General features: G+C 39.5%; 57 protein-coding genes, 1 tRNA gene and 1 pseudogene (1 of these 59 only partly in view). 24 read left to right on the forward strand and 35 right to left on the reverse strand.

Translation table 11 applies throughout. The features are described from left to right. From L641_RS0121170 to L641_RS0121210, 10 genes are all read right to left on the reverse strand, one after another. Window positions 1-1,916: the 5' portion of a DUF1302 domain-containing protein gene (locus L641_RS0121170; protein WP_024603055.1), read on the reverse strand. 181 nt of this gene lie to the left of the window's left edge; 1,916 of the gene's 2,097 nt are visible here — the first part of the coding sequence; it begins with the start codon at window positions 1,914-1,916; the stop codon falls past the left edge of the window. A gap of 253 nt (window positions 1,917-2,169) precedes the next feature. Continuing rightward, window positions 2,170-2,391, reverse strand: coding sequence for a DUF2835 family protein (locus tag L641_RS23090; RefSeq protein ID WP_016900377.1), 222 nt, complete (start codon window positions 2,389-2,391; stop codon window positions 2,170-2,172). A gap of 3 nt (window positions 2,392-2,394) precedes the next feature. After that, window positions 2,395-4,989, reverse strand: coding sequence for an aminopeptidase N (pepN, locus tag L641_RS0121175; RefSeq protein WP_008112046.1), 2,595 nt, complete (start codon window positions 4,987-4,989; stop codon window positions 2,395-2,397). Window positions 4,990-5,039: 50 nt separating this feature from the next. After that, window positions 5,040-6,503 (reverse strand): Na+/H+ antiporter NhaC, encoded by a 1,464-nt coding sequence (gene nhaC / locus L641_RS0121180; RefSeq protein ID WP_024603056.1) that lies wholly within the window; start codon window positions 6,501-6,503, stop codon window positions 5,040-5,042. A 180-nt stretch (window positions 6,504-6,683) separates the two neighbouring features. Continuing rightward, on the reverse strand, window positions 6,684-8,708 hold the full coding sequence (gene prc / locus L641_RS0121185) for a carboxy terminal-processing peptidase (RefSeq protein WP_024603057.1): 2,025 nt from the start codon (window positions 8,706-8,708) through the stop codon (window positions 6,684-6,686). A 27-nt stretch (window positions 8,709-8,735) separates the two neighbouring features. Next, window positions 8,736-9,374: an RNA chaperone ProQ gene (proQ, locus tag L641_RS0121190; RefSeq protein WP_008112041.1), complete on the reverse strand. Its 639-nt coding sequence runs from the start codon at window positions 9,372-9,374 to the stop codon at window positions 8,736-8,738. A gap of 16 nt (window positions 9,375-9,390) precedes the next feature. Then, window positions 9,391-9,669: a hypothetical protein gene (locus L641_RS0121195; protein WP_024603058.1), complete on the reverse strand. Its 279-nt coding sequence runs from the start codon at window positions 9,667-9,669 to the stop codon at window positions 9,391-9,393. After that, a complete protein-coding gene (locus tag L641_RS0121200) occupies window positions 9,669-10,127 on the reverse strand; it encodes a GAF domain-containing protein (RefSeq protein WP_008112037.1) in 459 nt (152 codons plus the stop codon). Before L641_RS0121200 ends, L641_RS0121195 begins: the two co-directional genes overlap by 1 nt. Window positions 10,128-10,255: 128 nt before the next feature. Continuing rightward, entirely contained in the window at window positions 10,256-10,636 is a 381-nt protein-coding gene (locus tag L641_RS0121205; protein WP_008112036.1) for a hypothetical protein, read from the reverse strand. 174 nt (window positions 10,637-10,810) lie between these two features. Then, window positions 10,811-10,901 (reverse strand) — tRNA-Ser (locus tag L641_RS0121210). 252 nt (window positions 10,902-11,153) lie between these two features. Here L641_RS0121210 and L641_RS0121215 point away from each other — a divergent pair. From L641_RS0121215 to L641_RS0121240, 6 genes are read left to right on the forward strand one after another with little or no spacing between them, the layout of a single operon-like run. Beyond that, window positions 11,154-11,819, forward strand: coding sequence for a Bax inhibitor-1/YccA family protein (locus L641_RS0121215; RefSeq protein WP_008112034.1), 666 nt, complete (start codon window positions 11,154-11,156; stop codon window positions 11,817-11,819). Window positions 11,820-11,874: 55 nt separating this feature from the next. Then, window positions 11,875-12,228 carry a sulfurtransferase complex subunit TusD gene (gene tusD / locus L641_RS0121220; RefSeq protein WP_024603059.1) on the forward strand — a complete coding sequence of 118 codons (354 nt, stop codon included), beginning with the start codon at window positions 11,875-11,877 and terminating at the stop codon, window positions 12,226-12,228. Further along, window positions 12,225-12,581 (forward strand): sulfurtransferase complex subunit TusC, encoded by a 357-nt coding sequence (gene tusC, locus L641_RS0121225; RefSeq protein ID WP_024603060.1) that lies wholly within the window; start codon window positions 12,225-12,227, stop codon window positions 12,579-12,581. Before tusD ends, tusC begins: the two co-directional genes overlap by 4 nt. Next, entirely contained in the window at window positions 12,578-12,844 is a 267-nt protein-coding gene (locus tag L641_RS0121230; RefSeq protein WP_010390171.1) for a DsrH/TusB family sulfur metabolism protein, read from the forward strand. Before tusC ends, L641_RS0121230 begins: the two co-directional genes overlap by 4 nt. Window positions 12,845-12,847: 3 nt before the next feature. Further along, window positions 12,848-13,177: a TusE/DsrC/DsvC family sulfur relay protein gene (locus L641_RS0121235; RefSeq protein WP_010390172.1), complete on the forward strand. Its 330-nt coding sequence runs from the start codon at window positions 12,848-12,850 to the stop codon at window positions 13,175-13,177. Continuing rightward, window positions 13,177-13,854 carry an rRNA large subunit pseudouridine synthase E gene (locus L641_RS0121240; RefSeq protein WP_024603061.1) on the forward strand — a complete coding sequence of 226 codons (678 nt, stop codon included), beginning with the start codon at window positions 13,177-13,179 and terminating at the stop codon, window positions 13,852-13,854. The genes L641_RS0121235 and L641_RS0121240 overlap by 1 nt, the downstream gene beginning before the upstream one ends. Before the next feature lie 57 nt (window positions 13,855-13,911). Here L641_RS0121240 and L641_RS0121245 read toward each other — a convergent pair whose 3' ends face one another. Then, window positions 13,912-15,186 (reverse strand): diguanylate cyclase, encoded by a 1,275-nt coding sequence (locus L641_RS0121245; protein WP_024603062.1) that lies wholly within the window; start codon window positions 15,184-15,186, stop codon window positions 13,912-13,914. A gap of 466 nt (window positions 15,187-15,652) precedes the next feature. Here L641_RS0121245 and mnmA point away from each other — a divergent pair, with 466 nt between their 5' ends. The 5 genes from mnmA (at window position 15,653) to L641_RS0121270 (ending at window position 20,448) form a co-directional block, all read left to right on the forward strand. Next, a complete protein-coding gene (mnmA, locus tag L641_RS0121250) occupies window positions 15,653-16,753 on the forward strand; it encodes a tRNA 2-thiouridine(34) synthase MnmA (protein WP_024603063.1) in 1,101 nt (366 codons plus the stop codon). Continuing rightward, entirely contained in the window at window positions 16,753-17,355 is a 603-nt protein-coding gene (hflD, locus tag L641_RS0121255; RefSeq protein ID WP_024603064.1) for a high frequency lysogenization protein HflD, read from the forward strand. The genes mnmA and hflD overlap by 1 nt, the downstream gene beginning before the upstream one ends. A gap of 31 nt (window positions 17,356-17,386) precedes the next feature. Beyond that, entirely contained in the window at window positions 17,387-18,757 is a 1,371-nt protein-coding gene (gene purB / locus L641_RS0121260) for an adenylosuccinate lyase (protein WP_024603065.1), read from the forward strand. An 80-nt stretch (window positions 18,758-18,837) separates the two neighbouring features. Then, on the forward strand, window positions 18,838-19,980 hold the full coding sequence (locus tag L641_RS0121265; protein WP_024603066.1) for a cupin domain-containing protein: 1,143 nt from the start codon (window positions 18,838-18,840) through the stop codon (window positions 19,978-19,980). A gap of 9 nt (window positions 19,981-19,989) precedes the next feature. Further along, window positions 19,990-20,448 carry a GNAT family N-acetyltransferase gene (locus L641_RS0121270; RefSeq protein WP_013465047.1) on the forward strand — a complete coding sequence of 153 codons (459 nt, stop codon included), beginning with the start codon at window positions 19,990-19,992 and terminating at the stop codon, window positions 20,446-20,448. Window positions 20,449-20,482: 34 nt separating this feature from the next. Here L641_RS0121270 and L641_RS0121275 read toward each other — a convergent pair whose 3' ends face one another. Then, window positions 20,483-21,700, reverse strand: coding sequence for a pyridoxal phosphate-dependent aminotransferase (locus tag L641_RS0121275; RefSeq protein WP_016900382.1), 1,218 nt, complete (start codon window positions 21,698-21,700; stop codon window positions 20,483-20,485). A 128-nt stretch (window positions 21,701-21,828) separates the two neighbouring features. After that, window positions 21,829-22,173: an Hpt domain-containing protein gene (locus tag L641_RS0121280; protein WP_013465049.1), complete on the reverse strand. Its 345-nt coding sequence runs from the start codon at window positions 22,171-22,173 to the stop codon at window positions 21,829-21,831. A 132-nt stretch (window positions 22,174-22,305) separates the two neighbouring features. Between L641_RS0121280 and L641_RS0121285 the strand changes: the two genes are divergently transcribed. Both L641_RS0121285 and L641_RS0121290 read left to right on the forward strand, forming a co-directional pair. Then, window positions 22,306-22,899 carry a tRNA-uridine aminocarboxypropyltransferase gene (locus L641_RS0121285; RefSeq protein ID WP_024603067.1) on the forward strand — a complete coding sequence of 198 codons (594 nt, stop codon included), beginning with the start codon at window positions 22,306-22,308 and terminating at the stop codon, window positions 22,897-22,899. 25 nt (window positions 22,900-22,924) lie between these two features. Beyond that, a complete protein-coding gene (locus L641_RS0121290) occupies window positions 22,925-23,710 on the forward strand; it encodes a CLCA_X family protein (RefSeq protein ID WP_024603068.1) in 786 nt (261 codons plus the stop codon). 17 nt (window positions 23,711-23,727) lie between these two features. Here L641_RS0121290 and dcd read toward each other — a convergent pair whose 3' ends face one another. Further along, complete coding sequence (gene dcd / locus L641_RS0121295) at window positions 23,728-24,312, reverse strand: dCTP deaminase (protein ID WP_013465052.1); 585 nt, start codon at window positions 24,310-24,312, stop codon at window positions 23,728-23,730. A 2-nt stretch (window positions 24,313-24,314) separates the two neighbouring features. Beyond that, entirely contained in the window at window positions 24,315-25,391 is a 1,077-nt protein-coding gene (apbC, locus tag L641_RS0121300) for an iron-sulfur cluster carrier protein ApbC (RefSeq protein ID WP_024603069.1), read from the reverse strand. A 177-nt stretch (window positions 25,392-25,568) separates the two neighbouring features. Between apbC and metG the strand changes: the two genes are divergently transcribed. Next, window positions 25,569-27,593, forward strand: a complete 2,025-nt coding sequence (gene metG / locus L641_RS0121305) for a methionine--tRNA ligase (protein WP_013465054.1) — start codon at window positions 25,569-25,571, stop codon at window positions 27,591-27,593. Window positions 27,594-27,705: 112 nt separating this feature from the next. Here the strand turns inward: metG and L641_RS0121310 are convergent, their stop codons facing one another. Together L641_RS0121310 and L641_RS23435 are read right to left on the reverse strand one after the other, a co-directional pair. Further along, window positions 27,706-28,347: a hypothetical protein gene (locus tag L641_RS0121310; RefSeq protein WP_249365197.1), complete on the reverse strand. Its 642-nt coding sequence runs from the start codon at window positions 28,345-28,347 to the stop codon at window positions 27,706-27,708. Between the two features lie 225 nt (window positions 28,348-28,572). Further along, a complete protein-coding gene (locus tag L641_RS23435; RefSeq protein ID WP_171048717.1) occupies window positions 28,573-28,746 on the reverse strand; it encodes a hypothetical protein in 174 nt (57 codons plus the stop codon). Between the two features lie 135 nt (window positions 28,747-28,881). Between L641_RS23435 and L641_RS0121320 the strand changes: the two genes are divergently transcribed. Further along, the gene (locus L641_RS0121320; RefSeq protein WP_024603071.1) at window positions 28,882-29,424 is read left to right on the forward strand and encodes a DUF3365 domain-containing protein; all 543 of its coding nucleotides are present in this window, start codon (window positions 28,882-28,884) and stop codon (window positions 29,422-29,424) included. A gap of 14 nt (window positions 29,425-29,438) precedes the next feature. Here the strand turns inward: L641_RS0121320 and L641_RS0121325 are convergent, their stop codons facing one another. From L641_RS0121325 to L641_RS0121335, 3 genes are all read right to left on the reverse strand, one after another. Continuing rightward, window positions 29,439-29,960 carry a DUF2937 family protein gene (locus L641_RS0121325; RefSeq protein WP_024603072.1) on the reverse strand — a complete coding sequence of 174 codons (522 nt, stop codon included), beginning with the start codon at window positions 29,958-29,960 and terminating at the stop codon, window positions 29,439-29,441. A gap of 93 nt (window positions 29,961-30,053) precedes the next feature. Beyond that, the gene (locus L641_RS0121330) at window positions 30,054-30,530 is read right to left on the reverse strand and encodes a nucleoside deaminase (protein ID WP_024603073.1); all 477 of its coding nucleotides are present in this window, start codon (window positions 30,528-30,530) and stop codon (window positions 30,054-30,056) included. A gap of 58 nt (window positions 30,531-30,588) precedes the next feature. After that, window positions 30,589-31,119, reverse strand: a complete 531-nt coding sequence (locus L641_RS0121335; RefSeq protein ID WP_024603074.1) for a heme-binding protein — start codon at window positions 31,117-31,119, stop codon at window positions 30,589-30,591. 240 nt (window positions 31,120-31,359) lie between these two features. Between L641_RS0121335 and L641_RS0121340 the strand changes: the two genes are divergently transcribed. After that, window positions 31,360-31,752, forward strand: coding sequence for a fasciclin domain-containing protein (locus L641_RS0121340; protein WP_024603075.1), 393 nt, complete (start codon window positions 31,360-31,362; stop codon window positions 31,750-31,752). Between the two features lie 155 nt (window positions 31,753-31,907). Further along, window positions 31,908-32,621 (forward strand): flagellar brake protein, encoded by a 714-nt coding sequence (locus L641_RS0121345; RefSeq protein ID WP_013465062.1) that lies wholly within the window; start codon window positions 31,908-31,910, stop codon window positions 32,619-32,621. Window positions 32,622-32,695: 74 nt separating this feature from the next. On the opposite strand, the gene lepB is transcribed toward L641_RS0121345, so the two are convergent. The 4 genes from lepB to aceK all read right to left on the reverse strand — a co-directional run bounded on the left by lepB (window position 32,696) and on the right by aceK (window position 37,214). Further along, complete coding sequence (lepB, locus tag L641_RS0121350; RefSeq protein WP_076916083.1) at window positions 32,696-33,304, reverse strand: signal peptidase I; 609 nt, start codon at window positions 33,302-33,304, stop codon at window positions 32,696-32,698. A gap of 430 nt (window positions 33,305-33,734) precedes the next feature. Then, window positions 33,735-33,989 (reverse strand): DUF2999 family protein, encoded by a 255-nt coding sequence (locus tag L641_RS0121355; RefSeq protein WP_008113615.1) that lies wholly within the window; start codon window positions 33,987-33,989, stop codon window positions 33,735-33,737. Window positions 33,990-34,075: 86 nt separating this feature from the next. Next, on the reverse strand, window positions 34,076-35,038 hold the full coding sequence (locus L641_RS0121360) for a zinc-binding dehydrogenase (protein ID WP_024603077.1): 963 nt from the start codon (window positions 35,036-35,038) through the stop codon (window positions 34,076-34,078). Window positions 35,039-35,432: 394 nt separating this feature from the next. Beyond that, on the reverse strand, window positions 35,433-37,214 hold the full coding sequence (gene aceK / locus L641_RS0121365; RefSeq protein ID WP_024603078.1) for a bifunctional isocitrate dehydrogenase kinase/phosphatase: 1,782 nt from the start codon (window positions 37,212-37,214) through the stop codon (window positions 35,433-35,435). A 117-nt stretch (window positions 37,215-37,331) separates the two neighbouring features. Here aceK and L641_RS0121370 point away from each other — a divergent pair, with 117 nt between their 5' ends. Both L641_RS0121370 and L641_RS0121375 read left to right on the forward strand, forming a co-directional pair. Then, window positions 37,332-38,279 carry a LysR family transcriptional regulator gene (locus L641_RS0121370; RefSeq protein WP_024603079.1) on the forward strand — a complete coding sequence of 316 codons (948 nt, stop codon included), beginning with the start codon at window positions 37,332-37,334 and terminating at the stop codon, window positions 38,277-38,279. Between the two features lie 109 nt (window positions 38,280-38,388). After that, window positions 38,389-38,835: a hypothetical protein gene (locus L641_RS0121375; protein ID WP_024603080.1), complete on the forward strand. Its 447-nt coding sequence runs from the start codon at window positions 38,389-38,391 to the stop codon at window positions 38,833-38,835. A gap of 11 nt (window positions 38,836-38,846) precedes the next feature. Here the strand turns inward: L641_RS0121375 and icd are convergent, their stop codons facing one another. The 6 genes from icd to L641_RS22550 form a co-directional block, all read right to left on the reverse strand. Then, window positions 38,847-40,097, reverse strand: coding sequence for an NADP-dependent isocitrate dehydrogenase (icd, locus tag L641_RS0121380; RefSeq protein WP_024603081.1), 1,251 nt, complete (start codon window positions 40,095-40,097; stop codon window positions 38,847-38,849). Window positions 40,098-40,360: 263 nt separating this feature from the next. Beyond that, on the reverse strand, window positions 40,361-41,101 hold the full coding sequence (locus tag L641_RS0121385; RefSeq protein WP_024603082.1) for a glycosyltransferase family 2 protein: 741 nt from the start codon (window positions 41,099-41,101) through the stop codon (window positions 40,361-40,363). Window positions 41,102-41,198: 97 nt separating this feature from the next. After that, complete coding sequence (locus tag L641_RS0121390; protein ID WP_024603083.1) at window positions 41,199-43,883, reverse strand: 7TM diverse intracellular signaling domain-containing protein; 2,685 nt, start codon at window positions 43,881-43,883, stop codon at window positions 41,199-41,201. A 15-nt stretch (window positions 43,884-43,898) separates the two neighbouring features. Then, the gene (locus tag L641_RS0121395) at window positions 43,899-46,169 is read right to left on the reverse strand and encodes a TonB-dependent receptor (RefSeq protein WP_024603084.1); all 2,271 of its coding nucleotides are present in this window, start codon (window positions 46,167-46,169) and stop codon (window positions 43,899-43,901) included. 87 nt (window positions 46,170-46,256) lie between these two features. Continuing rightward, window positions 46,257-48,506 carry an NAD(P)-binding protein gene (locus L641_RS0121400; protein WP_024603085.1) on the reverse strand — a complete coding sequence of 750 codons (2,250 nt, stop codon included), beginning with the start codon at window positions 48,504-48,506 and terminating at the stop codon, window positions 46,257-46,259. 20 nt (window positions 48,507-48,526) lie between these two features. Beyond that, window positions 48,527-49,381: an acetoacetate decarboxylase family protein gene (locus tag L641_RS22550; RefSeq protein ID WP_253944080.1), complete on the reverse strand. Its 855-nt coding sequence runs from the start codon at window positions 49,379-49,381 to the stop codon at window positions 48,527-48,529. 492 nt (window positions 49,382-49,873) lie between these two features. Here L641_RS22550 and L641_RS23440 point away from each other — a divergent pair, with 492 nt between their 5' ends. Both L641_RS23440 and L641_RS0121415 read left to right on the forward strand, forming a co-directional pair. Next, window positions 49,874-50,041: a hypothetical protein gene (locus tag L641_RS23440; RefSeq protein ID WP_007375427.1), complete on the forward strand. Its 168-nt coding sequence runs from the start codon at window positions 49,874-49,876 to the stop codon at window positions 50,039-50,041. Between the two features lie 122 nt (window positions 50,042-50,163). Continuing rightward, window positions 50,164-50,997, forward strand: a complete 834-nt coding sequence (locus tag L641_RS0121415) for a transporter substrate-binding domain-containing protein (protein WP_024603086.1) — start codon at window positions 50,164-50,166, stop codon at window positions 50,995-50,997. A 50-nt stretch (window positions 50,998-51,047) separates the two neighbouring features. On the opposite strand, the gene L641_RS0121420 is transcribed toward L641_RS0121415, so the two are convergent. From L641_RS0121420 to L641_RS0121440, 5 genes are all read right to left on the reverse strand, one after another. Further along, window positions 51,048-51,629: a YceI family protein gene (locus L641_RS0121420; RefSeq protein ID WP_013465075.1), complete on the reverse strand. Its 582-nt coding sequence runs from the start codon at window positions 51,627-51,629 to the stop codon at window positions 51,048-51,050. A gap of 1 nt (window position 51,630) precedes the next feature. Beyond that, window positions 51,631-52,182 carry a cytochrome b gene (locus tag L641_RS0121425; RefSeq protein ID WP_024603087.1) on the reverse strand — a complete coding sequence of 184 codons (552 nt, stop codon included), beginning with the start codon at window positions 52,180-52,182 and terminating at the stop codon, window positions 51,631-51,633. A gap of 147 nt (window positions 52,183-52,329) precedes the next feature. Next, the gene (locus L641_RS0121430; protein WP_024603088.1) at window positions 52,330-53,172 is read right to left on the reverse strand and encodes a ScpA family protein; all 843 of its coding nucleotides are present in this window, start codon (window positions 53,170-53,172) and stop codon (window positions 52,330-52,332) included. 2 nt (window positions 53,173-53,174) lie between these two features. Further along, window positions 53,175-53,795 (reverse strand): L-threonylcarbamoyladenylate synthase, encoded by a 621-nt coding sequence (locus tag L641_RS0121435; RefSeq protein WP_024603089.1) that lies wholly within the window; start codon window positions 53,793-53,795, stop codon window positions 53,175-53,177. Next, window positions 53,792-54,646, reverse strand: coding sequence for a PHP domain-containing protein (locus L641_RS0121440; RefSeq protein WP_024603090.1), 855 nt, complete (start codon window positions 54,644-54,646; stop codon window positions 53,792-53,794). The genes L641_RS0121435 and L641_RS0121440 overlap by 4 nt, the downstream gene beginning before the upstream one ends. Before the next feature lie 445 nt (window positions 54,647-55,091). Between L641_RS0121440 and L641_RS0121445 the strand changes: the two genes are divergently transcribed. The 3 genes and pseudogenes from L641_RS0121445 to L641_RS0121455 form a co-directional block, all read left to right on the forward strand. Continuing rightward, window positions 55,092-56,660: an anthranilate synthase component 1 gene (locus L641_RS0121445; RefSeq protein WP_024603091.1), complete on the forward strand. Its 1,569-nt coding sequence runs from the start codon at window positions 55,092-55,094 to the stop codon at window positions 56,658-56,660. Between the two features lies 1 nt (window position 56,661). After that, on the forward strand, window positions 56,662-57,264 hold the full coding sequence (locus tag L641_RS0121450) for an aminodeoxychorismate/anthranilate synthase component II (RefSeq protein ID WP_013465081.1): 603 nt from the start codon (window positions 56,662-56,664) through the stop codon (window positions 57,262-57,264). A gap of 10 nt (window positions 57,265-57,274) precedes the next feature. Further along, window positions 57,275-57,599 (forward strand): annotated as a pseudogene (locus L641_RS0121455) (anthranilate phosphoribosyltransferase); the annotation flags it as partial.

The following is a 57,599-nucleotide window of genomic DNA, read 5'->3' on the forward strand; positions in this document are numbered from 1 at the left end:
TTACCATTAACATCATGCGAGAACACAAAACGAGGTGAAAAGTTAATACCATTGTAAATATTAAAGTAATCACCTTTGGCAATTAAGCGATAACCCCAAGACGACGCCGTAGCAAACGATTTTTGCTCAGGACCATTTGATAAAGCCATATGCAATGCAGAATAGTCTGAACTACCTGGGCCTTGCATAATACCGCTTCGACCAGTACCAGACACATTCAACCGCATTTCATCGTATTCAGGCATATTGTTGATGCGAACACCACCAATTTCACCGACAACTGCCCAGCTATCAGCACCTAATGAAGGGCCGAATAAATGCGTTGCCGTAAACTGTAGCTGTGAAGTATTACGTTCAATGTAACCTTTAGCCAGCTCGCCTGGACCTACAACACTTGCAGCATCACCTTTACTCATTTGCGAAATACCCGCAAATTCAGTGCGTAAATCGGCAATCGCTAATTGCTCAGGCATAGCTGCATAAAGTAATTCTACGTCATCGATTTGTAATGGTTCGTCTTCACGAAAAGTAAACTCACCAGCAAACGCTGTTTCACCAAGTGAAGTGTTAAAGCTTAAACCGTAAAGTTTAATATCTTCAGGGTATTCGTTTGTCGCTTTAGCAAATGCTTTTAAATCAGATACGTTATCAGAGGTAATTTCTGTGGTGGCAATCATCGCTAAATCTTGTTGTATTGATGCTTGCGTGAAATTAGATACGCGACCTGAAATAAGTGGACGACGGCTATGGTAATTTACATGGTAAAGTGCCACTTCTGTATCGTTCCACTCGGGTAAGAACATGCCTAAGCGTAAACCATATTGGCCGCCATCATCTGGCTCTGTTTTGCCATCGTAGCCTTTGCCTTTTAGCGCGACCTTGGTCGGGTACGCTAAGTACATATTGGCCAATAGCTCTTGGCCAGCTGAGCTTGATGGGTCAATACCTTGGCTCGCAGCCACTTGGCCATAAGTTGCCATCAGGTTATTCAAGTTATCTGTTAAAAACGCTAAGTCAATATCAGGATTTGAGGTAAAACCAAGCTGTACATTTTGTTGATAACCGTTTTCAGCCGCAAAATCATTGGTAGAAAAATAAGTCCCTGCTGCTGGTAAACGTGTTTCATGCCATTGGTATTGATAAAAGCCCTCTAAGGTCATGTTTTCTGTAAGCCCTAATGAGGCCCACAACATACCAACCGGAATAAACGCTTCTTTTAGTTCAGCACCTGGTGCTTTTAATCGGTCAATATCAACCGGGTTTACGTTAATACCATGAGAGATTAATGTACTTTCCCCCCAGTTAACCACTTGTTGACCAACTCGAATAGAAAGCGGGTTTTTGCCTTCATTTAAATCAAAGTTTGCCCACACATACGCATCAAGTAAACGAATGTCAGCACAGCTTTGCTCTTTAGTATCATCATCATCACACGGATCTACACCCTGACCTGATGTTGGATTAACGTAGGCACGATCGCCGTCCATTAATTCAAAATCATAAAAGTACATAAAACGAGTAAATAAGCCGTAGTTATCTTTACTTATTGATAGATCATGCGTGCCTTTTAATAGCTTTGAAAAAGTTTCGCCGCTATCAAAGTTTAAATCGCCTGCATCACCATTATTTGAGTAAGAGCCCGGTTGAGCCCAAACATCTTGAGATGAATAAATTGTATTGATTGCTGGGTTATAACCTGTCCAATCAAATGATGGGTTATTACTTTTACCAATGAGGTTAAAGTCACGGTCTTCTACGCGAATACTTTGCCCATAAGAAAAAGTAGAGTCGAAAGCGATATCAAAACCGCCTACCTCAAATGTTGCAGCCTGTGTCTGTGCTGCTGATAAACCGATAGCCGCAGCTGTTAAGCCGAGTACTATTTTATTTTTAACAAAAAGCGATCTTCTTATCATTTTGGTTCCCCCCTGTCGCGGGTATTTTTTGTGTGATCAAGTTATTGTTTTTAGTGTAATCGTAACGATAGAAGCGAATTAAACAAATTACAAATGGTCGCCTTCAATCAGTTATAAGTTTTTTATTTGTTTAACGTTTACGTATTGGTAAGACGTCATACCAGATAATTTATACACGTAAATTAACAATAGAACAAATCGAAATTAACAAAAAGGCAATATTTGTGTATATCTATATCACAAAAAACAACAGCTAGGCTACTCGTTCGAGACGGATGAACTTGTTTTCATTACTTAAAATAAGTCTAAACCGACCACGAATACCTAAACTAGACATGAAGGGCCGAAGATAATGTGCAGCAAAACGAATTGTTTTGCCGCTATCAGCTGTTACTTGAATTGAGCTATACCGGCCATGGTAATAATCCATGCACTCGTTATAGCTCAAATTTATATAAAAATAATGTTCTATCATGATTTATTGTAAAGCTTTTTCAACCTTTTCAAATAAATCATCGCTTAAACCTTCTAAATTCGAAAGGCGCTCTAATTGCGCTTTCATTGCACTGGCACGGGTTTCATCATAGCGGCGCCATGACATAAACGGCGTTAACATACGTGATGCATTTTGCGGGTTAATCGCATTAAGCTTAATTAATAAATCGCCAAGTAATGTATAACCTTGACCATCTAAGCGATGAAATTGTGCGGTATTAAAGTGCGAAAAACTCCCCACTAATGCACGAACTCGATTCGGATTTGAAAAATCAAAACATGGATGTGTATACAAGGCCTTAATTTTCTCAATGGCATCATCAGCGCTGTTCATTGCTTGTAAAGCAAACCATTTATCCATTACTAGCACATCATGGCGCCATTGGCTGTCAAAATGCGCAAGTAATTGATTTGATAATGGGTGCGCAGCTTTAACTACACTGCTCAAAGCGCCAAGCACATTAGTCATATTTGTTGATGCTGCTGCCTGCTCAATTAAGCTTGCCGCCTTAGCACTGTCTGTTTTTGCTAAATAGTGCAAGCAAAGTTGTTTTAAAGCGCGAATAGCCACCGCTTTGGCACTCACACTACCATCATCGGTGATTGCCTGATAACAACTTAAAAACTCAGTATGTAGTTGTTTGGCAATTTGTTGTTCGAATAGCTCAATATTGGCAATAATGTCATCAACCGGAATAACGTCAAACTCCGCAGCTAAAGTATCAAAACTAGGCAGTTTTAAGAGTTCAGCAATCAGCGCTAAATCACCCTCTCGTTGCGATATTAGCACCCTAAGTGCATCAATAACGGCATCGCTTAGTGGTGCATTACTAGCTGAAATAACGTTTGCCTTGAGTGCATCAATAAACAATTGTTGTTGTGCATCCCAGCGTGAAAAGTCACTGCGTGCAAAACGCATAATATGTAATAAATCAGCTTCAGTGATCTGTTGATTCAAAATACACGGTGCTGAAAAATCTTCTAGCAATACGGCGGTTGGACTGTGTTCAATATTATCAAAATGAAATGTTTGTTTAGCTTGAGTAACATTTAATACGCTATCAACCTTTTTACCTTGGTATTGCAATGCAATACTTTGGCCTTGCTGATCTAAAAGTTCAATCGCAAAAGGAATATGTAACATCGCATTATTAGGCTGATTCAGGGGCGCAAGTTGCTCTATAGTGAGCGTGAAGATTTGTGCACTTTCATCATACGCTTTGGTAACGTTTAAACGTGGTGTCCCACACTGATTATACCAACGCTTAAATTGTGATAAATCAATTGATGATGCATCACTCATTGCCGCAACAAAATCATCGCAGGTAACCGCTTGGCCATCATGACGCTGAAAATACAGTATCATGCCTTTTTGGAAGTTTTCCTCACCCAACAATGTATGCATCATACGAATAACTTCAGCCCCTTTGTCATACACAGTAACGGTGTAAAAGTTATTCATTTCGATGACTTTTTCTGGGCGTATTGGGTGTGCCATTGGGCCGGCATCTTCGCTAAATTGATGAGTGCGCATCACTTTTACCGCGTCAATTCTATTTAGCGCACGAGAGCCTAAATCACTACTAAACTCTTGATCTCTAAATACCGTTAAACCTTCTTTTAAAGACAGCTGAAACCAATCACGACAAGTTACACGATTTCCGGTCCAGTTATGAAAGTACTCGTGGCCAACAATAGACTCAATGGTGTGGTAATCTTTATCGGTTGCCGTTTCTTGATTTGCCAGCACACATTTACTGTTGAAAATGTTTAACCCTTTATTTTCCATTGCTCCCATATTGAAGAAATCAACGGCAACAATCATATAAATATCAAGGTCATACTCTAAATTAAAACGTGACTCATCCCAAGCCATCGCTTTTTTAAGCGACGTCATAGCATGCTCTGTTTTAGGTAAGTTTCCTTTATCGACAAATAACGCTAGGGTGACATCCTTACCACTGCGGGTAGTGTATTTATCGTGTAAAACATCAAAGTCCCCTGCCACTAGAGCAAACAAATAACTCGGCTTTTTGAACGGATCTTGCCATTTTACAAAATGGCGTCCATCTTGCGTTTCACCACTGTCCACTTGGTTACCATTAGAGAGCAAATGCGGAAATGCCGTATCGGCAATAATAGTGACATCAAAAGTTGAAAGTACATCAGGACGGTCCATATAGTAGGTTATTTTTCTAAACCCTTGCGCTTCACATTGAGTACAATAAGCCCCGCCCGATAAGTACAACCCCTCAAGTGATGTGTTTGTTTGCGGTGAAGTTTGCGTCACTATGCTTAACTGACATTCATCAGGCAGATTATTAATGATTAATTGCTGATTTATAATTTTATAATCTGTGAGCTCTGCACCGTCAATCGATAAAGAAATCAAAGTTAAGTCAATGCCATCTAATACCAGTGGTGCATTTGAATCACCCACGCGTTTAAGCGTTAATAAAGCATTTACTTGAGTCGTTAATGGCTGTAAGTCGAAAGTCAGCTCAGTATGCTCGATTGAAAAATCGGGGGCTTTATAGTCTTTTAAATATTCTGCTTGAGGTTTTTGTAGTTCAGTCATGATCACTCCAAAAAAATAGCCCCTTTTAGTGATAAAAGGAGCTACTTAAATTAAGCCGTTTTCTTAGGCTTGATACGCAGTATCTTAATACCTAAGTAAGCATAAATAACGGCTAAGAAAGGATTTATAAGGTTAAAGAAAGCATAAAGCGCATAGTCAAACGGATTGATTAATAGGACACTTTGCATATACGCACCGCAGGTATTCCATGGTATGAGCGGGCTGGTAATTGTACCGCCATCTTCTAGTGTGCGTGACAAATTAACCGGCTTTAACCCGCGTTTTTTATATTCTTCTTTAAACATACGCCCGGGTACAACAATAGCAATATACTGATCTGCTGCGATAATATTGGTACCAATACAGGTAGCAATAGTTGAAGCAATTAATGAACCGGTACTTTTTGCGATTTTAAGAATACTTTTAACAAATATATCAAGTAGACCCGTTTTTTCCATAATCGCACCAAACATAAGTGCCGTCATGATCAACCATGTCGTGGTTAGCATGCCTGACATGCCACCGCCACTGAGTAACGAGTCCATTTTTGCATCACCGGTACTAATAGTAAAACCGTCAAAAAAAGTGGTCCAAACCAGTTTAAAGTAACCAACAAATTCACCTTGGGTCATATCTATTTGGCTAGCAATTAAATCAGATTGAAATAACAATGCCCATACAGCGCCAATGACAGCGCCTATAGAAATAGCCGGAAACGCTGGCATTTTTCTTATTGCTAAGACTAGTAACACAATTAAAGGCACCAACATTTCTAAGCCAATGTTAAAGTTTTGCTGAAGAATTGCAGTTATTTGGTCTATTTGACCAGCCTCTCCCGCTGCTGTCGCGTTAAAGCCCATGAAAACAAAGATGATTAATGCAATTACAAAGCTAGGTACTGTAGTCCAAAGCATATGGTGAATGTGTTCAAATAAATCAGCACCAGCAACCGCTGGAGCTAAATTGGTTGTTTCAGATAATGGACTAAGCTTATCGCCAAAATATGCGCCTGATATTACAGCACCCGCGGTAACTGTCGGCTCTAAACCCAGTCCTGAAGCGACACCGAGTAACGCAACACCTATAGTCGCTGCTGTAGTCCATGAACTACCAATACTCATTGCTACAATGCCACAAATTAAACAACTCGCGGCGTAAAACCAGCTAGGGTTGATTATTTGCAAGCCGTAATAAATTAATGTCGGAACGGTTCCTGATAATAGCCAAGTTCCGATTAATGCCCCTACCATGAGTAAGATTAAAATCGCACTAAGAGATAAGGTGATCCCCTCAATCATTGCATCTTCTAATTTCTTCCATGTGTAGCCATTTTTTAAACCAATTAGTGCTGCAGCGAAAGTTGCAAACAACAAGGCAATTTGATTGGGACCTGACGATGAGTCATCACCAAATAAGTACACAGCGGCACCTAATAAACAAATTAATACAGCAATTGGAATGAGTGCATCAAAAAACGAGGCACTTTTTAGTGGTTTTTCTTCAATTGGCTTCAAAATATAGACTCCTACACACATTCGATGCATGTTGATTATTTTTATTAGCACGTACGCGCATTTATTGAGCAGTGTTGATCTAGCTCAACTTTTGGTAATCCGCGATTATAACAATTTAGCAAATTATCGATAGTAAAAAAGGCGCCTAGGCGCCTTTTTTTTTACAAAGTGAAGCTGAATTTAGCGCTTAGCTACGCGACCATATTTGATATAATCTTGCGTAATAAGAGCAGCTTCTTCAAGAAATGGGTCAAGCTCTTCAATTACCTCAGGCACATCATCCAAGTTTTCTACAGGTTGTTTGCCTAAACGCTTTAAACGCTCGTTAGTGCGTGCTAGTGCTCGCGCTTCATTTTCTTCTTTTTCTTTAATGCGCTTTTTCTCGACTAAAGAAATTGTTTTACGATCTTTTTCTTCGTTGTAACGGGTAATATCTTCAAACACATAATTAAATTCAGGTTCAGTTTTAATTCGCTCATTGTGCTGTTTTTCAAGCACATTTATAACAGGATTTAAACGCCCTATTTGCTTATACTTCGCTTGTACTATGCTATCCCATGGCAATGCATTGTCTTGTTTGCTTTCGCCCCACTCAGCTGGGTCAATGGCAGATGGGAACGTAATATCTGGGATCACCCCTTTATGCTGCGTACTGCCGCCGTTGATACGGTAAAACTTAGCAATGGTGTATTGCACACTGCCTAACGGGTTATCGTATAAATCATAAGCGCGCGCGAGGCCTTTATGCTGCTGCACAGTGCCTTTACCAAAGGTTTGTTCACCAATAATAACTGCGCGGCCATAGTCTTGCATTGCCGCTGCAAATATTTCAGATGCAGACGCGCTGTATCTATCAACAAGTACCGTCAGTGGACCATCGTAGTAGGTAATGCCATCACGGTCTTTTTGCTCTTCAATGCGATTATTTAATGTATGAATTTGTACCACTGGGCCTTGATCAAAAAACAAGCCTGACAGCTGCGTCGCTTCATATAGCGAACCACCGCCATTTTGACGTAGGTCTATAATAATACCGTCAACTTTTTGCTCTTTTAATTTAGCAAGTTCTACTTTTACATCTTTAGAAAGGTTGTTGTAAAAACCAGGGATTTCAATTACTCCAATCTTACTGGTTAGATCCGAATAGCTGGCTTCAAATACTTCTGATTTTGCTGCTCGGTCTTCCAGACGAATTTTATCACGGGTAATCTCAACTACCTTTGGCGTACCGTGAGCATCAGCGCCCTTTAAATATTGTAAACGTACTTTAGTGCCTTTAGGACCTTTTATAAGATCAACCACGTCATCTAAACGCCAACCAATAACATCAACAAACTCTTCGCCCTCTTGAGCCACACCAATAATGCGATCATCGGCTTTAATCTGCTCAGATTTGTCTGCAGGGCCTCCTGGAACTAGACTACGAATAACTGTGTAGTCTTCATCAGGCGTTAATACTGCGCCAATCCCCTCAAGCTCTAAGTCCATGTCCATTTTAAATTGTTCAGCACGACGAGGTGACAAGTATGAAGTATGCGCTTCAATACTGCGTGCTAGCGAGTTCATTACAATTTGAAATGCGTCTTCAGATTTTGACTGAACAAGGCGTTTTTCTGCGTTTTTATAGCGCTTAGTCAACACCTCTTTAATGCCTGGCCAATCTTTGCCAGTCATTTTTAAACGCAGTGCATCATATTTTACCCGTTCGCGCCAAATTTCATCAAGCTCAGCTTGGGTAGTTGCCCACGGTGCATCTTCGCGGTCATAAAAATATTCATCTTCTTCATCAAACGTCATTTCGTTTTCAAGTAGCGACAGTGAAAATTCATAACGTTCAAAACGGCGTTTAAGGCTTAAGTTGAAAATATCAAACGTAAACCCTAACTGACCGCTAAGAAGCGCGTTATCAAAACGGTTACGATATTGCTCAAATGAGTCTACATCGCTTTTTAAAAACACGTTTTTATTAAAATCAAGGGATTCGATGTAACGATCAAATACTTTACTCGAAAGCTCATCGTTAAATCGAACGGGTGTGTAATGTGAACGAGTAAATAGATTAGCCACTCGTTTGCTGGCTGTACCGTGCTGACTTTCTTGTTTTAACAAGGGTAAGTCTTCTAATGTTACCGGTTCTACTGCAGCAAATAACGAACCTGAAAACAGCGCAGCAACTAACGGAATGAGCGTAAACTTTTTACTCATACACAACTCCTTAATTTTTTTCGCAACTTAAATAATGTATAAGCTGTCGGCTTTGGTTTTTACTTGCATACCTGTCACTAGTTCAACGTGAACATCGTCTTTGTTTACTTCAGTGATTACTGCATTAACAAGTGCTTGGCCAAGTTTAACTTTAACCTTGTTATTAACCTTGACCTCGCCTGCAGGTAAAGGTTCAACTTTTCCTGAACGCTTAGGCGCAGCGGCTTTGGCAGGTTTTGCTGCAGCTGATGGATTTTTAGCTGAATGCGCTGGCTTCTTCTTAAAAGATTTTGCATCTGAGTCTTGACGTGGGCGTTGCTGCTTTTTGCGCTTTGCCATTTTAGCACGGCTTTCTTCCAACGCTTTTTGTGCGTGGTCGATATGCTCTTGCTCAACTTTCTCGCCTTGATTTCCGTCGAGATCAATACGGAACTCAGATTTAGTAACCGCTTCAAGATAGCGCCAGTTAGATGTGTATTTTCTAAGTGCTTGGCGTACTTGTGTTTTACTAACTTTTTCAGACCCTTCAATACGCTCAGCGATATCTTTAAAGATACCTACTTTAAGCGGCTGAATGCCTTCTTTTTGTTTAAAACATTGTGGAAATTCTTGGTATAAGAACTCCAATACTTCATTAATATCTTTTAGCTTGTTTGTGGTTTCCATTTTAGAACCTATTTAATCACATCTTTTCATCAAGGGCAGAATCAACATAGTGGATGCTCCAATCGACTAACTCTTCAAAGTCAGTTTCAATCACAGCCATATCACCACGTAAATGTTCCCAAATACCATTTATAATTTCATTAATTGAATCACAGTCTAAATCATCAGGTAGACGACCCCAGGCCATGTGAATCAAATCATTGAGCGTTTCCGCTACATGTTCTTCTTCACCTTCCCAATCACCTACATCTTGAACGGCGAATAGGTAATCTTGAACATTTAGCAAATCTTTCATTACAGGCTAGCCTCTAAGCATTTTACAAGTGCTTCAAGCCCTGCTTGGTCATCAGTATCAAATCGGCCAATACTTGGGCTATCTATATCAAGTACCGCAAATACACGGCCGTTTTTCATGATAGGTACAACTATCTCAGAATTTGACGCCGCATCACAGGCTATATGACCGTCAAACGCATGCACATCTGAAATTAACTGGGTTTGCTCGGTTGCCGCAGCAGTGCCACATACCCCTTTCCCTACCGGAATACGAATACAAGCTGGATTGCCTTGAAATGGACCAAGTACCAATTCTGTCGGTGAATCCATAAAATAAAAGCCCGCCCAATTCACATCTTCTAAAGAAGTAAATAACAGCGCGCTAATATTTGCCATATTGGCAATTATGTTTGATTCACCGCCTATCAGCGATTCAGTTTGCTTAACTAATGACTGGTAAAAATCGTGCTTTTGCATACCAAACTACTTCTTATTAAACATACAGTAGCTAAAGGTACTCTTTGTCACTAAAAATTGAAACCTTTTGCGGGTAAAAAAAAGGAAATTACATGGTTTTACGACACACTTGATTAAATATTCTGCAATTAGCTTTGTACCGATTTACGCAAGCCAAATAAAAACAGTCCTGCAGCAAATCCCGACATCACACTATTGATTAAAAATATCTCGCCAGTAGTCGCACTAAGCAGATAGCTAAAAATAGCGCCACCCAGTAAGCCAAGAGTTAATACCCCAGAATAATTCACCTTAGAATACTTAAACATAAGTAAGTAGCCTGGCACCACAAACGCAGCCATCGTTAACCCTACTATGTGGGCATTAGCAATGGCCGTCATCAATAGCCCTAAAAAGATAGACACCGCGTCACCACGCATAGTCAATGCGTAATATATTCCTAGCATACTGCCGATAATAACAGGAGATAATAATGAAAGTGCGACGCTTTTAGCAAGTTGATGTTTCATAGTAAGAACCTTAAATACACAAGCATAAATCTTATTTCTTAGCATGCCCTAAGAGCTGTAGCTTATAAATAGAGACTATGGTCGTATTTTTTAACTAAATATACTTGGTTTTGAGGTTAGGTATAGCGAAAATTAGACGCAAAAAAGCCCGCTAATAAGCGGGCTTTAATATAATGGTGGAGAGATAGGGATTTGAACCCTAGAGGGGCTATAAACCCCTGCCGGTTTTCAAGACCGGTGCATTCGACCACTCTGCCATCTCTCCGCACGGCCTGAATAATAGGGAAACCCTTGGGCTTTGTGAAGCTTTTTTTTCAATTATTTGTTCAAGTGATTAAAAAACAACTAATTTGTTTAAACATAAAGCAATGAGAGCAAATCCTAACCGGCAAATGAACTTTTATTTAAATTTAGTTGTCTATTGATCTACAAAGGTTTGCCCAAACATATAAGAGTTGGTAATCTAATTTTAGTTAAATTACAGGAACTACTTAGTTTCACTTACAGGAGCTCTACAATGGCGTTTAATCAATCGTACAATACTGCAAAGCCGGTAATGTCGACCATTGAAACAAACAAAGTGCTTAAAAACACTTATTTCTTACTTGCAATGACACTTGCATTTAGTGCAGTCACTGCCGGTATTTCAATGGCTCTGCAATTACCTTACTTTATGGGACTTGTATTCACACTAGTTTCATTTGGTCTACTTTTTGTTGTTAATAAAAAAGCAGATACAGCATCTGGTGTATTTTGGGTGTTTGCGTTTACAGGATTAATGGGAGCCGGCTTAGGCCCTCTACTAAATCACTACGCACAATTACCTAATGGCCCTATGCTAATTATGCAAGCGCTAGGTTCTACGGCGTTAATCTTCTTTGGTTTATCTGCTTATGCGCTTAACACTAAAAAAGACTTCTCATTCATGGGTGGCTTTTTAACTGTAGGCTTAATTGTGGTTATCGTGGCAAGTATTGTAAATATTTTCCTAGGTAGCTCTTTAATGTTTATGGTACTAAACGCAGCCGTGGTACTAATCATGTCTGGCCTAATTTTGTTCGATACGAGCAGAATCATCAATGGCGGCGAAACGAATTATATCCGCGCAACGGTTTCTTTATACCTGAGTGTGTACAACTTATTTACGTCTTTACTTGCGTTACTTGGCGCAAATAATGACTAATTAAATAGTTCTGTTAAAATAGCCCCTTTATTGGGGCTTTTTTATTGGAATAGTTTTGGCACGCTTTGTACTTTCTTTACATACTCCACCATCGGATCACGATACCACACAGCGTATTGTTAAATTTGCTCACGCCTGTTTAGCACAAGGGCATGGTGTTGATGCAATATTTTTATACCAAGATGGTATCTATCATGCTTCAACGCATTTTGAACTTGCCTCAGATGAGCTCAATTTATCCTCACTTTGGCAGCAGCTTGCCGACAAAAATATTAATTTAATGCTGTGCGTTACCGCAGCTGAAAAGCGTGGCTTAGATATGCAAAATACTGGTGTATTCGCTGTAGCAGGCCTCGCTGAATTTGCTATGTTAGCCAGTGAAGCAGATAAATGGATACAATTTAAATGATTAATGTACTCGTTATCAGTCAATCAAGTCCATTTGATGACATGCATATTCGCGATGCACTCGATATGACGCTTATTTTTGCCGCAGTTGATCAAAATATAAGTTGGTTGTTTAGCGGTCCTGCGGTGTTAGCGCTTAAAAAAAACCAAAAGCCAAATAGTTTAGGTATCAAAGATTTTTTTAAAAACATTAAAATGTTGGAAATCTATGATGTTGAAAATATTTACGTTTGTGAAAAGTCACTGATTGATTATGGTTTAAGTAAAAGTGAACTACTCATTGAGGCAAACATAGTAAACTTTAATGCCCAAAAACAGTTAATTCACAATCAGCAGCATGTGGTGACCCTATGAGTACTTTACATATTTTTTCAAAACCACTGAATTACTACAGTACCCACAGCTTAGATAATCTAATTATGCTCACAGACAGTGTTTTACTCGTGGGTGACGCTTGCTTTGCAAAAGGGCAATATAGACAATTTGCTGACTCACTTTATATTTTAAAAGATGATGCAGAAGCTCGAGATATATCATTAAATATGAACGACAAAGCAATTAGCTATGATGAGTTTGTTACCCTCAGTTTAACTGCAAAACAATCAATTACTTGGTGAACCATGTTGGAATTTAATAATCAAACAATAGACACTGATAAACAAGGTTATTTGCTAGATCATACTGTTTGGTCAAAAGAGTTAGCCAATGTTATTGCAGAGCAAGAAAACATCACATTAACTGAGCAGCATTGGGAAGTTGTTAACTTTGTGCGAGAGTTTTATCTTGAATATAACACTAGTCCAGCCATTAGAATGTTAGTCAAAGCCATGGCTAAAGCGCTCGGTGAGGATAAAGGTAATAGCATGTACCTGTATAAGCTTTTTCCGAAGGGACCGGCCAAACAAGCGACTAAAATTGCGGGCTTACCTAAACCTGCACGGTGTATTTAATGAAACACAAAGCTAAAAACACGTCATCTTCAACAAGTAAACGCAATACAGGTCGTACATATTCGCGCAGTGCTGTAAAAAAGAGCCCGATAAAAAGAGCAATTAAGCCACAGATAGCCCAAAGCGATAAAAAAGTTATTTTATTTAACAAACCTTATGATGTCCTTTGCCAATTCACAGACGAGCAAAATAGACAAACTCTGGCTAATTTTATTCCTATTAAAGATGTTTATGCTGCGGGTCGCTTAGACAGAGACAGCGAAGGCTTGTTATTATTGACCAATTGCGGGAAATTACAAAATACCTTAACCGCTCCTGGTAAAAAAACCAACAAAACGTACTGGGTACAAGTTGAGGGGGTGCCTACAGAAGCATCTATTGATGCGCTCAGTCAAGGGGTCGAACTCAAAGATGGATTAACCTTACCTGCACAGGTAAAGTTAATCGATGAACCAGCGCTTTGGCCACGCACTCCCCCAGTGAGAGAACGTAAATCAATTCCAACATCTTGGTTGAGTATCACTATAAACGAGGGGAAAAACCGTCAAGTTCGACGAATGACCGCACACATTGGCCACCCAACGTTACGGTTAATTCGCTATAGTATTGGTAAATACACACTCGATGGAATTGAAACAGGTCAATATAAAATCAGTGGACCACCAACCAACAGTTAATACTTTACGTTAGCCTTTGCTTATCTGGTATTAAAAGCAAAGGTTAAATATGCTGTGTTATTCATGCCTTCCTAAGGCAATACAATTTCTGCCCTGCCTTTTTGCATAATACAGCGCACTATCCGTTGCTTTAAAGAAATCGACATGGTTAGTTTTTTCGCCATGTTTTACCGTATGAACTCCCATACTCACAGAGAGAAAGCCAGTAAAACTATCTTCATGAGCTATCGCTAAATCTTCAATAGATTTTTGTATTTGTTCTGCAATAAAGAGTGCACCTTGATTATCTGTTTGTGGGAGTAAAACAACAAACTCTTCTCCGCCATAGCGCGCTACAAAGTCCTCAGGACGACTGACTGTTTCTGCTAGCTTTTGCGCTACGCTATGTAAACACTTATCCCCTGCAATATGACCATACCTATCATTAAATTTTTTGAAATTATCTATATCAATAATGATCATAGAAAGTTGAGTATTTACTTTTATCAGTTTTTTAAATTCAGCATGTAATTTTTCGTCAAAACGGCGTCTGTTGGCAATTTTAGTCAATGAGTCTAAAAAGGCCATATCGCTGAGTATCTCTTGGGTTTTCAAACGCTCCGTCGCATCGTTAAATACAGCAATAAATTCACTTTCTACACTAATACCTGACACTTGCATTATCACTTTCGAACCATCTTTACATACAATTTGATAGTCATTAGCAGGAATATCGTCATTATTTTTATTTGCCTGCGCTAAAGACTCACCCCACATCGTTTGAGCAGACTCTCTATAACTAGGCTCAGGATACGCGACCTTCCACCACTGTTTTAAATTAGGGATATCATCAATTGTATAGCCAAATACATCTACAAACCGTTGATTAAGCTTTAAAATATCGCCAGTTACCATACAAACATTACACACGGGCAAAGGCAAAATAGTAAATAATTTTGCATAATGGCTCAGCTCATGTTTTCGCATTGGATGTTCAGTTGCACTACTAACAAAACGCTGCTGTTCAACGTGTTTCATTTCAAGAGAAGCATTCATAGTGGCAACAAAATGCCATTCTAACCACCACTTTTCTAGCTGCTTTAAAATGACTTGTTGAAAGGGATTAATAAAGTCTAAAGAATGTTCAATGAGTCTAAATAGCGCTGAAATAGGGTTGGGTTCTTCAAAGCGGTAAGGACGAGGAACCCTAATGGTTTGATAAAACAGTTGGTAAGCTGATTCTTTAACGTTATGTGGTAATTGTTCTGCTACTAAGCAATCATCGCGTTGTACCTTTGTTGATAACTCAACAACGTAAGATTTTACCTTTTGTGCTTGAGAAGCATAATTCATATATTCATTCCATTGACTATATTATAAATACTTATTTGAGTGTTTATTCAATTTAAACTCATCTAAAGGTATTGCATAATCATTTGGTTGTAAAGGTTTGTTAATGAACAATAATAAATATATTCTTTGATATTCTATAAATAGTACTAACACCTTAAATAAACAACATTTACTCATCATTTATAACTTAAATGAGTGTTTATAATTTAATGGCCTGACATCTTGGACCTGTTGTTCTTTGCAAATTAAAATGTGTTCAAACAAAGGGGCTATAATAGCACCGCAAAATGTGTAATCTAATCGGCTAAGTAAAAATCGACTAACAAAGAGTAAATCATCCCTAACCAACATAAAAAAAGCAACAAAATCTATTCAATAGCCCTTCCTCTCTTTAAGCACTTACAAAATACATGCTATAATCGCGGCCTTTCCAAGTTAACAGTAATCTGTATAAGCGAAATTATTCATGAGCGAAAATAGTCACATTAAAGTCATCGTTGGTATGTCCGGCGGTGTTGATTCTTCTGTATCTGCATATTTATTAAAACAACAAGGCTACCAAGTAGAAGGCTTGTTTATGAAGAACTGGGAAGAAGATGACAATGATGAATATTGCGCTGCCGCTGAAGATTTAAAAGATGCCCAAGCTGTCTGTGACAAATTAGGTATTGAACTTCATACCGTTAACTTTGCAGCGGAATACTGGGACAACGTATTCGAATACTTTTTAGCTGAGTATAAAGCTGGTCGCACACCTAACCCAGACATCATGTGTAACAAAGAAATTAAATTTAAAGCCTTTTTAGAATTTGCGGCTCAAGCACTAGGTGCTGACTTTATAGCAACGGGCCACTACGTGCGTCGTGAGCTCAGAGATGATAAATATGTTATGTGCCGTGGCCTAGATGATAATAAAGATCAAAGCTACTTTTTGTACACATTGAGCCATGAACATATCGCGCAAACGCTGTTCCCTGTTGGAGATATTGCCAAGCCAGAAGTGCGCCGTATTGCTGAAGAGCAAGATTTAATTACCCACGATAAAAAAGACAGTACTGGTATTTGTTTTATCGGTGAGCGTAAATTTAAAGATTTCTTACAAAAATTCTTACCTGCTCAACCTGGTGTTATTGAAGACACAGATGGTAACAACGTTGGTGAGCATGAAGGGTTGATGTACCACACCTTAGGTCAGCGCAAAGGCTTGTTAATTGGTGGTATGAAAGAAGGCTCAGGCGAACCTTGGTATGTTGTAGCCAAAGATGTTGAACGCAATGTATTGATTGTGGGCCAAGGTAAAAATCACCCTCGCCTTTACAGTAATGGCCTAAATGCCAACCAATTACACTGGGTAGATCGTGTTGGTCCTCAAGGTACTACTCGTTGCACCGTAAAAACACGCTACCGTCAAGAAGACTTAAGCTGTACCTTGTTAGTCGGTGAAGATGGTATGGCACGTGTATTATTTGATGAGCCACAAAAAGCGGTAACCCCAGGACAATCTGCCGTATTTTACGCTAATGAAGTGTGTTTAGGTGGTGGTATTATTGACTCGGTGATCAAATAATGAATCAACATCAAGTCATGGCGCTTGCTGCCATGTGCCAAGTGGCTAAGCAAGTTCAGAAGGTTGCCCAATATGGCCGCGGTGATGAACAAGATTTATCGATTTTATTATCAAGTATTGTGCAAACCTCGCCAGCGTCCCCTGAAGATGTGTATCAAGGTGAGCATAACTTACGTGATGGCTATAAAACATTGATGGCACAACTGAGTGCCGGTGCTCAAAAAGATGTAGAAATAGTCAAATATGTGGGTGGTTTAATGCAGTTAGAGCGTGCTCTTAGTGCTAACAGTAAAAGCCTCAATGAATTAGGTAAACGTATTGATGATATTCATCGTCGTTTAGACCATTTTGCTATTACCGATGACAGTGTTGTTGCCGGTTTAGCAGATATATACTCGTCGGTGCTAAGCCCCCTTGGGCACCGAATTCAGGTTTATGGTAAACCCGAGTTATTAAAACAGCAGCTCACGCAAAATAAAATCCGCGCATTACTTTTAGCCGGAATTCGCAGTGCAGTATTATGGCGACAAATGGGCGGCAAACGTCGTCATTTCTTTTTTGCGAAAAGAAAAATTCTCGCCATAGCTAAAACAAAAATTTAATTATCGTTCAAACTAAAATTTAGGAGTTATTATGGAGCTTTCAGCGTTAACGGCTATCTCTCCGGTTGATGGTCGCTACGGCAGCAAAACCACTGAACTACGCAGTATTTTTAGCGAATTTGGATTAATCAAATACCGCGTAACCGTTGAAGTGCGTTGGTTGCAAGCGTTAGCTGCAGCAAGCGAGATTAAAGAAGTCCCCGCTTTTAGCGACGAAGCAAATGCGCTGTTGAATGCAATTGTAGATAACTTCTGTGAAGCTGATGCTCAGCGGGTTAAAGACATCGAACGCACGACAAACCATGATGTTAAAGCCGTAGAGTATTTACTAAAAGAAAAAGTAGCTGATAATGCTGAGCTACACGCAATTAACGAATTTATTCACTTTGCCTGTACTTCTGAAGATATTAATAACCTATCTCATGGTTTAATGTTAACTGAAGCGCGTAACCACGTCGTTTTACCTTATTGTGATGAGTTATTAAGCGCCATTAAAGAAAAAGCAATTGAGTACAAAGCCATTCCAATGATGACTCGTACACATGGACAGCCTGCAACGCCTTCGACTATGGGTAAAGAGTTTGCAAATGTTTACATGCGTTTAAAGCGTCAACGTGACCAAATTGCACAAGTAGAAATGCTAGGTAAAGTAAACGGTGCTGTGGGTAACTACAATGCACACCTAAGTGCGTACCCTGACTACGATTGGCATACCCACGCCGATAAGTTTGTAACTAGCCTAGGTTTAACACTCAACCCGTTTACCACGCAAATTGAACCGCATGATTACATAGCAGAGCTTTTTGATGCAATTGCACGCTTTAATACCATTTTGCTCGATTTTGACCGCGACATGTGGGGCTACATTGCACTTAATCACTTTAAGCAAAAAACCATTGCCGGTGAAATTGGCTCATCAACTATGCCACACAAAGTGAACCCGATTGATTTTGAAAACTCAGAAGGTAATTTAGGCTTAGCCAATGCTATCTTTGGTCATTTAGCACAAAAACTACCTGTGTCTCGCTGGCAACGTGATTTAACTGACTCAACCGTATTACGTAACTTAGGTGTAGGTATGGGTTATGCGGTAATTGCATACCAATCAACCCTTAAAGGTGTAAGCAAACTTGAAGTAAACGAGCAACGTTTAGCAGATGAGCTTGACCAAAACTGGGAGCTGCTCGCTGAGCCAATTCAAACCGTTATGCGTAAATACGGTATTGAAAAACCATATGAAAAGCTAAAAGATTTAACCCGTGGTAAACGTGTAAATCAAGAAATTATGGCTGATTTCATCGATGGTTTAGACCTACCAGAAGCTGCAAAAATTGAAATGAAAAAACTAACGCCGGCTAACTACATTGGTCGCGCTGTTAAGTTTATTGATGATTTAGTTTAATCACTCAAATCTACTAATAAAAAGCGAAAGGTACCTGCCTTTCGCTTTTTTCATTTAGGTCTTAACGTTATAGGCATTCTATGTATCAATTAAAAATAAATGAATTATCAGAGCAAGCGTTTTTAAGTCAATATTGGCAAAAAAAACCACTGTTGATCAAAGCTGGTTTTAAAGATTTTCAAGACCCACTTGATGCGAATGAACTCGCAGGCCTTGCTATGGAAGACAGCATAGAATCGCGCATTATTACTAACCACAATCAACAATGGCAATCGCATCAAGGACCATTTGACGATTTTGAAATACTCACTGATCAGCACTCGACACTACTCGTGCAAGCAGTGGATCATTGGCATCCAGAGGCTGCTCAGTTACTTGAACCTTTTCGCTTTATACCAAATTGGCGCATAGATGATTTGATGATCAGCTACTCAACCCCAGGTGGCGGTGTTGGCCCACACCTAGACCAATACGATGTATTTATTATTCAAGGTGAAGGTAAGCGCCATTGGCGGGTAGGATTACCCGACCCAACACTAAAACAGTTTGCTCAAAATAAAACATTACTGCAAGTTGAAGCTTTCAGTGCAGTAATTGATTGTATTTTGGAGCCCGGTGATATTTTATATATACCACCCGGTTGTCCTCATGAAGGCTATGCGGTTGAGAATGCACTTAACTATTCAGTCGGTTTTAGAGCACCTAATCAACAAGATTTACTTTCAAGTTTTGCTGATCATATTATCGACACAGAAAGCGGCCAAGAAAGGTATACCGACCATACCCTCGCCCTGCGTGATTCTAAAGGTGAGCTAACCCAAAGCGAAGTCGATAAAGTAAAAACGTTAATGCAAGCATTGCTAGAAGACGAGAGTTTATTTAAACACTGGTTAGGTAATACCCTTAGCCAACCTAAGCATGATATGGACTTAGCCCCTGAAGAAGACCCATTTAGTGTCGAACAAATACAACAACTGCTTGAAAACCAAGTAACATTTGAGCGTTTAGGGGGCACACGTGCTATTTATCAATGTATGGATGCAGAGCTACTTCTGAGTATCAATGGCGAAAACTTCGCTTTACCCTTATCTGATTTAGAAGCGGTAAAACAGCTTACTGATTTTATTGAATTTGATAGTAGCGTGCTTAATGCAACCACACCTAGCCTAGATTTTATCGAAACTTTTACTACACTGGTTAATGAGGGTATTTGGTTTAGCTAGGAGGAGGTCATGGTTTATACGGTTGACAAAGTTGATTGGCAAAGTGAAAAAAGTCAACTGCAACATATAAGGGAGCGAGTGTTTGTATATGAGTTACATATTCCTAAACGTATTGAGTTTGATAACTTAGATGCACTCGCTCAACATATTCTGGTCACCGATAATATGCACTCACCTGTTGCCACAGGTCGATTATGTAATGATGGTTTAATTGGTAGAATCGCCGTATTGCCGCAGCATCGCAACCGCAATGTTTATAAGTCACTGCTTAATTTCATTGTTAAATTAGCAGCGGAGCAAGGTATTGAAGCAATCAGTATTAATTGTATTTTAAACGAAGTAGAACGATTCAAAAATAATGGGTTTACTGTGCAAGGCCACGTCTTTATGGAAGCAGGTATCCCAAGGCAACGTATGCAGTGCCCTATTGCATGCTTTGAAACACGACCATTTACTTTAGTGCATTAACGAAAAAACGAGCCACTTGGCTCGTTTTTTTTCTTTATTCTTGTCGGTAATCTTTGAAAAAACGCTGCATTTTCATCATTGCACTCGATAAATCATCTTTATTAGGTAAAAACACCAATCTAAAATGATCAGGCTCTGGCCAGTTAAAGGCGCGCCCATGTACTAACAATATTTTTTCTGCTTTTAACAAATCAAACATCATTTGTTCATCGCTTTTAATATTGAATTTAGCTGTATCCACTTTAGGGAAAGCATAAAGCGCCCCTTTAGGCTTTTTACAACTAATTCCATCAATCGCATTTAAGCCGCGCCAAGCAATATCACGTTGCACATATAAACGCCCACCGGGGTCAATTAAGCTATCAATTGACTGAACGCCACCCAATGCTTGCTGAATTGCATATTGTGCGGGCACATTGGCACAAAGACGCATTGAGGCAAGAATATCTAAGCCTTTAATTAAATCTGTCATTAATGCGGTGCGACCACTTAACACCATCCAGCCCATTCTCAGCCCAGCAGCACGGTATGTTTTAGCTAAGCCATTAAAGGTGATGATAGGGAGATCATCGCATAATGAACCAATAGAAGTATGGGTAACGCCGTCGTATAGAATTTTCTCGTATATTTCATCGCTTAACAGCAAAAGCTTGTGCTCTCGAGCAATATTGATCAATTCTTCAAGTAAAGCGTCACTGTACACAGCCCCGGTTGGGTTGTTAGGATTAATTAGCACCAATGCTTTGGTTTTAGAGGTGATTTTACTCTTAATATCATCAATGTCAGGAAACCAATCTTGCTCTTCATCACACAAGTAGTGAACCGGATTACCACCTGCTAATTTTACCGAGGCTGTCCAAAGCGGATAATCTGGAGCGGGAATTAACACTTCATCATCATTATTCAACAGTGCTTGAGTAACCATTTGGATAAGCTCACTCACACCGTTGCCAATGTAAATATTATCAACGTCTAAATTGTGTAAGCCACGCTGTTGGTAGTGCTGATAAATAGCAACACGCGCAGAATAAAGACCTTTAGAGTCACAGTATCCTTGAGCTGAATATAAATTACGGATGATATCGCGATGCATATCTTCTGGCATATCAAAGCCAAATGCGGCGGGGTTACCTATATTAAGCTTTAATACCTTTTGGCCCTCATCCTCCATTTTTTTAGCTTGCACTAAAACGGGACCTCGGATGTCATAACAGACGCCGTCTAATTTATGACTCTTTTTTATTTCTGACATTGTTACCTCTAAAGAGCAAGTTAGCCATTAGACTAACGCAGTATAGCCGTGAATTACTAGGAAAATTAAGCGCTTAAAACTGAAAAAAATTCACGTTAACACTCTTTTTTATTACTATTGAAACGCGTTTAGCGCCCAGCTAACCATGCATTTAGTTTTGCTTGTGAACCAGTAACTTGCGCCATTAATCCATCGGCTGCATTAACAGCCTGCTCGTCATTCCCGTTATTTAAATTATATTCAATTAAACGAGCAACTTCGGCTAAACTTGCCGCACCAAATTGAGCGGCGTTTGATTTAAGGCTATGAGAGTGGCGAATAGCAGCCTCTTTATCTTGCCCAAGCGCAGCAATTGCTTCGTTACCCAATCGCTCAAATTCCGCACAACAAAATTCCAGCGTATCTGGAAATTGTTCACCTAATAGCGATTCCATACTTTCTAAAGCGGATTCGTCAATATTGATCTCTGTCATATTCATGCCCTTCAATACGGTCCATCGATTTTCTTCTTATCTCTTACTCTATATCTAAGCACAAAAAAAACCAACTTTATTAGTGCAAAAATGTATAATTACGGCAAATGTACCAACGAAATAGTGTATTCAATGGCACGTCCTCATTGTAAACAGTGTAACTTTTCGCTAAGCACTTGTATTTGCAGCGCAATTACCCGTGTTACTAACCAAACTCAGGTTATTATTTTGCAGCACCCCAATGAAGCAAAAGTGAGCAAAAATACGGCGCAGCTATTAGCTTTGGGTTTAACCCACTGTAAAATTATTAGAGGCGAAAATAATCAAGACTTCGCCTGTTTACAGAACCTGCCTATTGAATCGAGCGTATTACTCTACCCAAGCGAGAGCGCCGTAAAATTAGACCGACCGAATAGTAAAGAAAACCTTCAAGATATTACGCATTTAATTGTGATTGATGGTACATGGAATAAAGCTTTTAAAATTTTGCAATTAACCCCGTTATTACAACAGTTTAAAACGGTAAGCTTTAGCCATATTCCCACCAACCGTTATGCTATTCGTAAAGCCCCTAGAGCAGATAGTTTATCGACACTAGAAGCAGTAGCGCATAGTTTATGGCTCATAGAAGCACTAAACCCTGCGCCCTTGTATGGTTTATTAGAGGAATTAATAAAAAAACAAACCCAACACATGCCCGCTCACGTAAAAGCACGTTACTTGTAATGTATGAGCTGAAATAAAATAACCGATGCGTAATACCACATCTCGATTAAAACGCGGATTTTCTCGCCAAGGCCCCGACTATCGTTTTGACGATCAAGTCGATTTTAGTGATATAAGAACCACTTTTGGTTTTCGTTCTATGGTGGTTGGTAAGTGGGTTACTAAAGAAGAGCGTTTTATTAGTGCCAACTTAATTTATGATGCGCTGGCTGATTTAGCGCAGATTCTGCATTTACCACCCACTGCCATTGGCCTGCGTGGCAAACTTAATCTCGCTTTTGGTCACGGTGGACAAAAAGGCGTGCAAGCACATTATAATGCGTATGACCAAACCTTAGCACTGGCTAAAAATGCAGGCGGTGGCGCTTTAGCCCATGAATGGTTTCATGCTTTTGATCATCATATTAGTGAGCATTTGTTTAAATCAAAAACCCGCTTTGGTTTCGCCTCTAAGTTATGGTTATCACACTCTCCCGACTTAAGCCATCCACTTAATGATGCACTTAATGAATTTTATAAACAGGTGTTTTTAGAGCAAAGCGGTGAACATGCCAATGAATTTGTAAATAAATGCATTGCGTTTGATAAAGCGCATAATCAGCAGTATATGAGTATGCCAGAGGAGCTTGCTGCTCGGTGTTTTGAAGCCTGTATCAACGAGCATCAAACAATCAAAAACAGTTTCTTAGTCGGCGGTTTGAGTAATAATAACTTAATTTATCCTGAGCTAAAGCACACGTTACACGCCAATGAAGCGATTAACCATTATTTTCAACTATTAGGTTATGCGCTTCATCAACTAGAAAAATAAGCTATTGTTTAGCTTAGTTATTTATCGTCACTGATACGGCTTGCTACCGCACTATTCTGATCTTTATATTTTGCATCAATGCGGGTGTTATAAGGGCTTTCACACGGACCGGTAAGTGTTTCAAAACTCATTGCGCCAATTTTCATCATAGGTCTGAGCGCAAGCGGCAGCTTACCAGAGTTATAAAACTCTAAAACAATATTACCACTCCAACCAGGATCTATTCTGTGTGCTGTAACATGCACCATTAAACCCAAACGTGCCAGCGATGAACGCCCATCTAACCAACCAACAATGTCTGCAGGTAGGGTTACTTTTTCATAGGTTATTGCCAACGCAAGCTCGCCAGGATGTAGAAAAAACGCTTCGCCTTCAGCTAATACAATTTCGTCGCTCATGATTGATTCTAACGCTTTATTAAGCTGATCTTTTGGACCACTTAAATCAACATAAGCGGCATTATGGGCATGAAATGTTCTAAACTTATTACCTAAGCGAAGATCAGCGGTAACCCCTGAAATCATTTCACTCGTTGGCGCGGGCTCGATAACAATGCGCCCATCGTTTAAGTATTCTTTAATATGTGTATCTGAAAGTCTCATTTTTAATCTTCCGTAATCACAACGTCAATCGCGTTGTGATGTTGTTGATAGTAAAGCGTGCTGGCAATCAATCGTGCGGCCGCGCTGTAAGTTTTGCTAATAGCCGCATCTGTCTCATCGGCAATCAACTTACCTTGCTCAGAGGATTCTCTGATATCAATCGCAAGCGGAATATGCGAAAGCACAGGCACACCATGCTTAAGGGCTAATTTTTGTGCACCGTCTTTACCAAATACATGATTGGCCTCGCCGCAATGCCCACAAATGTAATGGCTCATATTTTCAATCAAACCGAGCACTGGCACATTTACTTTATTAAACATAGCAATACCCTTTTGCGCATCAGCAAGCGCTAAGTCTTGTGGCGTCGTGACAATCACGGTGCCACTGGCTGGCACTTTTTGGCTCATGGTTAATTGAATATCACCGGTACCTGGCGGCATATCTACAATTAAATAATCAAGTTCACCCCAATCGGTTTCATTTAAAAGCTGACTAAGCGCGCCTGAGGCCATTGGGCCGCGCCATACGGTGGCATCATCGCTGGGGACTAAAAAACCGATAGATTGCGCTTTAATACCATTGGCATCAAACGGTTGTAATTGTTTATTGTCTTTTGTAACCGGCTCACTGCCAACTAATCCTAACAACATAGGAATTGACGGACCGTAAATGTCGGCATCTAGTATGCCTACTTTTGCGCCTTCATTTTTAAGCGAGCCCGCAAGATTTACAGCCGTAGTAGATTTACCCACCCCACCTTTGCCTGAGGCGACTAAAACAATATGTTTAATGGCTTTAAATTTCGCAGCCTCTTTAAGGTGAACACTGGCCGTTACGTTTACATCAATCTTTAAACGCTCGGTTAAAAATTTAGCAACATGTGGTATTTCAGATTGTGCTGCAAACGGAAGAGTGAGTTTAACAATAATTGATTTATCGGTGTTTTGAGTAATATCAGCGATAAAATCTTGCACAATACCCACAGCGAAAGCGGCACTTCGATAGGCCGCTAAAGCAGAAATAATCGGTTGTTTTTGCACCGATTTAGCAGAGAATAGTTTCGACAGTCCAAACATAGCAATAAAATAGCGTTTCTTTGATGAAAAGTGCCACGGAATTATGTAACATTCAGGGCATTAACACCAGTCAATTAGTAAATATCCATAAGCAGTGTACTCTGTTACTACCGCGCTTATCGATAATGTAATAATTTTCATCTGTTCCTGACTAGGAACGCTTAATTCGGAATGATTATGGCACAGCGAAAGATCCTGATTACTAGCGCATTACCTTATGCCAATGGCCCTACCCATTTAGGGCATTTATTAGAGTATATTCAAACTGATATTTGGTCGCGTTTTCAAAAACTACAAGGCCACGAAGCATACTATGTGTGCGCCGATGATGCTCATGGCACACCTATTATGCTTAATGCGCAAAAGCAAGGGATCACGCCAGAGGAAATGGTTAAAAATGTTAGCATAGAACGCCAACGCGATTTTGCTGATTTTAATATCAAATTTGATAACTACCACAGCACTCACAGCCAAGAAAATAAAGAATTTAGTGAGCTTATTTATAACCGCCTTAATGATGCCGGTCATATTAAAAAGCACACTATTTCCCAGTTATTCGATCCAGAAAAAGGCATTTTTCTGCCAGACCGCTTTGTTACTGGCACCTGCCCTACCTGTAAATCAGAAGATCAAAACGGTGATAGCTGTGATGCCTGTGGCGCAACCTATAGCCCAACAGAGCTGATCAACCCACGCTCTGTTATGTCGGGTGCTGAGCCTATCTTAAAAGATTCTGAGCATTACTTTTTTGATTTACCCGCCTTTGAAGACATGCTTAAAGAGTGGCTACATTCAGGCACAATTCAACAAGAAATGGCCAACAAGTTAGATGAGTGGTTTGCCGATGGTCTCCAGCAATGGGACATTAGCCGTGATGCACCTTATTTTGGTTTTGAAATTCCAAACGCACCAGGTAAATACTTTTACGTATGGCTAGATGCGCCTATTGGTTATATGGCGAGCTTTAAAAACTTATGTGATAAACAAGGCATCGACTTTGATGCATTTTGGCAAGAAGGCTCAGACGCTGAGCTTTATCACTTTATTGGTAAAGACATCATCTATTTCCACAGCCTATTTTGGCCTGCTATGTTAGAAGGCGCTCAATTTAGAAAGCCAACTAACGTATTTGCCCATGGTTTTGTTACGGTCAATGGCGCAAAAATGTCTAAATCAAAAGGCACGTTTATTAAAGCGCGTACTTATTTAGATAACCTAGACCCAGAGTTTTTACGTTACTACTACGCAGCTAAACTTAATAGTGGCATTACCGATTTAGATTTAAACCTTGAAGATTTTGCACAACGTGTAAACTCAGACTTAGTGGGTAAAGTAGTGAATATTGCCAGTCGTTGTGCTGGTTTTATTACTAAAAAGTTCGACGGTAAGCTGAGCAATACAGTTATGCAACCTCAATTGCTTGCAGAATTCCAAAACGCATCAGCGACAATCACCGAATATTACGAGAACCGTGAATACAGCCGCGCAATTCGTGAAATCATGGCACTTGCAGATAAAGCAAACCAGTTTATTGATAATGCTGCGCCTTGGGTGCTTATTAAAGATGAATCAAAGCAAGAAGAAGCGCATCAGGTTTGTTCACTAGGACTTAACCTATTCCGCGTGTTGATCACTTACTTAAAACCAGTGCTACCTGGCATGGCAAGTAATGTTGAAGCCTTTTTAAATGATGAATTATCTTGGCAAGGTGCGCAAACAGCGTTAGTAAACCACCCTATCAATAAATTTAAGCCGTTAATGCAACGTGTAGAAATGGATAAAGTGAATAAAATGGTTGAAGAATCAAAAGAAAGTTTAGTTGCTGAAAAAGACAAAATCGATCCTAATAGCCCACTTGCAAAAGAGCCAATTAGCGAAGAGATTGAGTTTGATGACTTTGCAAAGGTAGACCTGCGTGTAGCTAAAATAGCTAAAGCAGAGCACGTAGAAGGCGCTGACAAATTGCTTAAGTTAACTCTTGATTTAGGCGGCGAAACACGCCAAGTATTTGCAGGTATTAAATCAGCCTACGCACCAGAAGACATCGAAGGAAAGCTAACTGTGATGGTCGCTAACCTTAAACCGCGTAAAATGCGCTTTGGAATGTCTGAAGGCATGGTACTTGCGGCAGGCCCTGGTGGTAAAGAAATTTACATTCTTAACCCAGACGACGGCTCTGAGCCGGGTATGCGCGTAATGTAATTATTATCGCTTAAAGCCGCTAATATTTAGCGGCTTTTTTTTCATCTGTTATTTAGCTATTCTAATAAGAATTTTTAACGCCGCTATTCTCTGGTTTACTTCCTGAAAATAATTAAGCATTATTGCGATTTGGTATTACTGCAACAACTTTTGCTAAGTGAATCACCAAGCTTTGCGAGCTAATATACACAAACCAGTTAATATAGCGCACTTGAGGGTAAAAGCCTTGCCCCTGATTACCATAAATCCAAAAAGCACCAATAATGGCATCAGCCAATGCAGCAAGGAAAAGCCCTAAGCTCACCCACACTATTGATTTGGGTGCGTTAATCCCACCATAGGCAACAACTAATACCAGACCCATAAGTCCAACAGCCGTTATCACTAAGCTATAAACCCCTGTCATAGCTAAAATAGTATCTCCTGCCCCCTCAAGATACATAGAAGAGAACGACGCACTACTTAGCACCAACACAACAACAAAAAAAAGTGCACTTTTTATAAGCGACACCCGGCGTTTTATATTAAAAGCTAACACACAGGCTATAAATAAAAGGCTGTAACCAGGTGCAAAAAATAAGATTGAATCCACTAAGTAATCATGTTTTATCAAGGTACTATAGCGATAATAGTGTTGGGGTAAATTAAAATTAACCACATCACCCGCGATACACAACATAAAAGCGCCACTGCCTAAAAGAGCAATACAGCGTAATTGTTGGTCTTTAAAACGTTTAAATACCCAAGCTGACATCGTTACACTATTAAACACAAGTAAGCAGAGCGAACTCAGTGACAACAGCATTAAAACACGTTTATTTTCAGGCGCAAGTAGCCCTATTAACATCACAGCTAAAGCGCACAGCCAAGCTATAAAAGTAATAATTTGATGCGGATGTTTTATAGATAAAGGATTAATTGCACTATCCAGCCTTTTAAAATTAATAACGTTAACTTAGCAAGTTTTTATCGTCCAAGGCTATTTTTTGTTTTGCATGTGCTGTATTTCTTTTTGTGTTTTAAGCCGACATTGCGCTAACTGTTCGAGTCGAATTGCTTTAATAGCGGCTAATGGATCTTGTACATTAAGTCCACCAGCATCATGGTTATTTTGTTGGTTTATTATTTTATTCTCATCGTGCTTATTGTGCATATCTTTTCTCTTGAAACTGTTTATCGATTTTAGGCGCGGTACCTTAAGTAAAAAAGTGCTTAAACGCTAAACGATTTACTTGAAAAACACCTGACACCCTGTATATTAGAACCCTCTAATGTTTGGAGGTGTATTATGCGCGTTATTTTACTTTTTTCCAGTTTATTTATTTCATCCGCTGCTTTTGCTAGCAATGCCGACGAGGCACGACAAACCATTAAGGCATTTTCAAGTGATTTAAAACAGGTACTGGTTAGTACTATGAAACAAAGCGGCCCACTAGCGGCAATAAGTGTATGTAATACAGCTGCACCCGCTATCGCTTCACAACATAGCAATAGTCCTTGGCAAATTAGCCGCAGTGCTTTGAAAACTCGTAGCTCAGATAATCAACCCGATGCATGGCTCAAAAATGTTTTATTAAACTTTGAACAACGTAAGCTCAATGGCGAGCCGGTAGCAAGCATAGAATATCAAGAGCAAAGACCGGATGGCTGGTATTTTGTAAAAGCGATTCCTACTCAAAAAGCGTGTTTAGCGTGTCATGGCAGTCAGATTGACCCAACAGTTTCTAAAAAAATAGCGACTTTATACCCTAATGATCAGGCAACTGATTTTAAACTGGGTGACATTCGTGGCGCATTTGTTGTTAAAAGGGCCAGTGAAAATCACCAATGATAACTCATTAACGATCAGCTATTAAATTTTACTGCATCGGATGCAATACGCTTTTTACGCCTAACATATAAAGTATGTGGCAGCATAAGTAATTGATTTAATAAAATAGCTAATACCAATGCAAACAACACTGCACTCGCGGTTAAAGGAATACCTAACTTAAAGTTATCAAGTGTACTTTGTAATCTGTCAACGCGCTCAGGGGAGAACATATACAGCATTTTTTGTAGTAGATTTCCTTGATCAAAAATAGCCATCCCTTTTTTTAAATCGGCAAATTGCAGTAATGTTTGCTGTTTTTGATTTGCATCGGCTCTGACACTCGGTTCAGTGTTTGCTAAATGGCGGTTTATCATCGCTTGCGTGCTAGAAAAGTTATATTGCTTGGCCGTTTTTGCATAGCCGTCGACTTGCCATTTTGTTGCATGGTATAAGCCCGCTAAATGTTGTTGGTAATGATCACTCAGCTGCGGTAGTTGCAATGAAACAATAAAAGCGCAAGCAAATATTAACTTATCGAACAGGTTAACGATCATAATAATCCCTTGTGCTGCGTTTAATAAAAGTGACTACCGTTAACTATAGCAGGTAGTCGCTTTAGTCTAAATACCATGCGCTGTGCTGCGCTGTTAATCTGCTTGGTGGAATTGACGATGTAGGGCGTGAACCTGCTCAACAAGTGCTGGTACGGGCCCATAAACAGCGACATTAGGAGCAACCGCTTCAATAGGTAACGGGTTAACCGGCGACTTAGTCATTTTGAGCTCGCTAAGCCAGCTAGTTAATTGCGCAGATGAACTGACATACATAATTCGACCTAAACCTACCCATGCGTGTGCTGCGGCGCACATAGGGCAATGTTCCCCTGAGGTATACACAGTAGCCCCAGCGCGTTGCTCAGGGGTCATATTGTTGGCTGCCCAACGAGCAATCTCAAATTCAGGATGACGAGTATGATCGCCACCCGCAACACGGTTACGATCTTCCATACATATATTTCCTTCAGCATCAACAAGCACAGAGCCAAACGGTTCATCTCCTGCTTCTAACGCCTCTTTAGCTAGTGCTACGGTGCGTTTTAAGTGCGCTAAATCAGTCTCGTTCATAATCTGTAAACTCCTTTACTATCACTTTTGGAGATATTTAGTAACGTGATCTGTTTTTCTACTGCGCTAACCATAACGCTTTGATCCCTGCTTTTGCAACACGTACATCCTCACTGCCATGAGCACCGCCAACTCCCACAGCCCCCACCACAGTATCGTTAATATAAATAGGCACCCCGCCATCCAATATTAAAATGTTTTCATCTAAATAACGAAGGTCTGCTGGAATAGTGCCCTCATTTATGCCTTTTGCTATAACTGCGGTTTCTCGCTTTTGCGAATTGGCGGTATAGGCTTTTTTATAACTGGCACGAATAGTATGAACACCGGCACGATGATCGCGAAGTACCGCCAGCGTTTGTCCAGATGCATCCACAACGGTTATTGATACAGCTAAATTGTCTTTGTGCGCCGCTGCAGACACTGCATTGACTATACGCTGTGCCATTTCACCCGTTAATTGTGCCACCATAGCCACATTTTCAAGCTGTTGATTATAAGTATTTATCTGCATTTCAGTTTGTCCAGCAACAGACGCTAATGAAGAAAGTGATGCAATGAGCGCTGTAAAAATAGCCCGTTTTTTCATGGTTTATTTCCTATTGTTAATTAATGACGTTATATCGCTGAACTGGATATAAAAAATTGAAAATAAACAGACCGTGTTTACTCATAAAAGCTTTCACTAGGAGGGTTAATAGCTGGCTTTGCTTTTTATTAAATACCTTTATTGGGATAAGGCAATGACCCACCCTTTTTTAAAATGATCGTAAGCTAGCAACCCGGCGTAATATTTAACCGACAACTAATCAATTTAAAGGAAAGTAACATGTTTAAGAAAATAGCGTCTGTTCTGACTTTTGTATTAGCAAGTTTAACCCTATCTTCAGCAGCTCATGCCGATCACCATGGTATGAAAAAAGATATCGTTGATGTAGCTGCTGCCAATGGTTCTTTTTCAACATTCGTTGCAGCTGTCAAAGCGGCAGGCCTCGTTGATACGTTAAAAGGAGATGGCCCTTTTACTGTATTTGCGCCAACTGATGAAGCATTTGCCAAGCTACCAGCAGGTACCGTTGAAAACCTTCTTAAGAGCGAAAATAAAGACAAGTTAACTGCAATTCTTACCTACCATGTGGTATCAGGTAAAGTAATGGCAGATGTAAAAGCCAGCAACGGCGTGATTCATGTCATTGATACTGTTTTGTTGCCAAAAGAGTAACAATCTAATCTCCACAGCGGAGTAAAATACTAACTCCGCTCACTATTACAAGCACAAAGTATTATTTTCTTTTACTAAATGCCCTCTTTTATACTAGTGATTTTTACACTATATTAAAAGATAATTAAGCGTCTGTTAATATTGAGAAAGTGTTTGTGGAAACAAATAAAAATAATACTACTGTTGAAGATAAACCAACTGAAGATCAAAAGAAGTTTTTCCTCGATTTACTCCCGGGAAAGCTAATTGATATACAATTTAACAATCCCATTCAGGTTCGCTTTAAACTCACTTTAATCGGCTACGACACCGGTAAATATTTAATATTAAAATACCCTGCTCAAGCAGGTAAAAATGATTACAGCGACATTTTAGTTGAAGGTAATGGGGCTATTGTACGTTATATCATTGAAGACGAACGGGGCGAATGTGTTGCTTTTTCAACCAGCATATTAGCGATTTCATTTCGCCCTGAACGATTAATTTATTTAGCTTACCCTAAAAAAATTGAAAGCCGACAATTACGTGAAACTAGCAGGTTGCCTACACACATTCCGGCTAAAATTAGTTTACATAAAGGCGATATTGATGCTGATAATAAAAGCTTATTGCACGGTTTAATTATTGATATTTCTCCGAGTGGTTGTCGCTTTGCTATTCACGTAAGCTCTGGATTTGTTGCACTAAAAAAACGTCAAGTTTTTGTGCATATACTTTCTCCATTAGACAACGAGCCTGTTATTATTACGTCTTACATTAGGAATAACCAAATGAAAGGCAACCGCCTTAGCGTTGGTATAGAGTTTGATGCTTCAGAGCAAGTTAAGCTTAACAAGCTGTTAGAAGCTTACTCGATTGATATTGATTAATGCCTTAAATAATCCTACCTGCAGAAACAGCAATGGCTAACCAATCTTGCTTAGCCATTGTAATAGTTAGTTTTTTATTCTAAACGCTTCAAAAACCGGTCACTTCTTGGCAAGTAGTAATCATCATAATCAAGCGAGACAATCACACGCTCTGCCCGACCAAGCAACTCATCACGTGGAACTAATCCAATGACCCGCGAATCCGCACTGTTATCGCGGTTATCACCCATAACCAGATAATGAACTGCTGCTATTGGTGTTGCCGGAAACTGCACTAAGCTTGCTGCCGATTTGGTAAGCCGTATGGTATGAGCATGCCCCTTTAAGTGCTCAGTTTTATCTAGCCACCGAATACTCTCGTTTAAAGTGCTATAACTTACTTTCTCGCCATTAATGGTCAATTCGTTATTTTGCAATGAAACTATATCACCTGGTGTGCCAATAACGCGTTTTATTAAACGGTTATCCGCCACTTTAGAATCAAATACAATAATATCGCCGGTTTGTGGTTCTGCCAGTCTTAACAGGGATACATGCGTAAATGGTATACGTAAATCATACGCCATTTTATCGGTAAGGATTCGGTCGCCTTCTTCAATAGTCGGTTTCATTGAACCTGTTGGTACTTCGTACCAATCGGCGACGGCACTACGAAACACACTCATTAAAATAATAAAAACAATAGGGCCTGTTGACCTTTGCGGATTGGAATTTGTTCAAACAAGGGGCGATTTAATCGCGGCGCGAGGTTTGTAACCTAGTGGGCTAAGTAAAAACCGAGTAACAAAGAGTTAATCGCCCCTTGGAAGAACCCTTTGGGCAATACCTGTTTGGCATTGATGCTATGTTATCGCCTATTTATGGGGAATAACCACACCACATAGGCTCTGCCTTGCTTAAATACCAAACAGACTACTGCAAATTCAACCTTGAAAGGTTAACAGGCCCTTAAGAACGGTTATTTTTCCAAAATTTATAAAGTCGCTTCATGTTATGACTCTGCTATAGGTTAAGTGTTTATTTGACTGTATAAATGCAGAGCCGTTCAAAGGAGAGTGTAACAAAACATGTTTAGGGATAGAGACATGCATAAAACATGTCTCTAAAGATAGTTTACTGCTGGTTTAACTTGTCTTTCGCTTCTTGTACTTTTGCAAAATCTAAACCTAATTCATCCGTTGCTTCTTTTATTAAATGAGGTTGGGTCATTACTACCGCCATCAATTGCTGAAGTTTTTCAGGTGGTATGCCCAGCTCTTGTACTAATGCCATAGCCATCATTGGGTTTTGGGTAAATGCTTCAAATAATGCCGCTACTTTTTCATCGCTGACATTGTGCTCTTTTAATATTGCAATAATTGGATTCATTATTAACCTTAAAATCGAAATAGTTTGTTAAAGTATATGGCCTCATACAGGGATTAACAATATTAATCCCTGTGGCATTACTTGTTTCACTCTACCAACAATACAACTTTACCTGAGTTTTCATTACCCTCTAAAATGGCATGTGCCTCACTAGCTTGTTGCCATGGCATGATTTTATAAATATTAAAGTCATATTTCTGATTGGCAATATCATCATAAAAGCGCGCTACAAATGCATCTCTTAACGCACGTTTAAACGCGATACTGCGATTACGTAATGTCGAGGCATGAAACGAAATGCGCTTTTGTAATAAGCGTGCAAAATCGACTTCGGCAAAGCGACTATCTAAAAATGCGAGCATCACAATCTGACAATCCATTGCGGCCACTTTGGCATTTTTATTTAAATAGCGGCCAGAAACCGGATCGACTATGGCGTTTGCACTTAAGTTATGTGCCTTCATATATTCAACAAAATCAGTGGTTTTATAATTAATCACATGGTCAGCACCCAAGCTTTTAGCGTGTTCACATTTTTCATCAGACCCTGCTGTTATTACCACCTGTGCACCGGCACTTTTTGCCATTTGAATAGCCGCTCCGCCTACGCCACTGGCACCGGCATGAATAAGCGCCGTTTGCCCTGATTGTAGTTTTCCTAACTCAAAGAGTGCGCCAAAGGCAGTTAAATACACTTCACTAATAGCAGCACCTTGTGCCATAGAAATATTATCTGGCAATTCCATTAATTGCTGCGCATCTACCGCGACATATTCACTGTAGGCACCACCGGCACATAGAGTAAAAATACGCTTATCTTGCCATTTAGGGTCTACCTCACTGCCAAGCTCACACACGGTACCTGCACATTCGAGTCCTAGAATAGGGCTATCCCCTTCAGGAGCAGGATACTTACCTTGGCGCTGCATACAATCGGCGCGGTTAACGCCAATCGCTGCTACTTTTACCAATACTTCATTACTGCTAATCTTCGGCTTGTCGGTTTGTTCAAACGCTAACTGCTGATCTTGATGTGAAATGTACTGCATAAATCTCCTCGTATTTTATTCTATTTGATTTTCGCCATACTTCGGCTTCAACTAACTCGTTATTTACTGTGTAATATGATTAAAGTGTGTAGTGGTTAGTAATTTTATTGATGTAACCTCGGGGTTTTAGCACTGGCAAACACAAAGCCTGACAAAAAAGCGAAGCCAACTAATTTAAACTCATAATACTCCTTTTGGAGTTAACAGCGCCTTAAGCACAAAAATTCAGTGCTGATTTAATCAGTGTATTGGCCTTTGTGGACTAACCTTTGTTCAATTTGGCCGAACTCGTTGGGCAGTACATGTTCTGCATTTATGCTGCGTTATCAGCAATTGCTGGGGAAGCCTTGTCTAAAAACACAACTTCAAATTTAACCTTGAAAGATAAACAAAACTATAAATTATTAAAGCGCCAGCTTTGTTTATAAGGATATACATCAGGAAGCTGACCTTGCTCAATACCTTGCTGAGTCATTTGCCAGTACTTTGCCGTAAATAAGTCACTATGATAATGATTAAAATGGCTAAAGGCACTGCTGCTGGCACTAAAAAACACCTTAAATTGACTCGGGAATATATCATTTTGGTCTATGTCAAAATAAGAATATGAGCTTATTTCCTCTAACGCGTTGTCAGTATTTGGCACTTCTCTAAAATTACAATCAGTAAGAGGGCAAATTTCATCGTAATCATAAAATACCACTCGCCCCCAACGTGTCACACCAAAGTTTTTCATTAGCATGTCACCGGCAAAAATATTAGCACTGGCAAGCTCTTTAATCGCTTTACCATAATCAACCATCACCTGCTGCAGTGATTTACTGGTACATTGACCGATATATAAATTAAGCGGTGTCATTTTTCGCTCAACATAGACATGTTTGAGTATTAACGCTTTGCCCGAAATAATTAAGCTATCACCAATGTGTTTTTTCATTTGTGTAAGCAATTCATCACTAAAACGACTTAAATCAAAGGCTAGGTATCTAAATTCATGAGTATCAACTAATCGCCCTACTCTATCAGCCTGTTTTACAAAGTTATATTTATCTTTTACGTGCTGTTTTGTCGCCGTTTTTGGTGCACTAAATTTATCTTTTATTACTTTGTACACATAGTCTAGGCCATCAATTGTAAAAACAAGCATCACCATACCTGGTGTACCTGGCGCTAAATGATATTTATATTGCTCGGGGCTACTTTTAGTCGTGTCCACCTTATAGCGATAAAATTCTGTTTTCGCATGTTTAATAAAACCTATCGCATTAAACAATTCAAACCGTTGTTTGTGAGGCATTAACACACTTAAGTAATCTACATACCTTGCAGGTTGGTCGGTATCTACCATAAAGTACGTGCGCGCAAAGCCAAATAACAAGCTCAGCTGATCAGCACCCATCATCACAGCATCAATTGTAAGCCCGTCAGGGGTATTTAAAATGGCTATTGCAAAGGGCATATTATCGCCATTTTTAGCAATACATCGTCCTATTACATAACACGCTTTATTTCGGTAAAAGTGTGAATTGGCGTACTCAATATAGCCGTCATTTAAACTTATTAGCTCATACACTTGTCTGCATTGTTGCTGCGCCCCTTGGGTTAACGTTGCTTGTAGTTTAGCTAAGTCCTCGTTTAAATTTTTAAATGGCACTCTAAACACTTGTTCATTGACTAAAGTTTTAACTGCGCTATCAAAGCCTTCTTTTAAGGAAATACGACTCACAAGCCCTTCATAAGAACGTGGTTGCCCCCGGTACTTTGCTTTTAAGACAAATAAATGCACCGTACGAATTTTTTTATCATCCCAAATAGCGCCAAAAGTAGAATTAAAAAACGTATGTGCAATTGGCTGGTTTTCATGCTCTTTAACCATTTCGCCATAAATATTTTTTGCTCGTTGCCATGTTTGTGGACAGTTTAGTTCATCATAGGCAATCACTTTAACGGCCTCACTCACCTGCTTTACTTGACGCTCATACACTTGCAAGCGCGCTCGCATTGCCGCTTGCACCTCATGATATTGGCGTTGTTCAAAGCGACTTTGTGCCCCTAAGGTAATATTTAAGAACTGTGCAAACATAGCTTCAAAGCCAGCAAATACAGCGCGTGCTAACTTAGTGGCTATGAGTTCTTGTATAGGATTGTGGGTAGACGTTAACGACGTGCTAGGCATAGTATAGGCGCTTCTATTTTTAGCAATTATGCTGATTATTTTTTATTAGAGGTTTACACCTTAGCAAGCACGCTTTAATTTAGATAATTAATACAGCAAATAAATAAAATTGATCATATGAATATAAGAAATGTCGATCTCAACCTACTCGTCTATTTAAATGTATTAATAGATGAAAAAAGTGTGTCTAAAGCGGCCAATAAACTCGCATTAACACAACCGGCTATGAGCAATGCGTTAAAACGCCTAAGAGACTTATTTGACGATCCTTTGCTTGTTCGTGCAGCTGGCTCCATGACCCCAACAGCTAAAGCCCTTGCCCTCAAGCCCGAAATTGAAGCGCTGTTAAAAATGGCAGAAGAGATCACGCAGCCCAGTGAGCAGTTTAATCCGGCTACCGCCAACGTGACGTTTCGTATTATGGCAAACGATTATATAGAATCGACGCTAATTGCCCCCTTTATTTGCGAGCAGCTAGCTAAAAATCCGGGCATTGACTTCGATGTACTTAGCCCCAGCGACGTGAACCTACAGGATATGGAAAAAGGCACTATCGATTTGGCAATAAACCGTTTTAATGGTCTGCCGCGCTCTTTTCATCAAGCTACTGTATGGCGAGATAACTACTGTTGTTTAACCCATCCACATAATCCATTTTTAAACGATGCAAACTTAGACCAATACTTAAAAAGTGAACATATTTGGGTTAATCGAGCCGGCTGGGGGCCCGAACCCGCTGTAACCAATAAATCAGGTAAACAAAAATTAGGCTGGGTCGATGAGGCATTATGGCAATTAGAACAAACACGTAAAATACGCGTATTTACTCGTCATTACATGATTGCCAGTTTACTGTGTCAATCTGAGCAACTTATTGCAACCCTTCCGCGTCGTCAAGCAAAGCTTTTAACTAGCCATACTAATTTAGTGATTAGCCCTGTGCCATTTCAAATCGTCCCCATAGAAATAAAAATGATATGGAGCCCGTTATTACATCATACACCAGCGCACCAATGGCTTAGACGCGAGTTGTTGGCGTTTGCAAATACAGTGATTGATAGGTAAAGAATTAAAATATTGATCAAATCAATATCAGTTATTGAAAACAATAATTTCATTAATATTACACTTAGCGCTACAGTGAAGTTAAGCCAACAAACTAAGAGTAATAATTATGCAAACATCAGCAAGCTTCACACAACAAGACGGATTATTCATTGATGCAAATTTACATCAATTCATTGAACAACAATTGTGTCGTAAAACAACACTTCAAACGCAACACGTTTACCAAGCGTTAGCCACGCTAGTTGATGAGTTTGGGTGTGCATGTCGTAAAACCAAACACCAAGAAAACGACATTCTCGACGTGAATACTTTATTAAATGCATATCAACGTAAAAGTCATCCACATTGTCATGTAGATGCACAAACAACCGCAGCCGTTCTAGATGAATACTGTTGCCAAGTGCCTGCGATTATTGTGGTTGCTTTAATGGATACGCTTAGTGGCACACTCTGTGAAGAGCCAAGCGCCCATAAACTTTACCACAGAGCTGCAGAGCTGACAGAGCGTCCATGCGTTCATCGCGAGCAAACAGCTAACGCCTCTGCAGCGTAAAATGCTGCCCTTTAAAAGTGCTCGATAACCTTGTTGGCAAATTGTTTGCAACTTAAGGTTGTCGAGTTATGATTTGATTGAGCTAAATCAAATGTAACCTGTCCACTGGCAAATGTGCTTTCAAGCGCGTTTTCAATTAAACAAGCAGCCTCACTCCATCCCATAAACTTAAGCATTAGCACCGCACTTAATAAGCTACTGCTCGGATTTGCCTTATCTTGCCCTGCTATGCGCTCAAATGTACCATGTGTGGGTTCAAAAAACGCAACTTCGGTATTTAAGTTTGCCGTCGGCATAATCCCTACTCCACCGACTTGTGCACTGAGCATATCGGCTAAAAAGTCTCCGTTTTGATTAGTAGTGGCCACCACATCAAATTGGCCAGGATCCATTAAACACTGCTGAAGCATATTATCGGCAATCACTTCTTTAATAACCAGCGGCGGTAAATCAGCACGTTGTATTTCAAGCCAGCGCCCGTTTTGATGCTCAACGGCAGCGTATTCACGTTTGGCCAGCGTAAATCCCCAGCGCTTAAATGCGCCATCGGTAAACTTAAGTACATTGCCTTTATGAACTAAAGTGAGTGATTCACTATTATTTTTTAGGGCATAATTAATTGCATAGCGTATTAATCGCTCTGATCCCTCTTTAGAGATATTTTTAATACCTAAACCACATTCTTGGGTAAAACGAAGCCGAGTTACGCCCATTTCTTCACATAAAAAATCGAGCATTTTTTCACTTTCAACACTGCCCGCTTGCCACTCAATTCCTGAGTACACATCTTCACTGCTATCACGCAGCACGGTAATATGCGTGGTAAATGGGTTTTTTAAGGGTGACGGTAATGCACTAAATCCTTTAATGGTTCGCATATTTACATACAAATCCATTTCATGACGAAGCGCGACATTTAGCGAGCGAAATCCGCCTCCAAGCGGTGTTGTTAAAGGGCCTTTAATCGCGATTTTACAATCTCGTACTGCATTAATCGTTTCTTGAGGGAACCAATCACCGTCATAAAGCTTGGCAGCTTGCTCACCATTGTAAACTTGCATCCAATGAATTTTGCGTCTTGCGCCATAACTATGCTCTATGGCGGCATCCACTACTTTTCGCATCACTGGCATCACATCGAGGCCGACGCCATCACCATCAATATAAGCAATAATAGGGTGTTCGGGTATATGCCACTGTCCTTGTTCATCAATGAGTATATGTTCACCATTTTCTGGCACAGTAATATGTTGATATTGCATTGTTAACACCTAGAAAAACATCCTCTTTTCATTAAAGCATGTTCGTTAATAGGTGTCTGTAATTGCATTTTTATAATTGATATCACCGCAGCGAATAACTGCACGGTATTCACTATTAGTAAAAATAAGGGAACGATTTTTTTACCAAGGTGGCATCAGGCATTTTATTTAACACCCGACCAAATAGAACATTACTGAGTAGAGCATAACTGCAGATTAATTTTAACCACCGGATGATTATAAAATTAACCTGCTAAGTGAGATTATTTATAATAGGCAAATAAGTATTTATTAAAGCTATATTGACTTTGTATAACCGCAATAAAAAATCCTGCCTTACCATCTAAAAAGCCACGTCTTAAAAAATAATGGCGGATAAAGGCAAAAAAAGCGGAACTACTTGCCTTCAAGAGTGATGGTTTTTTACCCTTTTTTTCCATTTGCTCTGCACCTATGTGCGCATAATGGTTTCTTTTATTCATATAGCCAAAAATATCTTCATGCTGAAAATGTAATATATTTTCTTTCAACTCAATTGGTTTACAATCAAGCATTACAACAGACTCATGCACTAAGTTTTGGTTATAACCTGTTATTTTTTTATTGTAAATACGCGCAATACGATCAGGATGCCAGCCGCTGTGTCTAATAAATTGGCCACAAAAATACGTTAAACGGTTAAGCTTTAAAATATTTTTCTCATTGCATTTTGCCAATGTCGTTATTATTTCTTCCTTTAAACGCTCACTGACAACTTCATCACAGTCAATTGCAAAAATCCAATCGTTAGTTGCTAATGCTTCTGCCCTTCGTCTTTGCTCACCAAACCCTTGCCAGTCATCACGCACAAATACTTTATCTGTGTATTTATTTGCAATAGCACGTGTTTCATCAGTGCTACCTGAATCAAGTACAATGATTTCATCTGCCCACTTTACTGACTCTAAACAACGCTCAATTTTATCCTTTTCATTTTTACATATAATACAAACAGATAGCTTCACAAAATTTCCTTTTTAATAACGCTGTATTTTAAAAATTATCTTCCTATTATAAACAGATCATAACAACACAGGAAACAAGGCTTTAAAAAGTATGGTTTTAAGCTTCTAAAATAACGTCAATTGTATTGAGTAAAGCCTCTACTTGATGTCTATCAAGCACGGTGTTAGCGGATTTTAATCGTTTTTCAAACTCAACAGCTTGTTGATACAGTGCTTGGCATTCAAACATCCCTGCTGTTCCTTTGATCATATGTACGCTGCGTGCAAAACCGGTTATATCACCCTGCTTAAATTGAGACTGTAATGTGTGTTTTTGTTTTTTTAATCCTTTAATGTATTCTTGCTTGAGTAGTGCAAACTCATCATCAGGCAGCTTAATATTTTCGCATATATCAATATCAAGATAACTTGCGATTTTACTACTAAAACACCGTCTATCGATGGGTTTGGCAATATGGTCGGTAAAACCTTGTCTTAAATAACGATCGACTTCATGCTTCATCGTGTTCGCAGTAAGCGCAACAATCGGTGTTGTTACTCCTGTTGCTTGCATAATACTAATTGCTTGTTCACCATCCATAATTGGCATTTGAATATCTAATAAAATTAAATCAAATTGTTCATCAAGTGTCGCTTGCGCAGCATCTCGGCCATTTTCTACTGTCACCACGGTTAAACCCATTCGTTCTAAAATCCGCTTAATCAGCTGTCGGTTTTCTGGGTGATCTTCAGCCACGAGTACCCTACCAATCAAATTTCGCTGGTTACTATTTATAGGGAGCTCTTTGTTTTGTGACTTACAAATATCGTCAAATGCGTTAACCCATTTTGTATGAGCCGTTGTATGCAGTGCCATAGTAAAACAAAACTCACTGCCGCTTCCGAGCACAGAATAAACCGTAATATCGCCATCTAGTTTAGTTGCTAGGCTTTTTGAGATATTTAACCCAAGTCCAGTGCCACCGTATTTGCGAGAAATCGACGAGTCAGCTTGATGAAAGGGAGTAAACAAGTCTTTTTGCTCACTGTCGGTCATACCAATTCCCGTATCTTTCACTTTAATAATTAGTTGTTTTTTATTATAGCTAACCGTTAGCTTTATATAACCTTGGCTGGTAAATTTAAGCGCATTGGTTGCTAAATTTAATAATATTTGTCTCAATCGAGTTGGATCTGAGACTATCCAATCAGGTAGCGGAAATTGATAATCAACTTTAAATTTTAAGCCTTTATCACGGATTTGTTTTCCTAATAACGATTCGATTTCAGCAATAGTGGCAAACAAGTCCGTTTCAACTAGCTCTATCTCTAGACGGTTAGCCTCAATTTTTGACATATCCAAAATGTCATTAATTAAGCCAAGAACATGACGACTATTTTGCAAAATCACCCGAATGCCATGGTTTCTCTCATGAGGCTGTATATCACCTAAAATAATACCATCAGCATAACCAATGATTGATGTCATTGGGGTGCGAATTTCGTGGCTCATATTGGCTAAAAATCGACTTTTAGCTTCACTTGCATCACGAAGTTCTTCAGCTAATTGTTGTAACTCTTGAGTACGCAACTGTACTTTGTGTTCTAAATTTTTAGTCAATTCAACATTCTCATGGTGTAAAATGCTAAATTTATTTGCCACGGCAAAAGCAAGTAGCACTGCATCGAGTGCGGTACCAATGAGCCCAAGTAAATAGAGATCCATCTTTATGGGTTCAATTAGCCCTAAATTAGTTAAATTGCCGACCATATTAGGAATGGTCATCGCCAAATACGCTAAAACAAAATAGCGAGCGGGCTTAAAGCCACTTAACCAACTTCGTATACCAACAATCATACCCAGGCACAAAGTAGCCCCCGTTACTAAAGTAGCCCATATAAAGCCAAAACCTGGCCAAATGATTGCAAATGGAGTACCTGCGGTAGCAATAATGCCCAAGTAAATTGAAAACCGTGATAATTGAGGAGACGTTTCCTTTAATTTAAGTAAGCTGTTAAAAAATAAGATATTTGTGATGGGAATTAAGGTAAAACCTAGCCAATGAAAATGGGCGTTGTAAAAACCAAAAATTTGATCTGGTATATGAAAAAACTGACTCCAAGCTAATACCCAGCACGCGGTAAACAGAGCGTAATACAAATGGGTTTTATCTCTATCACCCAAGTAAATAAGAAAATTGTATAAACCTAATGCAATACCAACCCCAAAGCACAGCAGCATAATCATGTTATCTGATGTTTTTTTCACAAAAAAATCATCATAAGGTGAAAGCACTAATTTAGGTGGGGTGTAAAAGTATTCACTTTGAAATTTTGCAATTAACATATAGGGACGAGTAGGCGTCAGCTCAATTCTATTACCATAATGAAATGCAAACTCATTAGGGTAAATGCCACCCGTTGTATAACGATTTATTGGCTCATCAAAATTCGACATATCATAAATACGCGTCTCAATTTTTGAAAGCAGTGTGTTATAGGGATACAACACAAGTTCATTTAAATCAGTTTTGTTTTCCAGCTTAATCACAAACCAAAAACTACCACCAAAAAACGATGTTCTCGACTGTGGTTGCTTTTTTTCAAGCCACGTTTCTATATCGCTATGATCTCGGGGAAAAGCGCCATCAGTGACTTGAAATACACTGCCTTGATTAAGCAAATCAGTATCTTGTTGTTTCAAAGTATAAGCAAAAGGCTCAAGTGCATTTGCCACTGCTAAATTGCTAAAGCATATAAATACACAATATATAAATAGCTTTAGAGCTGCCTTTATTGGCATACTTTGCACCTTAAATTAAAACTGATAACTAATATCCAAGCCAAAACGCCGACCTTCACCCTTAAAATCTTCAAGCATGCCAAGAAAAGAACTTAAATCAAATTTTAAGTGACTGTAATGAGTACCAAACAGGTTTTTACCCCAAATGGCAACCCCCCAGTTATCGTGTTGATAGTGTATATTGGCGTTAAAAATACTATAGCTGTCTTGCATCGCATAGGGGTTTTGATTCTGATCAAAATAGTAATCGGATTGATAATCAACTAATAATTGAGTAGTTAGTGGGTGATTAGCCACCTCAAGAGTGTATTCAATACCCGCACTGAGATTCCATTTTGAGGTAAACGGCAAACGATTATCAGTTAACGCGTTCCCTAGTGGATCAACATATTCTTCAAACTCTGCATGAGGTATATAACCCATAGCAAACTTAACATTCAAATTATTGGTCAGCCAATACTCAAGATCAGCTTCTAAACCGTAAATAATAGAGTCAGCCACATTTTCTAATAATTGAATTGGCGGGCTCTGCTCAGATGCTGAAGGCTGATTCATAAAGACTTGTTGATCATTATAATCATAATAAAATGCAGCCCAGTTAAATCGAATACCCTGCTCTGGCCACCAGGACTTTGATCCGATTTCATGTGAGTTTAACCGCTCTTTTTGATAGTCAGCGAGTTGGGCCTGTTCAACCGATGATAAAAAGCCACCGTTATAGCCTCCGCTTTTGGCGCCATTAGCAAAACGATAATAGGCGTAAGTTGAATCATCGACTTTAAAGTTCACTCCTAACTGCCCTGAAATGCCATTATCTGACTGCTCTCCCTGAACACGATAAAATGGAACCTTAACCCCCGTTAAATCGTTAGCATCTAAAATAACATTAAGCTGTGACACTGAGTCGTAGTCTAACGATTCATAAGAGTAACGAAGCCCTGCAGTGATCAACCAATCTTGGTTTAATTGATAATCGAGTTGCGTAAACGCAGCCATACTCTTTGTGTTTATTTTATTATTATAAAAAAAAGTAGCGGTTAAATCTGTCGATAAAATTCCCCGATAGTCGCGTAAAATATCATTTACATTATCTTGAACAATAGACTCATCAGCATAATATATTCCCGTCGTTAAAAAATGCTCACCTAACTGAGATTGCAATCGCAATTCTTGCATCACCAAATCAGTATTTAACCCTAAGTTGCCCTCACATAACTGTGCGGGAGAGCCATCACAATTAAAAGCATGGTCCCGTTTTAATTTGTTATAACTGCTTAAAAAAACAAGCTCATTGTGTGTGTCTAATTGCCAATTAGCATGGGCGCTAATGCCCTTACCATCTGTTTTATGAGGCGAATTATTATTTACGCTGACTGTATAAAAATCATCACTGGCATCATTAAAGCCAAAATTATCAAAACAGCTGGTTGAACCCGCTTGTGCTGGCGAGCATCGCTCTCCTGTTAGTGGATTAGCAACAATTCCAATACTGCCAACCGGCTGTACTATGCCATCCCAATCGGCAATATGCCCTTTTATCAATAGCTGTACCGTGTCAAAATCAGCTAAAAAGGAAACTCGGCCATTCGTTTGTCGCATGCCAGCTTTCGGTGAGTCGGTAAAAATATTGTTAGTGGAATAATCATAATCTTGATGATTAAGCGCTATACGAACGGCAGTGTTTTCACTAAGTGCTGAATTAAACATAGCATCAACACTGGTCGCATTGTTATTAGCAATGCCGGTGCTTAAATAACCACTTTGTTCAAACTCAGGGCGTTTAGAGCGGATTAAAATAGCGCCCCCAGTAGAGTTGCGACCAAATAAAGTGCCTTGAGGACCACGCAAAATATCAATTTGTTCAATATCAAATAAATTAACAATTTGGTTACTTGCAGAGCCAACAGCAATGTCATCAACATACATCGCCACAGGGGATGTATTCGCCGTATTGTAATCAACTAGCCCTACACCACGAATGTTAACCGCTGGCGGTGTGCCTTCCGCTGCGTTTTGACTAATTTTTAGATTAGGAGCAAATACAGACAACTCTGTCGAATCTTTAACGTGTTGTACTTGAAGATCATTACCTTTAATGGTGCTTACAGAAATGCCAACTTCTTCAATTTTTTGCGCTCTTTTTTGCGCATAAACTTCTATGATTTCCATATTACGCGCATTCGCACTTTCATCATCTACAAGTACTTTCGCCTGCAGTGGCAGTAAAAAGCCTGGTAAGCATATCAACCCTATTTTCTTATTGAGAAGCTTGCCTTTATTTTTCATTTCTTGTGACCTTTACGCTAAACAAATGTAAACAGCATGTTTAATTATATACTAATCAATCGATAATACGGTTATATGAATAATATTTTAATGTTTGAGGGCTGCAAATGCATCTTCGCCACTAATGTGTTGTGGGTAACCTACCATTGCTCTTGCTGTTTGCATACCAGCCATGACAGCCGCTTCAACACAACCGGCATTAACGACTGTTTTTATCCAGTCACCGGTAATAAAAAGATTGGTAAATTGTGTTTCATCGGTTGCCAGACGATATTGACTTGAGCCTGCAACTGATAAAACATATCGCTCACTGGGATCCACATTTACCCGCCAGTATTGAGCATTTAATCGTTCATCCCCTGATAACTGAGAGCCATGTAAAACAGACCAATCAAATTGATTATTTTGATACGCTAATGGCCATAAAGACTGCATATTATTTTCTAGCATATCTTTAAGATTAGCTTTTACTTGCGATTTTGCTTGAATAACAAATTGATGTTCACTTTGTGGCGGGTAATAGTCACAAGGAAAAACACTGTAAAAGTAAGCAATGTTTTTAGGAGGACAATCGATAGGCCATTGCTCTTTGTCGATTAAATTCATCATCGCAGCCCATGTATCAAATGGTTCGCTAAAGCCACTGAGAATGGGGCCTTCTTTGCTAGGTGGCCTATATTGCCAACCTAATTGCTCGTCAGTCTTACTAAGCCATAATTGGGCTGCCTGCGTTGCCACCGTTTTGACTTGTTTTGCTTGAGCTGCAAAATTTGTATCCCATACTAATAACGAAGGGCATACATGCTCAAGTGAGGCAACAGATACGCCAAGAATCATCCTGCCAAAGTCATCTTTGTAGCGTAATTTTTTTATTGGCAGGGGCTGCCCAAAATGGTTTTCATATTTAGCTGGCCAGTCAGACCAAAAAGATTCTAAATTAATATTATGCTGTTTTAATAGTGCGGCTTGTTCACTATTAATTTGCGCATAAAGCGGCTCACTTGGCCAACAAGGTAGTTTTTTCACATCAACAAGTGGTTGATATTCAGCGCCTGATTTCAAAGTAACTTGTTGCTGTAACTTAATTATCTCAACAAAACGTTCACCCTGCTCATTTAGGCTGGGTTCCAGGTTTTGCAATTGATGGAAATATTCAAACTTAACCCCTCTTTTTTTTAGTAGCTCATACAGTGGAGCAAAAATGACATCGCCCATCCCCGCTTGCATTTTCCACATGACGCCACCGCGATAACACAGCGCAATACGTAACATAGCCAGTGATGCAACACCGGCTTCAACATTAGGCTTACTGATGTCTCCATCAGCGTAAGCAAATACTAAATCATAAAATCCCCGTATTGGCGCAGAGTTAGCGCTGTAATGCTCGTTAGCCCCATTTCTTATCAGCCACTGTCTAAAATCAAATTTGTTTATGACCCCAAACCCATCTCGATATACTTTGTCTTTGACCAGGCCAACCAACATTGCAATAGCAAGGTCTGCACAAATATATAATCGCCTAAGCTGCGCATTATTGTCTAATAACTCAATCATTTCGCTATTTAGCCAACGCTTTAGTTTTCTAACTATATACCAAATGACAAGGCCATCTTTTTTCTCTTGTACTTGGGGTTTTAATGTATTGTCAGCGTGAGCAAACTGATTTAATTTACTTATTAATAAGCTGGGAGTAGAGGCTATTTCACTCGAGTATTGTTTTATATCATCAGCAAAGTGTTGCCAAGTTTCCTCTGTATCATCAACCAAGTCCGCTATTTGTTGATGTAAATGGCGTAATAAAGACTGATCACGAGATTTTTTTGTGCTCAAATTTATATTTTTATTGGCTTTTTTTGCGGCTAATTGTAAATCCAGTATCCACTTTTTTAGCCAAGCTAGGGTCATTTTAATAAAGTCCCATGGCGTAATATCCAAACTACCCTCCGCAGGATTTCCAGGTAATAAGGGGAAATCTATTGGCCATGTTTGCCATTGATCATTAATATATTCTTCTAGTGCTATAAAACTATGCGGCTTTAATGCTTGCTGCCATGTAGATAAAGGTGAATCGACTGGGCGTTGTAACTGAGTGTAAACCGTTTCTATTGTTTTAAAGCTATTTACATAAGCACCAAACCATACATGCAAGCCATGCTCTTCAATACGCTGCCCACGAGCCGTATTACGGCCACTTGCGCCTTTACCACCTAAACGCCAACCTTGTTGGTATACAGTAATAGTTCGATGCTGTTGCCAATCACGCTGCTCGGTTAAATACAGTGCAGCAGTCATAGCCGATACACCGCCACCAATTATCACAATTTTTTCTTGGCCCATGATAAATCCTTCTCAGCAATTTAAATCTTAGTTGCGGCTAACTGGTCAAAATCCATTTGAACATAAAATGGTAAGTGCAGCGCTTGACTACCTAACTTCAGACCAAACATATCGGCAAGGGGGAAACTATCTAATTTATTAAGATGTAACGTAAACTCAGGTTTCAGAAATTTAAAGCGATGTATTTTTTTAATCATAGAGGGTGAGTGCATTACGCTTTGGTATACCGCTGAATCACTACTGCCATAGGGAAATTGCTTAAACAATATTTGATCCATTTGTGGATTAACAAACCCACTCAATAGCTGCTTTAATAATGACAAATCAATGCCTAAATGTTTACGAGAAAACAAATTTGCTACTTGCTCGCCAAAATCATCTAGGACAGAGAAAAAGTCATTTTCGTGCCCCTGAGAGTTTATTATAATTGTAAATAACTCATGCATTTGCAGCTTTGATTCAGGCGAAAAATGATCAAAGCATTCTAAAGATAGTGAAAAATTCGAAAGCTCAGTTACACACTCGGGCATAATGTAATCACATAAATATTTATTATAGCCCCACGTTTCGCGACCATTTATGAGTGCATAAATGTTATTAACGCAGATAAATGCAGGATACCAATATAGGTAGGTTATATCCTCATCTTCAACTTTAGCGACAGGCAACCAGATGATAATATCTGTTTCTTGCATCCAACCATGCTGATCGAAAGGCGGTGTCATTGAGGCTATTTTTTCAATATCTGTAAATGTAATAAGTGCAAACTCGCCAAGTATTTTAAAACGAATATTCCCTTTAACGCCTACGTTTAGCGTTGAATCAATATATCTTTGTGATTTAGCTAATTCTACCTCAGCAAAAAAGCCATACATATTCGCATTGTCATACGACAGGCGGCTTTGCTATTGGATTAGATAAAAAATGTTGATATGGCGTAGATAGTGAGCTCATTTGACCCCCTCAGTTAAAAACTGAGTATAGTCAGATATATTCGGGTCTGTTGACCTTTGCGAATTAATATTTATGGCTATATGTGAATTCCACGCGATTCAAAGTATTTTAATAAATTGCTTGCAAAGTAAAATGTTGTGAAGTAGTATCGCTGCTTGGCTATAAAAAGCCCTAGCGGTTAACCTCTTTACCCTGATCCAGTAAGCCCCGCAAAACGTATATTCAAAAGCTAAGTTATTGTACGGCGAGAACCCCTATTAATACCTTGATGATTTATTTTTAATATCATCGTAAAAGTGTCATAAAGATCGTCAACACTGTAATGAAGCTAAACACAATTAGATTATTTATCATCTGTAATGTGCTTTAAGAAAAAGCCCAGAATAAATAACAAAAATAAAGTGAGTTTTATTATGTCATACAAATATAACGGATCTATGATCCAAATAGCACATCCAGTGCAATCAATTTCGGTTAACAAACATCGTGTAATCTTTAGCGATACACAAGGTTTGAAAAATGCATTGTTTCAAAAAGCAAGTGATGCACGTCAATTTGTAAAGTGGCTCAAGGCCAGCTAATTATCATTGATAAGTTAAACACTTATAAATAAATCTAAATGCCAGCGTGAAGCTGGCATTTTACTTTTTGGTGTATTATTGACTACACTTAAATCCTTGTTTATTTATTCGTTGTAGTGCAAATGCGGTTTTCGTGGTTAATACTGTTAGTCTGTGTATTTTTAAGCACAAAGTGTAATGCCAGAACAATAAAATGGTTAACACATGATTTTGCGCCCTACTACATTATAAGCGGGCCGAACAAATCCCAAGGTCGTGACGAAAGTATTATTTCGCTTTTAGAACAGCAGCTGCCGCATATTACCTTTGAAAGAGTGATCATCCCCTCAGGTAAAGTGATTCAGGAACTTGCCAACCTGCAGTCTAATGCCTGTGCTTTGTCGCTCTATAGGAATAAATACCGCGAAGAGCGTGTTTATTTCACACATCAAAGCTCTACAGCAGGGCTTTCGCCATCAATTGCCATGCATACCAAGCTAAGTAGTGCGCTAGAGATTGAAGACGCTAAACCAGTGTCATTAACCAATTTATTAGTTAATAAAAAGCTTACCTTAGGTGTATCTATGAATCGCTCCTATGGCAGTGAAATTGATAAAATAATCAACACCACACCCGGTATAAATCTGGTCATTCGACCAACTCGCGATACCCTCAGTACGTTAACATATATGCTTAACCTTAAAAGAATTGATATTTTATTAGGTTACCCAAGTGAACATTATTATTTAGCAAAAACAATGGGCTTTACTGATAATTTAACCCAGCGGATGCTCACTGAAGCACCAGAAATAAGTTACGGTTACATTGGCTGTACTAAAAACGAGCAAGGTGCAGAAGATATTGCTACGCTTAATCAACAACTCAAACTGATTAAGCAAACTGAAGACTATAAACAGGTATTAACCCGGTGGCTACCAAGTCATTTAAAACCCAAATTAGAAGCACATTTACAATAATAAAAAGCTAAGCGTATTACTAATTAGCGCTTAGCTTTTTTAAAATAGTCTTACTGGCGAATACCTTCAATAAATAAACCAATATCAACATGGGTAGATGCTGGGCCTAAGTTATAGTCAATACCGTAGTCGGCCAGTTTTAAGCTAGTTTCTCCTTCAAAACCAACACGGTAACCACCCCATGGATCTTTACCTTCACCAATTTTATCTATTTCAAAGGTAATTGTCTTCGTAACACCGTGTAGAGTAAAGTCACCGGTTACAGTGGCTTCTTCACCGTCTTCGTCAAACTTAATCGCTGTACTCTTAAAGCTTGCCTGTGGGTATTTGCTTACGTTTAAAAAGTCACTACCACGTAAGTGTTTATCACGTTCTGCGTGATTTGAATCTAGGCTTGCCGTATCAATATTTACACTAATTTGAGACGCATTTGGATTTTTAGCATCGTAGTTAAATTTGCCATCAAAGGTGTTAAAACGCCCGTGCAGCCAGCTGTAGCCTAAATGTTTAATCTTAAAGTTTACAAAAGCATGCGCACCTTTTGTGTCAATAACATAATCTGCGGCATTCGCAGTGGTCGCTGTCATAAACATCGCTGCTGATAACGCTGAAGTTAAAAATAATTTTTTCATTTTAATCATCCTTTTGTAATGTGATCATTCTAATTAATGTTTTATCTTTATCGATAAAGTGATGTTTTAGCGCACCTAACACGTGCAATACTACAAATCCAATTAATAAGCATGCGCTATAGAAATGGATTTGCCCGGCTATATCAGCCTGAGAATCAAACGCAAAGTCGATAGCTTTTACATAAAAAAAGCCAAATACTTCTATGGGTCGTCCATCAGCCGTCGAAATTAAATACCCTGACACCATAATGATCAGTAAAAACAGATACATTAAAATATGTGCTGTTTGGGCTAATTGATTTAACTGCTTGTTACTGCCAATAGGACTTGGTTTAACACTAAAGTGTCGCCATAACAGCCTAAAAACAAAAACCGCTGCTAAGCTAAGGCCAATGCTTTTGTGTAGGTCTAATGATCCTTTATACCAACTATCATAATAAGTCAGCTCAACCATATATAAACCTAAACCAAACAGACCAAACACGGTCAGCGCCATTAGCCAGTGTAAAAATATAGCCACCACGCCATAGCTGGTTTTTGAGTTTTTAAACATTCCCTACTGCCAATCTCTTATTTAGTAATAACACTACGATATAATGATTAAGTGGTGATTGAAATAGCATATGCAAACACTCATCGTGCGTATATGCACAGTAAAATGTATAAGGTTAATATAATTGCAAATGACGTTGAGAAGGGATTAGCTAGCAGCTGACTCGTTAAGAGACACGTATATTTGGCTATCAGGTTCAACCTGTAAGCAGGCAATCAGGCCCTCTTTTATTAGTTCTAACATAGCGATAAAACTAACAACAACCCCACTGCGTCCCTCTTCAAAGGTAAATAATTGAGTAAACGCAACAGGCGCTTTTGATTGGGATAAGGTATTTAAAATCAAGCTCATGCGCTCACGCGTTGAAAGGGTTTCAGCGCTAATTAAATGATGCTCGAATGTTTTTGCACGCGCCATGACATCGCTTAGCGCTAACAATAAATCTTTGATTGCCAGTTCAGGTAATGGCTGGTTTTTTTCTGCTAGTTCCGGCACGCTTGCCTGCGCTATAAAGATATCGCGGCCAACACGAGGTAGGCTGTCTATATTTTCGGCCGCTTTTTTAAATTGTTCGTACTCTTGTAGACGTTTTATAAGTTCGGCGCGGGGATCGTCTTCTTCTTCTAACTCTTCATGAACAGGCAGTAACAGCCTAGATTTAATTTGGGCCAGCAATGCCGCCATTACTAAATATTCACCCGCGAGTTCTAGTTGGAACTCGCTCATCATTTCAACATATTTTACATACTGCTCAGTAATGCTAAAAATAGACAACTCAAGAACATCTAGCTTATGCTTTTTAATTAGATAAAGCAGCAGATCCAAAGGCCCTTCAAAGGTTTCTAAAATAACTTCAAGGGCATCAGGTGGGATATATAAATCTTCGGGTTTATCAACAACGGCTTTACCATGTAAAAAAGCCAGAGGCAGCTTTTGCTGCACTGGCATATCAGGTGTTGGCGTTGATGATAGCGTCTCAGACTGTTTCATTGTTATTCAAATGGCGTTGTATCACCGCAACCAACACGAAGAATTTGAATATCATCTTCTGATAAATCAATCACTGTGGTCGCCTGCTCAGGTAAATACCCACCATGAATAATTAAATCCACTTGTTTATCAAGGCGCTCTAAAATGTCATCGGGATCAGCTTGAGTAAACTCTTCGCCCGGTAAAATAAGTGAGCACGACATTAAGGGCTCACCCAGCTCAGCTAATAAAGCACACGCTATTGGGTGCTCTATAACACGTATGCCTATGGTTTTTTTCTTGTCGTTTAATAACCGCTTAGGCACTTCTTTTGTACCTTTAAAAATAAACGTGTAAGGCCCTGGGGTATTATTTTTAATAAGCCTAAACATTTGGTTATCAACACGCGCATAAGTAGACAGCTCAGATAAATCACGGCATACCAAAGTAAAATTGTGATGTTTTTCAATACCACGAATACGTTCAATGCGCTCTTTAGCTTGCTTATTACCTAAATTACAGCCTATCGCGTATCCTGAATCTGTAGGATACACAACTACGCCGCCTTGTTTAATAATATCAACAGCTTGAGAAATTAATCTAGGCTGTGGATTATCTGGATGTATATGAAATAATTGACTCATAATGCAACTCCTTCGTGCTTTTCCCATGTTTGCCAAACCCCTTGGCAATCTTTAGGTAAGTATAAATTTTTTCCAAGTTCTAAATAGCTAGTCGGAAAATGAAAATCAGAGCCTTGTGAGCAAAGTAGTTCGTATTCTTGGCTCAATAGCCCTAAAAACTGACGTTCACTTGGCGCCTGCTGCGGCTGCGCAACTTCCATTGCATCTCCGCCTACTGATTTAAATTCCACTAACAATTTACGTAGCCACTTGTTCGACATTTTATAGCTACTTGGGTGCGCTAAAACGGCCACCCCACCTGCGGCATGAATCGCCGCAATAGCTGTTTGCATATCACACCAATTACTTGGCACGTAACCAGTTTTACCTCGCCCTAAATACTTTTTAAATACCCCAGGAAAGTTTTTAGCTACACCACGCTCAATCAATGCTCTGGCAAAGTGAGCGCGAGTAATTTGTGCATTATCGGCCAGCTCGCGAGCTTGTTGGTAAATACCATCGAATCCGTTTTTATTTAGTCGATGGCCAATCTCTATTGCGCGAGTTTCACGTTTTTGCTGCTGCTCGCTCAGTAGTGTATGCAAGGTACTATCGTTGGTATCAATATTTAGTCCAACAATATGAATTTCAAAACTTTCCCACTTGGTTGATATTTCAACCCCGTTAATAAGTTTAAGCGGCAAGTTTTCACGTTTGATAAAAGCCTGTGCAGGTTCAATAGCAGCCACCGTATCGTGATCGGTAATGGCAAATACATCAATATTTTTATCGACTGCTCGCGCTAATAATTCCTCAACGGTTAAATGGCCGTCTGAGTGCGTGGTGTGACTATGTAGGTCGTATTTTATCAAATGAAAACTACTTAAATTTAGGGTTTAACGGTGTTTCACCCAGTATAACAAGTTTTTTAACTAAATTGTTTTAAATAAACACTTGACACAAAAGCAGTTGATACGTTTTACTGTAGCCACTTTTAGACATTAAAGAATTAACAACAATGAAAAATACAATTCACAACATCATTTGGTGGTGGCACTCTTAAAATCAAGGGTGATGAATTGTCGTGTCTAAACAAAAAATTCTAACCCGCTACCATGCGGGTTTTTTTATCACTAAATTTTGCAATAAAAGATTAACAGGAATTAAAAACATGAATAACGTAAACACTCTTACACATCATTGGTGGTGGCGCCTGGCATAGCGGGACGGTAATGGTCTATCTATAATTTAGACATCGTTATTCAAACCCCGCACTGCTTAGCATTGCGGGGTTTTATTTTTTTTAGGGGATGAGGTTTGATTTTTAGTCATATAACAACAACACCAGGTGAAGTGACCAGCATAACGCAAGTACGAGACTACATAAGTAGCCCACTTGCATTGTATGCCGCACTTGATAAACCTAACTCACTATTACTTGAATCTGCAGAGATAGATTCTAAAGATAGCGTAAAAAGCTTAATACTCGTTGATTGTGCACTGCGTATTGTCTGCCAAGGCAACCAAGTGAGCGTAACAGCACAATCAAATAACGGGCAGCAGTTACTCAGTTATTTACAAGCTAATGTAAAAAACTGCGCATCACAGTTATCCGATACCACACTAACACTGGAGTATCACCCAGCAGATGACACCATTGACCAAGCCAGTAAGCTGATTGCAGATAACGCTTTTAGCGCATTACGCACCTGTTTAAATAGCATCAAAAGTACCACTAACAATCCATTCTCGGTGTTTTTAGGCGGTGTATTTGCCTACGACATGGTGGCTAATTTTGAACAGCTAACCGATGTACCCGACGGGGAAAACACCTGTCCAGACTATGTTTTTTATTTAGCAGAAACACTGGTTGTTATTGATCATCAAAAACAAACAACGGAATTAATTGGTAACGTATTTAATGGCCCTGATGTACATGCAAACTGCTTTGAAGTAGGCAAACAATTAGAGCACTTGGATACATTATGCGACCACGCTGCTGATTTTAGCGCACCAAGCCAAACTGGCGACTGCCCAGTGAGTGTTGATATTAGTGATGAGCAATACTGCCAGCAAGTAATTAAGCTCAAGCGACACATAGTCGATGGCGATATTTTTCAAGTGGTGCCTTCTCGTACCTTCTCACTACCCTGTCCTGACTCTTTACATGCCTACAGCCAGCTAAAAAAACAAAACCCTAGTCCGTACATGTTTTATATGCGCGATGAAGATTTCTCATTATTTGGCGCATCTCCTGAGTCCGCGCTTAAATACGAAGTTCAGTCTCAACAGGTCGAGGTTTATCCGATTGCCGGCACACGCCCTCGCGGCAAATTTGCTAATGGACAAATCAACCCTGATTTAGATAGCCGTATTGAGCTTGAGCTTAGAAACGATCAAAAAGAACGTGCAGAGCATTTAATGCTAGTTGATTTAGCGCGTAATGATGTGGCCCGCATTAGCGTGCCGGGTACGCGCCATGCCAAAGAGCTATTAAAAGTAGACCGTTACTCACAAGTAATGCACTTAGTGTCGCGCGTGGTGGGGAAATTAAAACCCGAACTAGATGCCCTACATGCTTATCAAGCCTGTATGAACATGGGCACATTAGTGGGCGCGCCAAAGGTAAGAGCTGCAGAGCTTGTGCGCCAAACCGAAGGAAAACGCCGCGGCAGTTATGGCGGCGCAGTTGGCTATTTAACTGGTGATGGTGCAATGGACAGCTGTATTGTTATTCGTGCCGCCTTTGTTAAAAATAATATTGCTTATGTGCAAGCTGGCGCTGGGGTTGTGTTTGATTCAGACCCAATGTCAGAGGCTAACGAAACCCGCGCTAAAGCACAGGCGGTGATCACCGCGATTAAATCGACATATGAGGCTGTATAAAATGAGTGAAGCACACCCTATTAAAATTTACTTTTTAGATAACTTTGACTCATTTAGCTATAACCTTGTTGATGAACTAACAATGCTAGGTGCTGAGTTAGTTGTTTACAGAAATAACATTAGCGCTGAAGTAATATTCAACAAAATGCAGGCAGAGCATAAGCAGGTATTATTGGTTTTATCGCCAGGCCCAGGGGCACCGAGTGATGCGGGCTGCCTAATGGAATTAATTAGCCTGTGCAAAGGTAAGTTCCCGATGCTGGGCATTTGTTTAGGCCAACAAGCACTAACACAAAGTTACGGCGGAGTAATCGGTCATGCTGGTGAAACCGTACATGGTAAGTCATCAATTATTGAGTTAGACGATCATCCGGTGTTTAATGGGATGGGCAGCACTATGCCAGTGGCCCGTTATCACTCATTAATGGCCACAAAAGTGCCTGATAACTTAGCGGTTATTGCAAAGTATCAAGATATTCCAATGGCTATTTATCATCATCAAGACACTGCACTGGGTTATCAATTCCACCCAGAATCTATTTTAACGCCCAATGGCGCTATGCTGCTGCAGCAAAGCGTTGCTTATTTAACGCGTGCCAAATAAAGGGAACATTATGACTACACAATTACAAAACTCGCTTAATGTTCAACAGGCTATTGAGCACGTTATTGCCAAGCAATCATTGAGCTATGCACAAGCAAAAACACTTTTTGATCAAATAATGCAAGGGAATATGAGCGATATTGAGCTCTCTGCACTGTTAATTAGCCTTAAAATGAAAGGTGAAATAAGCGATGAAATCGCTGGTGCTGCGGCCTCAATGCGTGAAAACGCCATGGCATTTACAACCATTAAAACTCAACTTGCCGATAGCTGTGGTACCGGTGGCGATGGTTCAAACACTATCAATATCAGTACAACCGCGGCAATTGTGGCAG

The sequence above is a fragment of the Pseudoalteromonas sp. TB41 genome (genome assembly GCF_000497975.1).
GTDB classification, from domain to species: domain Bacteria; phylum Pseudomonadota; class Gammaproteobacteria; order Enterobacterales; family Alteromonadaceae; genus Pseudoalteromonas; species Pseudoalteromonas tetraodonis.

Coding starts and splice junctions, on each gene's coding strand:
- L641_RS0121360 (WP_024603077.1), bottom strand. CDS start 35,038: ATGCAGTACATTTCACATCAAGATCAGCAGTTAGCGTTTGAACAAACC.
- L641_RS0121200 (WP_008112037.1), bottom strand. CDS start 10,127: ATGCAAAAGCACGATTTTTACCAGTCATTAGTTAAGCAAACTGAATCG.
- L641_RS0121430 (WP_024603088.1), bottom strand. CDS start 53,172: ATGAAACAGTCTGAGACGCTATCATCAACGCCAACACCTGATATGCCA.
- L641_RS0121265 (WP_024603066.1), top strand. CDS start 18,838: ATGTATCAATTAAAAATAAATGAATTATCAGAGCAAGCGTTTTTAAGT.
- L641_RS0121320 (WP_024603071.1), top strand. CDS start 28,882: ATGCGCGTTATTTTACTTTTTTCCAGTTTATTTATTTCATCCGCTGCT.
- L641_RS0121290 (WP_024603068.1), top strand. CDS start 22,925: ATGCGTAATACCACATCTCGATTAAAACGCGGATTTTCTCGCCAAGGC.
- apbC (WP_024603069.1), bottom strand. CDS start 25,391: ATGTTTGGACTGTCGAAACTATTCTCTGCTAAATCGGTGCAAAAACAA.
- L641_RS23435 (WP_171048717.1), bottom strand. CDS start 28,746: ATGCACAATAAGCACGATGAGAATAAAATAATAAACCAACAAAATAAC.
- L641_RS0121335 (WP_024603074.1), bottom strand. CDS start 31,119: ATGAAAAAACGGGCTATTTTTACAGCGCTCATTGCATCACTTTCTTCA.
- L641_RS0121230 (WP_010390171.1), top strand. CDS start 12,578: ATGAGTACTTTACATATTTTTTCAAAACCACTGAATTACTACAGTACC.
- prc (WP_024603057.1), bottom strand. CDS start 8,708: ATGAGTAAAAAGTTTACGCTCATTCCGTTAGTTGCTGCGCTGTTTTCA.
- L641_RS0121275 (WP_016900382.1), bottom strand. CDS start 21,700: ATGTCAGAAATAAAAAAGAGTCATAAATTAGACGGCGTCTGTTATGAC.
- L641_RS0121450 (WP_013465081.1), top strand. CDS start 56,662: ATGAGTGAAGCACACCCTATTAAAATTTACTTTTTAGATAACTTTGAC.
- L641_RS0121285 (WP_024603067.1), top strand. CDS start 22,306: ATGGCACGTCCTCATTGTAAACAGTGTAACTTTTCGCTAAGCACTTGT.
- L641_RS22550 (WP_253944080.1), bottom strand. CDS start 49,381: ATGTATGGCTTTTTTGCTGAGGTAGAATTAGCTAAATCACAAAGATAT.
- L641_RS0121195 (WP_024603058.1), bottom strand. CDS start 9,669: ATGAAAGATTTGCTAAATGTTCAAGATTACCTATTCGCCGTTCAAGAT.
- proQ (WP_008112041.1), bottom strand. CDS start 9,374: ATGGAAACCACAAACAAGCTAAAAGATATTAATGAAGTATTGGAGTTC.
- L641_RS0121425 (WP_024603087.1), bottom strand. CDS start 52,182: ATGTTTAAAAACTCAAAAACCAGCTATGGCGTGGTGGCTATATTTTTA.
- icd (WP_024603081.1), bottom strand. CDS start 40,097: ATGCAATATCAACATATTACTGTGCCAGAAAATGGTGAACATATACTC.
- L641_RS0121400 (WP_024603085.1), bottom strand. CDS start 48,506: ATGGGCCAAGAAAAAATTGTGATAATTGGTGGCGGTGTATCGGCTATG.
- L641_RS0121375 (WP_024603080.1), top strand. CDS start 38,389: ATGCAAACATCAGCAAGCTTCACACAACAAGACGGATTATTCATTGAT.
- L641_RS0121435 (WP_024603089.1), bottom strand. CDS start 53,795: ATGAGTCAATTATTTCATATACATCCAGATAATCCACAGCCTAGATTA.
- L641_RS0121215 (WP_008112034.1), top strand. CDS start 11,154: ATGGCGTTTAATCAATCGTACAATACTGCAAAGCCGGTAATGTCGACC.
- L641_RS0121420 (WP_013465075.1), bottom strand. CDS start 51,629: ATGAAAAAATTATTTTTAACTTCAGCGTTATCAGCAGCGATGTTTATG.
- L641_RS23090 (WP_016900377.1), bottom strand. CDS start 2,391: ATGATAGAACATTATTTTTATATAAATTTGAGCTATAACGAGTGCATG.
- L641_RS0121310 (WP_249365197.1), bottom strand. CDS start 28,347: ATGTCAGCTTGGGTATTTAAACGTTTTAAAGACCAACAATTACGCTGT.
- pepN (WP_008112046.1), bottom strand. CDS start 4,989: ATGACTGAACTACAAAAACCTCAAGCAGAATATTTAAAAGACTATAAA.
- L641_RS0121395 (WP_024603084.1), bottom strand. CDS start 46,169: ATGAAAAATAAAGGCAAGCTTCTCAATAAGAAAATAGGGTTGATATGC.
- L641_RS0121415 (WP_024603086.1), top strand. CDS start 50,164: ATGCGGTTTTCGTGGTTAATACTGTTAGTCTGTGTATTTTTAAGCACA.
- hflD (WP_024603064.1), top strand. CDS start 16,753: ATGAATCAACATCAAGTCATGGCGCTTGCTGCCATGTGCCAAGTGGCT.
- tusC (WP_024603060.1), top strand. CDS start 12,225: ATGATTAATGTACTCGTTATCAGTCAATCAAGTCCATTTGATGACATG.
- L641_RS0121325 (WP_024603072.1), bottom strand. CDS start 29,960: ATGATCGTTAACCTGTTCGATAAGTTAATATTTGCTTGCGCTTTTATT.
- L641_RS0121270 (WP_013465047.1), top strand. CDS start 19,990: ATGGTTTATACGGTTGACAAAGTTGATTGGCAAAGTGAAAAAAGTCAA.
- dcd (WP_013465052.1), bottom strand. CDS start 24,312: ATGAGACTTTCAGATACACATATTAAAGAATACTTAAACGATGGGCGC.
- L641_RS0121330 (WP_024603073.1), bottom strand. CDS start 30,530: ATGAACGAGACTGATTTAGCGCACTTAAAACGCACCGTAGCACTAGCT.
- metG (WP_013465054.1), top strand. CDS start 25,569: ATGGCACAGCGAAAGATCCTGATTACTAGCGCATTACCTTATGCCAAT.
- L641_RS0121280 (WP_013465049.1), bottom strand. CDS start 22,173: ATGACAGAGATCAATATTGACGAATCCGCTTTAGAAAGTATGGAATCG.
- L641_RS0121355 (WP_008113615.1), bottom strand. CDS start 33,989: ATGAATCCAATTATTGCAATATTAAAAGAGCACAATGTCAGCGATGAA.
- purB (WP_024603065.1), top strand. CDS start 17,387: ATGGAGCTTTCAGCGTTAACGGCTATCTCTCCGGTTGATGGTCGCTAC.
- L641_RS0121205 (WP_008112036.1), bottom strand. CDS start 10,636: ATGAAACATCAACTTGCTAAAAGCGTCGCACTTTCATTATTATCTCCT.
- L641_RS0121240 (WP_024603061.1), top strand. CDS start 13,177: ATGAAACACAAAGCTAAAAACACGTCATCTTCAACAAGTAAACGCAAT.
- L641_RS0121390 (WP_024603083.1), bottom strand. CDS start 43,883: ATGCCAATAAAGGCAGCTCTAAAGCTATTTATATATTGTGTATTTATA.
- L641_RS0121245 (WP_024603062.1), bottom strand. CDS start 15,186: ATGAATTATGCTTCTCAAGCACAAAAGGTAAAATCTTACGTTGTTGAG.
- L641_RS0121370 (WP_024603079.1), top strand. CDS start 37,332: ATGAATATAAGAAATGTCGATCTCAACCTACTCGTCTATTTAAATGTA.
- L641_RS0121340 (WP_024603075.1), top strand. CDS start 31,360: ATGTTTAAGAAAATAGCGTCTGTTCTGACTTTTGTATTAGCAAGTTTA.
- L641_RS23440 (WP_007375427.1), top strand. CDS start 49,874: ATGTCATACAAATATAACGGATCTATGATCCAAATAGCACATCCAGTG.
- L641_RS0121235 (WP_010390172.1), top strand. CDS start 12,848: ATGTTGGAATTTAATAATCAAACAATAGACACTGATAAACAAGGTTAT.
- aceK (WP_024603078.1), bottom strand. CDS start 37,214: ATGCCTAGCACGTCGTTAACGTCTACCCACAATCCTATACAAGAACTC.
- mnmA (WP_024603063.1), top strand. CDS start 15,653: ATGAGCGAAAATAGTCACATTAAAGTCATCGTTGGTATGTCCGGCGGT.